Consider the following 56087-nt stretch of genomic DNA (forward strand, 5'->3'; position numbering starts at 1 on the left):
CGATCAGCCCTGGCGCATCATGTCCATCGGCATGCGCGAATGGGCTCACGGGTTCTGATCAGTGAATCTTGGTATTAGTCCCCCCGGTCGCTGGCCCGCGCAAAAGCGGCACCGATATGGCGCCCACCGCGTGCCTCGGCGAGCCGCTCCTGGCGAGCCCTCTCGGCATAGCCCGCGCGCTGCACATCATCGCGCTCGTCATGACAGGCGGGGCAGCTCACACCCTCGATGTAACGCGGCGAATCCTTGTCCGCCGCGCTTACCGGGCGGCGACAGGCATGGCACAGCTCATGCGTCCCGATCGCAAGTCCATGCCCCACCGCTACGCGCTGGTCGAAGACGAAGCATTCGCCTTCCCACAGGCTTTGCGCGGCGGGCACCTCTTCCAGATATTTCAGGATGCCGCCCTTGAGGTGATAGACCTCGTCCAGTCCTTCGGCCTTCAGGAAGGCGGTCGATTTCTCGCAGCGTATTCCGCCCGTGCAGAACATCGCGATCTTCGGATTCCTGCCTTCTCCGATCAGCGCATCGCGCCGTTCGCGGAACCATTGCGGAAAATCGCGGAAGCTCGCGGTCTTGGGATCGATCGCGTCCCTGAAGCTGCCGATCGCCACCTCATAGTCGTTGCGCGTATCGATCACGATCGTGTCGGGATCGGAAATCAGCGCGTTCCACTCGCCGGGTTCGACATAATGGCCGACGCCTTGCAGCGGATCGATATCGGGCTGGCCCATCGTCACGATCTCGCGCTTCAGCCGCACCTTCATGCGGTGGAAGGGCATTGCCTCGGCACCCGAATATTTGACGTCGAGCCCGGCGCAATCGGGCAGTGCTTTGATATGCTCGATCACGTGGGCGATCGCCTCGGGCGAACCCGCGATCGTGCCGTTGATCCCTTCGGCGGCGAGCAGCAGCGTGCCCTTGACACCGCCCGACACGCAGACATCAAGCAGCGGTTCGCGCAGCGCCGCCGGATCGGCGAAGCGCGTGAAGCGATAGAGCGCAGCGACGCGGATCGGGAGCGTCATGCCAGCCGCTCCGCGATGTCGTCGAGCAGCCGCGATGCGCCGATGCGGAACAGCGCGGGGGTCAGCCAGTCCTCGCCCAGTTCCTGCCGGACGAGCGCGATCCATTGCAGCGCCTGATCGGCGGTGCCGATCCCGCCCGCGGGCTTGAAGCCCACGCGGCGCCCCGTCTGCGCATGGAAGTCGCGGATCGCGCGGAGCATCATCGCGCCTGCTGGCAGCGTCGCGTTGATCTTTTCCATCCCCGTCGAGGTCTTGATGAAGTCCGCGCCTGCAGCCATGCAGACATGCGACGCGCGCGCGATGGTCGTCGGATCGGCGAGTTCGCCCGTCGCGAGGATCGCCTTCATAAACGCCTCACCGCACGCCGCGCGGAAGGCGGCGATTTCGTCATGAAGCGCCTGCCAGTCGCCCGTCAGTGCATGGCCGCGGCGGATCACGATATCGATCTCGCGCGCACCCGCCGCCACCGACGCCTCGATCTCGGCGATGCGCGTGGTGAGCGGCGACAGGCCATGCGGAAAGCCCGCCGAGACCGCTGCCACCGGAATGCCGCTACCGCCGAGTGTCTCGACCGCCGCCGGCACCATCGCATGATAGACGCAGACCGCCGCTGTGGTGGCCGACGGGTCGCCGGGCAGCGGTGCCCGCGCACGCGCGCAGAGCGCACGGACGCGCTCCTCGGTATCGTCGCCTTGCAGCGTGGTCAGGTCGATGCACGAAACGGCCAGGCGCAGGTCGGCGCGCGCATCCGCTGCGGGCGCGATCGCCGCGACGGCCCGGTCGATCGCGGCGGGATCAGCGGTGATGGCTTCGAGCAGAGCCGGATCGAAGGGAAGGGAGGTCATGGCCGCCCCCCTAGTCGAATTCGTTTGAAAAGGGGAGGGGGAGCTCAGGCGAGCATCAGCCCGGCCAGCGCGGCGCTCATCAGGTTGGCGAGCGATCCAGCGATCAGCGCCTTGATGCCCATTTTCGCGATCATCGGGCGCTGGTTGGGCGCAAGGTTGCCCGTCACAGCCATCTGGATCGCGATCGAGCTGAAATTGGCGAAGCCGCACAGCGCAAAGGTGACGATCGCGATCGTGACGGGCGACAGCGCGCCCTGCACCTTGCCCAGCTCGATAAAGGCGACAAACTCATTGAGTACCATCTTGGTCCCGAACAGTCCGCCCGCCACATCCGCCTCGTGCCAGGGCACGTTGAGCATGAACATGATCGGCTGGAACAGCCAGCCAAGGATCATCTGGAACGACAGGTCGGGATGGCCGAACCAGCCGCCGATGCCCGACAGCATGCCGTTGGCAAGCGCGACCAATGCGACGAACGCGAGCACCATCGCACCCACCGCGACCGCGAGCTTGACGCCGGTCTGTGCGCCCTGCGCCGCCGCCATGATGATGTTGGCGGGCTTTTCCTCGTCATGGCTCGCCTCGGCGATCGCGATCGGCTCGAACTCGCCGATCGTCGGGTCGTCGGGCATGATGATCTTGGCCATCAGGATGCCGCCGGGCGCGGACATGAAGCTGGCGGCTAGCAGATAGGGCAGCAACTGCTCGCCGATCATGCTCGCATAGGCGCCGAGGATCGTCCCCGCGACGCCCGCCATGCCAACGGTCATGATCGTGAAGAGCTGCGACGGTGTCAGGCTCGCCAGATAGGGGCGGATGACGAGCGGGCTTTCGGACTGGCCGACGAAGATGTTCGCCGCCGCGCCCAGGGATTCAACCTTGGTGATGCCCGTCACGAGCTGGATCGCGCCGCCCACCCATTTGATGATGAGCTGCATGATGCCGAGATAATAGAGGATCGAGATCAGCGAGGCGAAGAAGATAATCACGGGCAGCGCGGCGATCGCGAAGCTGTGGCCGCCGATCGCATCGCTCGCGATCGGGCCGAAGATGAAGTCGGTGCCCGCCTTGGCATAGCCGAGCAGGTTGGAAACGCCGCGCGACATCGCGCCGATCACATTCTGTCCCCAGGGCGTGCCGAGCACGAGCGCTGCCATGCCCGCCTGCAGCGCAAACGCGGCGCCGACGACGCGCAGCCTGATCCAGCGGCGGTTGGACGACAGCGCGACGGCGATTGCCAGAATGATGACGATTCCGGCAACGCCGATAAGGTACCTGTTCATTTAAAGCTGTAACCCCCTTCAACCGCGCGGAAGTTCGATCGCGTGGATCACCGCCCCGTCAGCTGGCTTTTCGGGCGCGACGATACACGCGCGCGCGAATTCCGCCAGTCCCCGTTTTGCGGCTGCCTCGTCGGCAGCATGGACGATCGCGAGCGGCCGGTCGGGACCGATTTCCGCACCGATCGGCGCCACATCGCTGAAGCCGGTTCGCGGATCGATCGCGTCGTCGGCGGTGCGACGACCCCCGCCCAGATTGATGATCGCCTCGCCGATCGCGCGGACATCGACTTTGGTCAGATAACCGGACGTCGCGGCGAAGATGGGTCGCGAGACGGGGGCACGTGGCAAATGCCTGTCGGGTCGTTCGATCAGATCGGCCGGTCCGCCAAGCGCCGCCACCATCCGCCCGAATATCTCGGCGGCCTTCCCGCTGGCGAGTACCGCCTCTGCACGCGCCTCAGCGTCGGCATGATCCTGTGCAAGCCCACCGATGACGAGCATCTCGGTTGCGAGTGCGATCGTCACCGCATGCAGCCGCGGGTCGCGCATCGCTCCCGTCAGATAGTCGACCGCCTCTTTCACCTCGAGCGCGTTGCCCGCGCTGGTGCCGAGCACCTGGTTCATGTCGGTGATCAGCGCATGGCAGGTGACGCCGAGCGCGCTCGCCGACCCGATCAGGCTGCGTGCGAGCGCATGCGCGCGTTCGGTTTTGGCCATGAAGGCGCCCGATCCCGTCTTGATGTCCATGACGAGGCCCTTCACCCCCGCCGCGACCTTCTTGGAGAGGATCGACGCGGTGATCAGCGGGAAGGACTCGATCGTCGCGGTGATGTCGCGGATCGCATACATCCGCCGGTCGGCGGGTGCGAGTTCGCCGGTCTGGCCGATGATCGCGCAACCGTGCAGTTGCACGACGTCGCGGAACCGATCGAGGCCGGGGAAGGTATCATAACCAGGAATGCTCGCCATCTTGTCGAGCGTGCCGCCGGTATGACCCAGCCCGCGGCCCGAGATCATCGGCACATGGCCACCGCACGCCGCGACGATCGGCGCCAGCATCAGGCTGACCTTGTCGCCGACGCCTCCCGTCGAATGCTTGTCGAGCACCGGGCCGTCGAACCCCGCCTGGCTCCAGTCGATCACCTCGCCCGAACGAACAAAGGCGTCGGTCAGCGTCGCCGTTTCGTCGACATCCATGCCGTTGAGAAAGATCGCCATGGCGAGCGCCGCCGCCTGTTCGGACGGGATGGTGCCATCGGCAAGCCCCGCCGCAAAATGGCGTATATCGTCGGGCGGCAGCGCCTCGCCGTCGCGCTTGCGCCGGATGACTCCGGCCATGTCGAATGCTGCTGGCATCGCTTCCCTCATACACGCCCGCGCCGCGCATCCAACCGTCCCACATCGGCACAGCCATGGTTAACCCTTTTTAGCCGTGCACAATTTGGTCAACAAAGCGTTAACGTCGCGTGATGCAACACGCCATGCCCTTGAGCGGCGCCGCCATGCCGCCCGCTTCGTCCCCCGCGCGACCGATTCTCGGCGACGACGCGCGCCTGTTCCTGATGACCTTCGTGTCGGGTTTCTGCGTCTTCTACGGCCTGATCGCCTGAATTCAGTCGCAGGCGAGGTGTAGCTTCTGCGCCAGCCAGGCCGAGACGAGGCACATCGCCGCACTCAGCAGCAGCTGGTGCAGGATCGATACGCCCGCCGCGCTCATCCCCAGCGCGATCAGTGAACCGATCACCATCGCGCCCGAATTCACGATGTTGTTCGCCGCCACGGTGCGCGCCGCCTGACCCTTGTCGACGGTAGTGGTGAGAAAGGCATAGAGCGGCACGACAAACATGCCTCCAGCAACCGCGATGCCGAGCAGGCTGGCGAGCAGCGGGATCACGAGATCGTGGTTGAGGAATTCGCCGATACCGTAGAGGTGCCCGCCTTCCGCGCCGCGCCACTGGCTGCTGACGAAGAAGAAGGCGACGACGAATCCCGCCATCACCAGCACCGACGCCGGCGCGAACCGCGCCGAAACGCTTCCCTTCAGCAGCCGGTTGATCGCGACCGAACCGATCGCGATGCCGACCGAGAAAACCGCAAGGAACAGCGAGGCGACCGCCTTGTCCGCGGTCAGCACATTCTTGGCGAGCGGGGGGAACTGGATGAACAGCACCGCGCCGATCGTCCAGAAGAAGCTGATCGAAAGAATCGCGAGATAGAGCCGGCGGATGTGCATCGTGCCCTTCACCAGTGTGATTGACGAGCGGACGATGTGCCAGTCGATCCTGTGGTCCTCATGCACCGGCGGGGCGGGTGGCACCTGCCGTCCTGCGAAATAGCCGATCACCGCGGTCAGCACGACGCCGATCGCGGCGAATTCGACGGGAATCACGCCTGCGAGGATCGTGCCCGCAAGGATCGCGATATAGGTGCCTGCCTCGACCAGACCGGTGCCGCCCAGCACCTCGTCCCTTTCGAGATGCTGCGGCAGGATCGCGTATTTGATCGGGCCGAAAAAGGTTGAATGCACACCCATCGCGAACAGCGCGAGCAGCAGCAGCGGGATCGCGAGCAGCTTCACCGCCATGCCCTGCCAGGCGAGCAGCAACCCCGCGCCGCCGACGATCATGATCAGGATCTCGCAGAATTTGACGATGCGGATGATCCGCGCCTTGTCGAGCGAATCCGCGAGCTGGCCCGACATCGCGGAAAGCAGGAAGAAGGGCAGGATGAAGACGCCCGTCGCCAGTCCGCTGAACGCGGTTTCGGATGCTGCGTCGTTATAGACGCCATAAACGACGAACAGGACCATCGCCTGCTTGAACAGATTGTCGTTGAAGGCGCCGAGGAGCTGCGTGACGAAAAGCGGCAGGAAACGGCGCCGTGCAAGAAGCCGGAGCGAGGTTTTCATAAAGGCGCGGATTCGCTCCGACTGACTAGGTTGCGGGCTTCATAGCTGAGCGCCTGCCCAAGTCCAATCAAACTCTCCACAGCGCGCTTCCGTCGCGCTATGGGTGGGGCGACCATGCTGACGCTGCCCAACATATTGACGCTTTCGCGCATCTTCACCGTCCCCCTGCTGGTCTTCCTGCTATGGCCTCACCCGAAGCCCTTCGACTATATGCTCGCCTTCGCGCTCTACTGCCTGATGGGAATAACCGATTATTTTGACGGTTATCTTGCGCGCGCCAAGGGCACGGTCTCGCGGCTCGGGATCTTCCTCGATCCGATCGCCGACAAGATCATGGTCGCCTCGGTCGTCGTGATGCTGATCTTCATCGACGATATTCGCGGCTATCACATGATCGCGGCGCTCATCATCCTGCTGCGCGAGATCATGGTCTCGGGTCTGCGCGAATTCCTCGCGGGATTGAGCGTCTCGGTCCCCGTCAGCCAGCTTGCCAAGTGGAAGACGACCTTCCAGCTCATCTCGCTGGGCGCGCTGATCTTCGCGGGCGCGGTGCCGCAATGGCCATGGGTGATGTCGGTCGGGCTGCTGACGCTTTGGGGCGCCGCGATCCTGACGCTGGTCACCGGCTGGGACTATCTGCGCGTCGGCCTCAAGCACATGGACTGAGCATGTCGGTCGAGCTTCTCTATTTCGCCTGGGTGCGCGAGGCGATCGGTCAGGATTCGGAGCGCGTCGCGCTTCCCGACAGCGTCGCCACCGTCGCTGACCTGGTTGCCTGGCTGGCGGCGCGCGGCGGGGGCTATGCGCGCGCCTTTGCCGAACCTGCGCGGTTGCGTGCCGCGGTCGATCAGGCCTTCGTTCCGCTCGACGCGCCGATCGCGGGCGCGCGCGAGATCGCGCTGTTTCCGCCGGTCACGGGCGGATGAGGCACCTCGGCGTCGGCGAAGCGGATTTCGAGAGCGCGGCATTGCTGGCCGAGCTCGAGGCGCTCGGCGGCGGTGCAGTCGCCAGCTTCACGGGGCTGGTGCGCGGCGGGGGCGGGCTCTCCTCAATGACGCTCGATCATTATCCCGCGATGACCGAACGCGCGCTCGCCGCGATCGCGGCGCAAGCCGAGGCGCGCTGGCCGCTGCTCGGCATCGTCATCGTCCACCGCGTCGGCACGCTCAGGCCGGGAGATCGCATCGTGTTCGTTGGCACCGCCGCCGCGCACCGCGCTGCCGCGCTCGATGCGTGCCATTTCCTGATCGACTGGCTCAAGACCGAGGCGCCCTTCTGGAAGAAGGAGGATTTTGCGGATGGACGGAGCGCGTGGGTTGAGGCGCGCACCGCCGATGACGTGGCGCGCGATCGCTGGCGGTCCTGATCAGCCGTTGACGTCGCGGAGCACGTCCGCAAGCAGCTGGAAGTCGCGTTCGCGCGGACTGCCCTTGCGCCAGACAAGCGCGATCCGGCGCGACGGGTAGTCGGCTTCGAGCGGCCGCGCCTCAATCGCGGTACCCTCCAATATTCCCGCGTCGAGCGCCATTTCGGGGAGCAGCGTGACGCCCAGCCCGTTGTCGACCATCTGGACGAGCGTGTGCAGCGAGGTGCCAAGCATGGCCGCCTCGGCGCGCAGCTCGGGCCGGTTGCACGCCGCCAGCACATGGTCCTTCAGGCAGTGCCCGTCCTCGAGCAGCAGCAGGCGGCTCTCGTCGATCGCGTCGGCGCTCACCAGTTCGGGCAGGTCGGGCTTTTCGTCGTGCGGAAAGGCGACGAACAGCCGATCCTCGAACAGCGGCGCCGCCTCGACGTCGCCACAGGCATAGGGCAGCGCCAGCAGCACGCAATCAACCTGGCCGTGATGCAGCGATTCGCATGCCGACCGGCTCGTCTCCTCGCGCAGATAGAGCTTGAGCTCGGGCCAGTCGCGCCGGATTCTCGGCAGGATCCGCGGTAGCAGGAAAGGGGCGATCGTCGGGATCACGCCCATGCGCAGTTCGCCCGACAGCGGTTTGCCCGCCGCGCGCGCCATGCCGGAGAGCTCCTCGGCCTCGCGCAGCACGCGCACGGCCTTGTCGGTGATCTTTTCGCCAAGCGGGGTGAAGCGGACGACGCGGCGCGTGCGCTCGACCAGCGTGATGCCGATCAGCGATTCGAGCTCGCGAAGCCCCGCCGAAAGTGTCGACTGGGTGACGAAGCATGCCTCGGCGGCACGGCCGAAATGGCCGTATTCGCGCAACGCCACGAGATATTGCAGCTGCTTCAACGTCGGCAGATAGGTCGACATTAATCACCCTTATCGATCAATAGGGGCGATATAAGCGATCCGTTCGATATTTCCAGCGCTCAGCTGAGCGCGCGATAGATGCTGTAGAGGCTGGTTATCGTCAGCACGACGCCGACCATCGTCATCAATGTCCGCGCCTCGATCCGCTTGGCGAGATAGGCGCCGAAGGGGGCGGCGAGCAGGCCGCCGATCAGCAGGCCGATCGTGACCGTGGTGAACGCCGCAAAGCCCAGCTGCAGGATGAAGGCGATCGATACGACCGTCGTCAGGAAGAACTCGGCGGTGTTGACCGTCCCGATCGTCGTGCGCGGCGCCGAGCCTTGAATCAGCAGGTTGGAGGTCACGACAGGCCCCCAGCCGCCGCCGCCTGCCGCATCGAGGAAGCCGCCGACCAGTCCCAGCGGTGCGATGACCTTGGGCTGCTTGTGCTCACGTGGCAGGTCCCATGCGCGCCACAGCAGGTAAAGGCCGATGCACGTCAGATAGCCCATCACATAGGGCCGCGCGACATCGGCATGGATGTTGGTCAGCACATAGGCGCCGAGAACGCCGCCGATCATGCCCGGGATCACAAGCCTGGCGAAAAGTTTCCAGTCGACATTCTTGTGCAGCACATGGCTGATCCCCGATGCCGCGGTTGTGAAGGTCTCGACCAGGTGCACGCCCGCCGACGCACGTGCCGGTGCGATGCCCATCACGCTCACTAGCAGCGTGTTCGAAATGACGCCGAAGGCCATGCCGAGCGCACCATCGATCATCTGGGCTGCGAAGCCGATCGCAATGAACGGGAGGACGGCGGTCCAGTTTTCGCTGATAAGCTCGATCATTCCGTTCTCGTCGCTTCCCTTTGGTTGCGGCGGTGCTGCCCTAGCATGGTTCCCGGCACAAGACAGTTTCCCTATCAGCTGGGTCGAGAATAGCTATCAGCAGACAGGAAAACCGGCTAGGACGTTTGGCTGGAAATTGCGCGTTACGACCATTAGATTGATCTCCTCGCTAAGGAAAGGTCGGCCGGATGCTGGCAACGCTCATATCCTATCTCGATTCGATCAAGGCGCGCGATCCGGCGCCGCGGTCCAGATGGGAAATCCTGCTCTATCCGGGCGTGCTCGCCGTCGGCATGCACCGTCTCGCGCACTGGCTGTTCGAGGCGAACCTGTTCTTCCTCGCGCGCTTCGTCAATCACACCGCGCGCTTCCTGACCGCGATCGACATCCATCCGGGCGCGAAGATCGGGCGCAACCTATTCATCGACCATGGCTTCACCGTGATCGGTGAGACCGCCGAGATCGGCGACAATGTCACGATCTATCAGTGCGTCACGCTGGGCGGCACCAATCCCGCCAACGGTATCGCGGGCAAGCGCCACCCCACGCTCGAGGACGGCGTGATTCTCGGCTCGGGCGCGCAGGTGCTCGGCCCGATCACCGTCGGCGTCCGCGCCCGCGTCGGCGCCAACGCCGTGGTCACGAAGGACGTGCCCGAGGGCGCAGTGATGGTAGGCATTCCGGCCAAGGCCACGCTGGTCGATGTTAGCGAGTACCAGAAGGGCTTCGTCCCCTATGGCACGCCGTGCAAGGACGTGTTCGATCCCGCGACGCAGAAGCTCGAGATCATGAAATGCGAGATCGAGACGATGCAGAAGCGCATCGCCGAACTGATGGCCGAGCGTGACGCCACGGCCGAAGACAGGAAGCAGCGCGACCGCGCATGAGCGGGATCGTCACCCCCTTTCCGATCGCGCTGCGCAGCGGCGCACAGACAGGGTTCGAACGCGGGGAACTGATGCGCATCCTCGATCTTTACGGGCGCATGGTGGCCGCCGGCCACTGGCGCGACTATGCGATCGATCTGGGCCGCGATGCGGCCATTTTTTCGGCCTTTCGCCGCGCTGCCGAACGCCCCGAATACCGCATCGAGAAACGCCCCGCGCTGCGCCAGCGCCAGGGCATGTGGGCGTTGGTCAACGAATCGGGGGCTACGCTCCGGCGCGGGCACGATCTGGGCTCGGTGCTGGCACCCGTCGAACGCAAGCTCATCAAGCTGGTGGCGGATTGATTGAACCCTTGGCTGAAGCCGCGAAAGGGTGAACTGCAAACGCTGGCTTCGAAAGGTCGGACGCCAGACCAAGGCCCCGATTGTCGCCGCTACCAAGGTGAGGGGCCCCGGGATTCCTCGCCCCGCTCGTCGAGACAGCCTTTCAAAAAATTTTTCGCTGGCATGTCGATTCCATCTGAGCCTGTTCGTCGTTGGAGCACGAGACCGCTCATAGTCTCGATGAGGCAGAGGAGAAAACCAATGCGTGTCATGGTTATAGTCAAGGCGACCGAAGACAGCGAAGCAGGCGCCATGCCCTCAACCGAGCTCGCCGACGCGATGACGAGGTTCAACGAGGAATTGGTCAATGCGGGCGTCATGCTCGGCGGCGAGGGACTGAAAGCGTCCTCGGAGGGCAAGCGCGTGGCGTTCGACGGTCCCGGCCGCACCGTGATCGATGGCCCGTTCGCGGAGACGCGCGAGCTGGTCGCCGGCTTCTGGCTGTGGGAAGTCAAGGACATGGCCGAGGCGATCGAGTGGGTGAAGCGTTGTCCCAATCCCATGCCCGGCCCCAGCGAGATCGAGATCCGCCCGGTCGTTCAACTGTCTGATTTCGGTGACTCGGTAACGCCCGAAATCATCGAGCGCGAAGAAAAGCTGCGCGAGCGGCTCGAGCAACGCTAAGGCCAACCTTTGGCGCCCCCGCTTGTCTTGTCCGGGACATTCTCCGACAAGACAGGCATGGCGGCGAGCGACACCCACCAGGCGATCGAGGCGGTTTTCCGGATCGAGCGCGCCAGGCTCATCGCGGGGCTGGTGCGAATGGTGCGCAGCGTCGATCGGGCCGAGGAACTCGCGCAGGACGCGCTGCTCACCGCCCTCGCCGAATGGCCGAAGACCGGCGTCCCGAACAATCCCGGCGCCTGGCTGATGGCGGCGGCGAAGCGCCGCGCCATCGACGGCATCCGCCGCGACAAGATGCGCGCGCGCAAGCACGCCGAGATCGCGCGGGAACTGGACGATGAGCGCGACTCCACCGTCGAGGAGATCGAGGCAGCCATGGACGATGATGTCGGTGACGAGCTGCTCGGACTGATCTTCACCGCTTGCCACCCGGTCATTTCCGCGGACGCGCGCGCGGCGCTCACCCTGCGCCTGATCGGCGGGCTGACGACCGACGAGATTGCCCGGGCCTTCCTTACCGGCGAGCCGACCATTGCCCAGCGCATCGTCCGGGCCAAGAAGACGATCGGCAATGCCAACCTTGTCTTCGAGGTGCCGCGTGGTGCGGAACGCGCCGAACGCCTCGCCTCGGTGCTGGAGGTCATCTATCTCATCTTCAACGAGGGCTATGCGGCCACCGCCGGTGAGGACCTGATCCGTCCAGCCCTGTGTGCCGAGGCGCAACGGCTCGGCCGCATACTTGCAGGGCTGATGCCGGACGAACCGGAGGTTCTGGGGCTGCTCGCGCTGATGGAAATCCAGGCCTCGCGCCTCCCCGCGCGCACCGGGCCGGATGGCGTCTTCGTGCCCTTGACCGAGCAGAACCGCGCGCGCTGGGACCAGCTGCTCATCCGTCGCGGGCTCGCCGCCCTGGCGCGTGTCGAGGCGCTGGGCGGCGCGGACGGCCCCTATGCCCTGCAGGCCGCGCTCGCCGCCTGCCACGCCCGCGCCCGGCGGGCAGAAGAGACCGATTGGCCCCGGATCGCAGCGCTTTACGATCGTCTGCGCCAGGTGATGCCCTCGCCGGTGGTCGATCTCAACCGGGCCGTGGCCTATAGCATGGCCTTCGGCCCCGACGCCGGCCTCAGGCTTGTCGATGAGATCGCCGAAGCCGCGGTGCTGCGCAACTATGCGCCGCTGCCGGCGGCGAGGGGAGATTTCCTGTTTCGCGCCGGCCGTCTTTCCGAAGCCAGGGTCGAGTTCGAAGCCGCGGCAGCCCTCACCCGCAACGCACCCGAGCGAGCTTTCCTGCTCGCGCGCGCGGCCGCCTGCGTCGCATAGCGAGCCACCCGCGCATCGACCATCAGCCCATCCGGCGTGCCGAGGCCGGCTTCGCCTCGATCGGGCTCTCGGGCGAACACAAAAAAAGCCGCGCGCCTCTGGGAGGGGACGCGCGGCCAGTGTGTGTCCGGTCAGGGTCTCAGGCGGGTCGGGCGAGAGGGGCCGGACGGTCCGAAACGGGCAGCTTGTCACGCCAGTCGCCGGGCAGCGTCCCCACCACCATGCGGCGGACGGGGTGCCAGAAGGCGGAGAGCATGAGCAGTGCCGAACCAATGATAAGCGCGGTGAACGCAACACCCAGGCTGACCGCGCCGAAGCGTTCGAACAGCGCGCTCATCGCATAGAGCACATAGGCGAGCGACGAGACGAGCAGCGCGCGGCGGTCGACCGCGAGCGAGACGCAGGCGAAGAAGATGTAGAGCGCGATGACGATCGCGGCCTGCGCGGTGCCGACCACGCCGTCGAGCACGCCCAGCTGATGGAAGATCGGGTGCGCGATCATTGGTGCCGCCGCGAGGTGGAGCCAGAAGGCGACGTCGGCGCGGCGCGTCTGGCGCGTGCGGTCCGACATGTCCCACCACATCGCGGTCGCGAACAGCGCGATGCCGCCCGCGAGCACGAACCACGGCACCTGATCGTTGAGGTCTGTATTGATCGCGAGCGCCGTCGCCACGAGTACGCCGACGAGCGATACCGCACCCGCGGCGACCGTGATCGGCACATGGAAACGGCGCCAGTGTGCCCAGGTCGCGATCGCGGTCACGACGCCGATCCCCGCGAGGATCAGCGCGTTGGTGCGATCCGACAAATCAGGCGCGATATCGACCATCGTCCCGATCATCGTTCCAGCGACGCCGCCCGCAAAGGTGAGCAGCAGCAGGATGCTCGGCAGCGCCATGCGCCGCTTCCTTGTGAAATATTCGGCGAGCAGCCAGCTTGCCCCCGCGACGAGCGCACCACCGAGCGCCCGCGACGTATCGCCCCCGATCCACGCGAGCGCGGTCAGCAGCAGCGCGATCGCGATCGCGACGAAGATGTCGTTGAAGCCTGTGAGCAGGCGAAAGCTCTCCTCGTCGACCAGCGCGGTCGCGCGGCTTGCGGCGATATGATTGCGAAAGGCGTCGGCCGCGGCGGGCGACAGCACGCCCGCCGCCACCGCGGCCTCAAGATCGGATTCGCTGTACATTGGCCATGATCCTCCTCCGTGAAGCATCATAGCATTGGTGTATTAATACAGCAATACACATCTGAATCTGAACGGGCCTGGCTTATTGGCCTTGCAGCTTGCTCATGATCAGCATCGACTGCTCGGCGCCCGACTGCGGAACGGTCTCGCCCGTGCGGTCGGTGATCTGCGCCCAGGCAGCGGCGACGCCTTCGGGGGTGCGCTGGTCTTCGGGCAGCCAGGCGCCCTGCGTCATCGTGACATAGGCGGCCTGGAACACGCCCGCGCCCGCGCCGACGATCGCGTTGCTCGGCGCGTCCTCGGAGACGAGATAGAGCGCGGCGGGCGCGACATTCTCGGGCGCGAAGGCGGCGAAGGCGGCTTCGGGAAAGATATCCTCGGTCATCCGCGTGCCCGCGACGGGGGCGAGCGTGTTGACCCTGATGTTGTACTTGGCACCCTCGAGATAGAGCGTCTTGGTCAGCCCCGCGAGGCCGAGCTTGGCCGCACCATAATTGGCCTGGCCGAAATTGCCGTAGAGCCCCGTCGACGATGCGGTCATCAGGATGCGGCCGTAATTCTGGTCGCGCATCGTGTCCCACACCGCCTTGCTGCAGTTGGCCGAGCCGAGCAGGTGGACCTTGACGACGAAGTCGAAGTCGCCGGGCTCCATCTTGGCGAAGCTCTTGTCGCGCAGCACGCCCGCATTGTTGATCAGGACATGGACTCCGCCCCAGGCTTCCTTGGCCCTGGCGACCATCTCGACCATCTGCTCATATTCGGTGACGCTGCCGCCATTGGACATGGCGATACCGCCCGCGGCCTCGATCTCCTCGACCACCTTCAATGCCGCGTCCGAATGACCCGTGCCGTCGCGCGATCCGCCAAGATCGTTGACCACCACCTTCGCACCGCGCTTCGCGAGTTCGAGCGCATAGGCGCGGCCCAGTCCTCCGCCTGCGCCGGTGACGATGGCGACGCGGTCCTTGAAACTGATGGTCATTGTGGGTGGTCTCCTGTCGTTTACGTGAACGTCAGCTATCGACCGATCCCGCAAAAGACAAGAGGACAAAGGCATGCAAACCGCGGCCCCTGAAACGATCGCCGCGCGTCGCGCGTCGATGTTTCAGAGGAAAGGTCGACCGTTATGGAAACCGCACTATTTCGGACTGCGGCGCTGTTTGCAGCTGTCCGTGACGGTCTTTGAGCACCACGGATACTCGGTCTTGGGCGCGGGCGGCGGATATTTCTGCTCCACCGTCTGCGAAGGGGCCACCTGCTTTGTCTCTCCGGCTGGCGGCGCTGCGGTAGCAGGATCGGCCGGTGGCGGCGCGGCTTCCGGTGCCGAGGGCGGGGCGCCTTCCGGTGTCGGGGGCGGTGCGCCTTCCGGTGCCGGGGGCGGTGTTTGTTCTGGTGCCGGTGGTGTGGCTTCAGGTGCCGGGGGCGGCATTTGCTGGGCTGGCGGCGTTTCCTGGGCGAAGGCGGCGCTGCCCATCAGGAGTGCCGCCGCGAACATGAGCTTTTTCATCGCAACCTCCACTTGGCGGCCTCAGTCAGCCGCGTCGTCTCCGCGACCCATTGGGGGAACGCGGAGATGCAGATTCAGAACGATGAAACAACGAAAGTGATCCATTTTCGGCCCGATTCGCCCCGACGACTGCGCTCAGCCGCCTCAAAACAGGGCCAGATCAGGCTGCGGCGTCGGTATCCAGCGCATAGCCCGCCGAGCGGACGGTGCGAATGATATCGGCACGGCCGCCCTGGTTGATCGCCTTGCGCAGCCGGCGGATATGGACATCCACCGTCCGCGGCTCGATCTCGCTGTCACGACCCCAGACGCTGTCGAGCAGCCGTTCGCGCGAGAAGACCCAGCCGGGATGCTCGAGGAAGTGCTTGAGAAGGCGGAATTCGGTCGGACCCAATGGCACGACGTCGCCGCCGCGCTTCACCTTGTGGCCGACGGTGTCCATCTCGATATCCGAATAGGACAGCGTCTCGCCCGCCAGCGCGGGACGGACGCGGCGCAGCACCGCGCCCACGCGCGCGACGAGCTCGCGCGGCGAGAAGGGCTTGGTGACATAATCGTCGGCGCCCGTCTCGAGCCCGCGGACGCGATCCTCCTCTTCACCGCGCGCGGTGAGCATGATGATCGGCACGTTCGCGGTTTCGGGGGCGCGGCGCAGGCGGCGGCAGACCTCGATCCCCGAAAGGCTTTCGACCATCCAGTCGAGCAGCACGATGTCGGGCGTCGATTCCTGCGCGAGCAGCAGTGCTTCCTCGCCATCGGGCGTATGACGGACCGAAAAATCCTCGCGCTGGAAATTGTAGATGAGGAGTTCGGCAAGCGCCGCGTCATCCTCGACCAGCAGCATGTCTGCGCGCGCCAAGGTCTTAGTTTCCCTGCGGTGCGGTAGGATCTTCGCCGCGTTCGCGGTCGGCAAGATATTCGCCTGTGGCAGCATAATAGACCATCTCCGCTACATTGGTGGCATGATCGCCAACGCGTTCGAGGTTCTTGGCAATGAAGAGCAGGTGCGCGGCCTCGCCGATGGTCTGGGGATTTTCCATCATGAAGGTGACGAGCGTCCGGAAGATGCTGTTGTAGAAATCGTCGACCACCTGGTCCTTTTCGACCACCGCGACCGCCTTTTTCGCGTCGCGCGCGGCAAAGGCATCGAGCACGTCATGCACCATCTCGGTCGCGGTGCGTGCCATTGCGGGCATCAGCGACAGCGGTTCGATCTTGCGCTTGGTCTCGATCAGCGGAACGCGCTTGGCGACGTTCTTGGCATAGTCGCCGATCCGCTCGATCACGCCCGCGATCTTGATCGCGGCCACCACCTCGCGCAGGTCGTCGGCCATCGGCGCGCGCAGCGCGATGATGCGGACAGCGGCCTTCTCGATCGCGGCCTCGAGCTCGTCGATCTTGCGGTCATCGGCGACGATCTGCTTGGCCGCGACGTTGTCGCGTTTGATCAGCGCATCCATCGCGCTGATGATCGCGCTCTCGGCGCGGCCGCCCATCTCGGAGATGAGCCCGCGCAGCTCGCCGATATCCTCGTCGAAGGCCTTGACGGTATGTTCGGTGCCAGTTCCCATGTTCTTGTCTTTCCTCAGCCGTACCGGCCCGTGATGTAGTCCTTGGTCCGCTCCTGACGCGGATTGGTGAAGATCTCGGACGTCTCGCCATACTCCACCAGGTTGCCGAGGTGGAAAAAGGCGGTCCGCTGCGAGACGCGCGCGGCCTGCTGCATGTTGTGCGTCACGATCACGATCGCATAGCGGCCGCGCAGCTCGTGGATCAGTTCCTCGATCTTGGCGGTGGCGATCGGGTCGAGCGCCGAGCACGGCTCGTCCATCAGGATCACCTCGGGATCGACCGCGATCGCGCGCGCGATGCACAGGCGCTGCTGCTGGCCGCCCGAAAGCGCGGTGCCGCTGTCCGACAGCCGGTCCTTCACCTCGTCCCACAGGCCTGCCTTGCGCAGCGCCTGCTCAACGATCGCGTCCATGTCCGCCTTGTTGGAGGCCAGCCCGTGAATGCGCGGGCCATAGGCGACATTCTCGTAGATCGACTTGGGGAAGGGGTTGGGCTTCTGGAACACCATGCCGACGCGCGCCCGCAACTGCACAACATCCATCGAGGACGCGTAGATATTCTCGCCGTCGAGCTCGATATCGCCCTCGACGCGCGCAATCGGGATGGTGTCGTTCATGCGGTTCAAGGTACGCAGAAAGGTGGATTTTCCGCAGCCCGACGGGCCGATGAACGCGGTTACATTCTCCATGTCCACGTCGATCGAGACATTGTCGATCGCGCGCTTGTCGCCGTAGAAGACGCTGACGCCCCGCGCCGTCATTTTCGATTTTTCGGTCATTTGTTCCATTACCAGCGCTGTTCGAACTTGTTGCGGAGATAGATTGCAAGCCCGTTCATCGTGAGCAGGAAGACGAGCAGCACGATGATCGCGGACGAGGTTTTTTCGACGAAGCCGCGGCTCACCTCGTCCGACCAGAGGAAGATCTGGACTGGCAGGACGGTCGCCGGATCGGTGATGCCCCCGGGCGGCGTCGCGATGAAGGCGCGCATCCCGATCATCAGCAATGGCGCGGTCTCGCCCAGCGCGCGCGCCATGCCGATGATCGTGCCCGTCAGGATACCGGGCAGTGCGAGCGGGAGCACATGGTGGAACACGACCTGCACGGGGCTTGCACCGATGCCGAGCGCGGCGTCGCGGATCGAGGGCGGCACCGACTTGATCGCGTTGCGCCCCGCGATGACGATGACGGGCATGGTCATCAGCGCCAGCGTCATGCCGCCGACCAGAGCGGCCGAGCGCGGCAGGTGCGCGAAGTTGAGGAACACCGCGAGGCCCAGAAGGCCGAAGATGATCGAGGGCACCGCGGCGAGATTGTTGATCGACACCTCGATCAGGTCGGTCCAGCGGTTGCGCGTCGCATATTCCTCCAGATAGACCGCGGCGAGCACGCCCACGGGGAAAGCGAGCAGCAGCGTCACCAGCATCGTCAGCAGCGAGCCCTTGAGCGCCCCCCAGATGCCGACGCGCGTGGGATCGGTCGAATCCGCCGCGCTGAAGAAGCTTATGTTGAAACCCGTGCTGACGCGACCCTCGCCGTCGAGCTTCCGATAGATCGCCTCTGCCTCGGGTTCGCCCTTGCCCTTGGCGGCCAGGTCGATCGTGGTTGCCGCGGGCACCGCGATGTCGACCCTGCGCGACAGCACCGACGGATCGTCCTTGATCGCATCGCGGACCTTGAGCCAGGCGCTGTCGGAAATGTAGCGCGCGCCATCGGGACCGAAGGCCGCCACCGCAGCAGCGGAGGTCGCGCCTTCGATATTGGCGCCGGCGAGCACCGCATCGGCGCTCGGGCCCTTGAGCGTGGCGGGATCGAGGATCATCGCCGCGCGCGGAAAGTCCACGGGCAGGCGGATTTCGGTCTGGGTGAAACCGCGCACGCCGTTGCCGAGCATCGTGATCAGCAGGAAGGCGAGGAACGCGACCGAGATCAGCACCGCGCCCAGTCCCATCAGCCGGAAACGGCGTTCGGCGGCATAGCGCTTCGCGATGCGGCGTTGCATCGCGTCGGTCTTCCAGTCAGTCGGCTTGCGAGCCGCCCGGGCGGCGGGGAAGGGAGCCTCTGCGACCATGGCCTTACTCATATGCTTCCCGGTACTTCTTGACGACGCGCAGTGCGACGATGTTGAGCAGCAGCGTGACGATGAACAGGACGAGGCCGAGCGCAAAGGCGGCAAGCGTCTTGGCGCTGTCGAACTCTTGGTCGCCCGTCAGCAGCTGGACGATCTGGGTGGTGACGGTGGTCACCGAGGCGAAAGGGTTGGCGGTCATGTTGGCAGCAAGGCCTGCCGCCATCACCACGATCATGGTTTCGCCGATCGCGCGGCTGACCGCGAGCAGCACGCCGCCGACCACGCCGGGCAGCGCTGCCGGGAGCAGCACCTTGCGGATCGTCTCCGACGGGGTCGCGCCCATCGCGAGCGAGCCGTCGCGCATCGACTGCGGCACCGCGGCGATCGAATCGTCGGCCATCGAGGAAACGAAGGGGATGATCATCACCCCCATCACCGCGCCCGCGGCGAGCGCGGATTCGGACGAGGCGCCGCTGATCCCGATCATGACCGCGAAATCGCGGAGCGCGGGCGCGATGGTGAGCGCGGCGAAATAGCCATAGACCACGGTTGGCACGCCCGCCAGGATCTCGAGGATCGGCTTCATCCAGCTGCGTGTGCGCGGCTTGGCATATTGCGTCAGGTAGATCGCGCTCATCAGCCCCAGCGGGATGGCGACGAGCATCGCGATGATCGCGCCGATGAAGATCGTGCCCCAGAAGAGCGGGATCGCGCCGAACGACCCCGACGACGCGGGCAGGTTGGATGCGGGCGGGCTCCATTTGGTGCCGAACAGGAATTCGATCGGCGAAACCATTGAGAAGAAGCGCACCGATTCGAAGAGCAGCGAAGCGACGATGCCGATCGTTGTGAGGATCGCGACGAGCGAGGCGAGCAGCAGCGTGCCCATCACCAGCCGCTCGACACGGGTTCGCGCGCGGAAATCGGGCTTGATCCGCGTAAAGGCATAGGCCCCGCCCGCAAAGGCGAGGATCATCGCGAGCACGCTGCCGATGATGCCGTATTTGGTGATCGCCGCGGAATAGGCGGGCGCGAGCGCGTTGGACTGCGGATTGAAGGCGGCCTGGACAGCCCCCGTCGCGAGCGCGCGCGCTTCGGACAGGACCGCGGCGCGTTCCATGCCAAAGGCGGGCAGGTCCGCGGCGGCGGGCGTCGCGAGTACAGACTGGGTGATGAGCCCCGGCGACACCGAAGCCCAGACGGCCAGAAACAGCAAGGCGGGCAGTGCGGTCCAAAGCCCAACATACCAGCCATGATAGGCGGGCAGCGAATGCGGTCGACCAGCTCCCGTGCCCGCAAAGCGCGACGCACGCATGCGCGCCGTCACCCAGGCGATGAGCCCCAGTCCCAGCACGAGAAACAGGAGTGCGAGTGTGGACACTGGTGGTCTTGCGCCTTTCGTTCGTGTCGCCGTCAAACAAGCGGCCGGGCGAGAGGCAAAACCTCCTCGCCCGGCCGCATTAGGGTCTTAGTGCAGGTCAGCGCCGTTCATGAAGGTCAGCTTGCTTGCGACCTCGGCGTTGGCGGCGCGTACCGCATCGGGCGACGCGATCAGCCCGCGCTTGGCGAGATAGCCATCCGGATTCCAGGCCGAAGCATATTCGCTGATGAACTCCTTGAGCCCCGGAATGGCGTTCAGATGTCCGCCCTTCACATAGATGTAGAGCGCACGCGCGCCGGGATAGGAGAAGTCGGCGATCGTCGCATAGGTCGGCGCGATATTGTTGATCTTCACGCCCTGCACGGCGTTCAGGTTTTCCTCAAGGAAGCTGTAGCCGAGCACGCCGATCGCGTTGGGGTTGGCGGCCAGCTTCTGGACGATCAGGTTATCGTTCTCGCCCGAGTCGATATAGGCGCCGTCCTCGCGGACCTTGGTGCAGATGTCCTTGTGCTTGTCGGCGTCCTTGTCCTTGAGCGCCTTCATCTCGGGGTTCGCGTTGCAACCCTTTTCGAGGATCAGCTCGGCGAGCGAGTCGCGCGTGCCCGAGGTCGAGGGCGGGCCATAAACCTGGATCGCGATCGCGGGCAGCGCCGGGTTCACGTCCTTCCACGTCTTGGCGGTATTGGGCTTGCCATAGGGATTGGCCGCGAGCGCCTTGTAGATGTCCTCGGTGGTCAGCGCCATCTTGGGGCCGTTCTTGGCCTCGATCAGCGCGAGGCCGTCAATGCCCACCTGGATCTCAACGATGTCCTTGACGCCATTCTTCTGGCAATCGTCGAATTCCGACTTCTTCATGCGGCGCGAGGCGTTCTCGATATCGGGATGGTTGGCGCCGACGCCCGCGCAGAACAGCTTCATGCCTGCGCCGGTGCCGGTCGATTCGACCACGGCCGCCTTGAAGCTCGGGTTCTTGGTCACGAACTGTTCGGCCACTGCGGTCGTGAACGGATAGACCGTCGACGAACCCACGACCTTGATCTGGTCGCGCGCGCCCGAAGCGCCCGTGCCGGCCTGGTCGCCGCATGCAGCAAGCGCGAGCGCCGAAACGGCGATGAAAGCAAAATTCTTCAACATAAGGATCTCCCCTGCCGCATGGGTCTCGCGGCTTGGCGCCGCCCCTAGCAGTGCGTGATTGGGCTTTTGTTGCAGTTGTGTGTCAGTTTGATGACAGCATGCCCGGGGCGACGGGAAGATTGACGGTTACGGTCGTGCCCTTGCCCTGAATGCTTGCAATATCAAGCTTTCCGCGATGCCGTTCGACGATGTGCTTGACGATCGAGAGCCCCAGGCCGGTGCCGCCCATGGCGCGGCTGCGCCCCGAATCGACGCGGTAGAAGCGCTCGGTGAGTCGCGGCAGGTGCTCGGCGGCGATTCCCTCGCCCTCATCCTCGACCGACAGGCGCACCATCGAATCGCCATTACGCGACATCGCGATGCGGATCGGCGTGCCCGCGCGGCCATATTTGATCGCGTTGCCGACGATATTGTGGACAAGCTGCGACAATTGGGCGCGATCGCCCGCCACGGGCGGGACACCCGCGTCGATGGTGATCAGCAGATCGCGGTCGCGGCCGTCGGGGCCGTCCTTGACCACGCGATTGACGTCGCCGATCAGCGTGGCGAGATCGACCGCGTCGTCGGGCGCGCGGTGCTTGTCCGCCTCGATGCGCGACAGCGAAATGAGGTCGTCGACGAGCGTCTGCATGCGCCGCGCCTCCTTCATCATCACGCCGAGGAAGCGGTCGCGCGTCCCTTCGTCGCCGCCGGCCTCGGGATCGCCCAGCGTTTCGATGAAACCCAGGATCGCGGCGAGCGGCGTACGCAGCTCGTGGCTGGCATTGGCGACGAAATCGACGCGCATCCGCTCGGCCGCATGCGCAACGCTGCGATCGACGAGATGGACGAGGCGGCGCCCGTCGCCCAGTTCGGCGACGTGCATCAGCCAGCGCTGCTCGCGCGCGCCGAGGCCGACCAGTTCGATCCCGCCATCGGAACTGCCGCGAAAGTTGCGCGCCAGATGCTCGGCGGCGGCAGGGTGCCGGATCGCGGTGCGGATATCCTCGCCGACGATATGCCGGCCCAGCAACGCGATCGCCGAGTCGTTGGCGTTGACGACGCGCCCGTCGCGCACCAGCAGCACGGGATCGGTCAGCGCCTCGAGCACCGCCGCCATGGTCCGCGCCGAATCCGCGTCGCTGCCGACCACGGCGGGAGGGTTCTCGCGGACATCGGACAGCGGATAGATCGCGAGCAGCACCGCGCCGATCCCGCCGAGCAGGAATATGAGCACCGCCTCGAGCGTCGCGCCCAAAGCGATGCCGACCAGCGCGGCGATGCCGACGATGACGACTGCGGCAACGGTCCACGCGGAATCAATGGCCTTCATGCGGCGCCTCATAACCGATTTACTGACCATTGCATGACAGAATTGCAGGTCTGGCATCGCGGGCGCTGCATTGATGGTTAATCGCGTCGCCCCGCGAAGGGTTTACGAATATGTAAGCGCGTTCGGGTAAAAAGGGCGTCATATGAGCAGGATCGACAAGAAAACCGGCGGCACGTCGGGCATCGCCACGCGACGCCAGGCGCTGATGCTGGGCGCGGTGACCGCATCGGCGGTGGTCTCGATCCGTCCCGCGCTCGCGCAGGCGACCGGCTCGGTGCTCAATTGCGAAATTCCGGTGCCCGAGGCTGGCCGTGCGGGCCACTATATCGGCGCCGATGGCAGCCTCGTGCCGCGCGACACCCCCGGCGCGTTTCCGCCAAGCCCGCGGCCCTTTCGGGGCGAGGATGTCAAGGCCGCGCTCCACGGGCGCTCGCTGCCCGGCACGACGATGGAGCAGAGCCAAGCCTATACCAACTATATCCGGCGCCTCCAGCACGGCATGAGCGGCTTCACCTGCTACGCCTCGCTCCAGAATCCGCGGGGTTGATGCCCTTGCCATGCCAGGCCCCGTCTATCGCGCCGACCCGGCCCGCCACCGGCGCCACCTGACGCTCGACGCGCTTGACCTGATCTATCACTGCCCGTCGGGCATCACGCACATCGTCGCCGAACCCGTGCCGCAGATCCTTGCCGTGCTCGGGCAGGGGCCGGCGGATGTGGTGGAAATCGTCCGACGCCTCGCATCGCATCACGACATCGATGTCGCCCAGGCGGCGCCGGTCGTAGACGCGCGGATGCAGGAACTCGAGGCTGCCGGCCTCGTCGCACGCGCATGAGGCATCGTTTCGACGTCCGCATCGGGCCCGTCGGCTTCCGCATCGGTTCGGCATGGAAGCAGCCGGTCGATGCGCTCGCGGCGCTTTATGCCGGTTATCCCGCGTCCGAAAGTGGCATCGCCGATTTCACGGTGCGGCTGGAGCCCGAGCGACCCTGGCGGCGCTGGCTGCGTCCCGCGATCGCGATCCGCGGCGACTATACGCTGCCCGACGCAGCGCCGCTGTCGCTGGCGCACGGATTGCTCGCCGCGGAGATGGGGATGAACCTGCAGATGGCGCTGGGCCAGCGGCGCTATCTGCTGCTCCACGCCTCGGCGGTCGAGCGCGACGGCCGCGCGCTTTTGATGACGGGGCATTCGGGGGCGGGCAAGTCGACGCTCGCGGCGCTGCTGGGCGAGCGCGGCTGGCGCCTGATGGGCGACGAGTTCGCGCTGCTCGATCCCGAAACGGGCCTGATCCATGCCTTTCCCCGGCTCATCAGCCTCAAGAATGGCGCGATCGCGCAGATGCAGGCTGAGGCCGCCGCCGAGCGCTTCGGGCCGCTGCTCGCTGGCACGCCCAAGGGTGCCATTCGCCATTTGCGGCCCAATGCGCGGGCGGTTGCCGAAATGGGCGTGCCCGCGCGCCCCGCGCTGATCCTGTTCCCGCGCTATGGCTTCGATCTGGCCGATCGGCCGATGGGGGGGAGCGAGGTGTTCGTCCGGCTGACCCAGGCGTCGACCAACTATGTCGCGATGGGCGAGCGCGGTTTTGCGGCACTGTCCGGGCTGGTGCAGCGCCTGCCCGCGCGCGCGATCGATTATCCCGACAGTGCCGCGGCGATGGGGCTGGTCGAGATGCTCTGGGCGGAGCTCGCGCGATGAGCGATGCCATGCCGCTCGTCCGCGCGTTGCGCGATCCGGCGTCGGTCGGCGCGCTCGACGCGCAGGGCTGGACCGCGCTGATCGCGGTCGCGCGCGCCGAGCAGCTGATCGGCACGCTCGCGCACCGGCTGGACGGTCTGCCCATGCCCGAGGCAGCGGCGCGGATATTGGCGGATGCACGGCTCTCCGCCGAGCATTGGCGCCGATCGGCCTTGTGGGAGGCCGAAGCCGCGCGCCGCGCGCTCGCCCCGCTCGATTGCCCAGTCATATTGCTCAAGGGCACCGCCTTTGCCGCCGCCGGCCTCGACGCGGGCACGGGGCGCGCGATCGGCGATCTCGACATTCTCGTGCCGCGCGCGCGGCTCGACGAGATTGAATCCGCGCTGCTCGCGGCGGGCTGGGAGTGGGTCAAGCCCGACGCCTATGACGACGCCTATTACCGCCGCTGGATGCATGAGCTCCCGCCGCTCATCCACCGCGAGCGCGACCGCATGATCGACGTGCACCACACGATCCTGCCATTGACCGCGCGGATCACGCCCGATGCGGAGGCGCTGATCACCGACAGCCGGGCGCTTGAAAACGGGCTGCACGTGCTTTGTCCCGAGGACATGATCTGCCATGCGGTGATCCACCTGTTTGCGGATGGCGATCTCGCGGGGGGACTCAGGAATCTGTGGGATATCGACCGACTGCTTCGCGAATGCCGCGACGATTCCGAGGTCTGGGAGGCGCTGCCGCGTCGTGCCGCGCATCACGGCGTTGCGCGTGAATTCGCGCGTGCGATGCGCCTGGCGGAGCGCATCTACGGCTCGCCCGTGCCCGTTGCGAGCGGGCAGCACGCGACCGATTCACTCTATCTGCGCCGGCTGCTCGCGCGTGATGGTTGGGGCAGGGAGTCGCGCAAGGCTTTGCGGCTGGCCTTCTATGTCCGGTCGCACTGGCTGCGTATGCCGCCGCTGATGCTCGCCAGGCACTTGCTGTCCAAGGCGACGCGCTGAACCTGTTATCGGCCGAGGCGCGCCAGCGTCGGGATCAGGTCGTCATAGTGGTCGATCACTCCATCTGCGCCGAGTTCCTCGACAGGCTGGGTCAGGAACCCGAAGGAGACCGCGACCGAGGGGATTCCAGCATTGCGCGCGGCCATGATGTCGTAGATCGAATCGCCGACGAATGCTGCGCGGCCGCCGCCCGCGCGCGCGATCATCTCGTGGATGGGCGCGGCGCTTGGCTTGGCATTGCCCTTGCCCATCGTGTCGCCGCCGATCACGGCGGCAAAGCGCTCGCTCAGGCCTAGTTCGCCGAGGAGCTTTTTCGCGAAACGCTCGAACTTGTTGGTGCAGACCCCAAGACGCACATCCATCGCAGCGAGTTGGTCGAGCGCGTCGACCATGCCGGGGAAGGGCACGGTGCCGTTGGTCAGATTGTCTTCATAGAAGGCGAGCAGCACCCCGTAGAGCCGCTTCATCTCCTCCTCGGGGCAACCGCCGGTCCCTTCGAGCCCGCGTTCGAGCATCTTCTTGGCGCCCCCGCCGATCATCGGCTTCACCGCCTCGCGCGAAAGCAGCGGCCGGCCCGCCTCCGCAAGCGCATGATTGACCGCGTCGGTGAGGTCGCTGCTGGTGTCGAGGAGCGTGCCGTCGAGGTCGAAGCCGATCACGGCAAAGGGAAAATCGCGCATGCGGTGCTCCTGGAGCCTGATCGGTTGAGGTGGAAGCGCTATGCGCTTTCACCGAAAAGCGTGAATCAGGCTTTATGCAAAGAGTTGAGACCTTGATCGTTTCAGGCTGATTCAGCCTGAAACGATCAAGGTCTTGCCGTCTGGGGGATGGTGTTGGCAAGCGGGACGTGGCAATGCGCGCACAGTTTCGACAGGGAGCCAGCATGAGTCAGCCGCCGATCGCAGCCATTGTCCTAGCCGCAGGGCAGGGGACGCGGATGAAGTCGGATCTGCACAAGGTGCTCCATCCGATCGCCGGTCATCCGATGCTGCACCATCTGCTCGCCAGCGTCGACCGGCTGCATCCCGCCGAGAAGGTGGTCGTCGTCGGCGCCGGCCGCGAACAGGTCGAGGCCTCGCTCGCCGGACGCGGCGCGAAGATCGCGGTGCAGGCGGAACAGCTCGGCACCGGCCATGCGGTGCAGCAGGCCGAGGAAGCGCTGCAGGAATTTTCGGGCGACGTGCTCATCCTCTATGGTGATGTCCCGCTGGTGAGCGCCGACACGATGCGTCGCCTGCTCGCCCGCCTCAACGCGCCTGACGCGCCCGCCACGGTCGTCCTCGGCTTTCGCCCGGTGAATGCGGCCGCCTATGGTCGCATCGTCGCCGATGCCGACGGGGCCATCTCGAAAATGGTCGAGTTCAAGGATGCGACGCCCGAGGAGCGCGCGGAGACGTTGTGCAATTCGGGGCTGCTCGCGGTGCGTGCCGCCGATCTCTTCGCGCTGCTCGCCCGCGTCGGCAACAGCAACGCCGCCAGGGAATATTATCTGCCCGATATTGTCATGCTCGCCGCCGCCGATGGTCGCCAGAGCGCGGTGATCGAGGCGGACGCTTCGGAAGTGGCAGGCGTCAACAGCCGCGCCGAGCTTGCGGCGGTGGAGGCCGAGTGGCAGCGCCGCCGCCGCGCCGACGCGATGGCGGCGGGTGTAACGCTCACCGCGCCCGAGACGGTGTGGTTCGCGCACGACACCGTAATCGGCCGCGATGTGACGATCGCCCCCAATGTCGTCTTCGGCCCCGGCGTGCATGTGGCGGACAAGGTCACGATTCATGCCTTCAGCCATATCGAGGGTGCGACGATCGAAAGTGGCGCTGAAGTCGGGCCCTATGCGCGGCTGCGCCCCGGCGCGGTGCTGCGCGAGAAGTCCAAGGTCGGCAATTTCGTCGAAGTGAAGAAGGCCGAGCTCGGCGTCGGCGCCAAGGCCAATCACCTGACCTATCTGGGCGACGCCAGCATCGGTGCGGGCGCCAATATCGGCGCCGGCACCATCACCTGCAATTATGACGGCTATTTCAAGTACAGGACCGAGATCGGCGCGGGCGCGTTCATCGGATCGAACAGCGCGCTCGTTGCCCCTGTGAAGATCGGCGACGGCGCGATGGTGGGGGCGGGTTCCGTGGTGACGCGCGATGTCGAGGCCGACGCGCTTGCCGTCGCGCGCGGCCAGCAGGCGGCGCGGTCGGGCTGGGCAAAGCGCTTTCGCGAAATGATGATGACGAAGAAGGCCGCCAAACCTTGACATGATATCACGATATGATATCGCGATATCATGCGTATCCTGGCTGACCTGCCCGATGATGATGTGAAATGGCTCGACCAATTGGCAAGCGAGACGGGCAAGTCGCGCGCCGCGCTGTTGCGCGAGGCGGTTTCGGCCTATCGCCGCGAAGCCGGCGGGAACTGGATCGATCAGGCCTGCGGATTGTGGGCGAAGCACGGCCGGCGCGAAGACGGACTCTCCTATCAGCAGCGGATGCGTTCTGAATGAGGGATGCGCTGTTCGATACCAATATCCTCGTTGACGCGTTGAGCGGCGTCGAGCCTGCGCGGGTCGAACTCCAGCGTGTGCGCCGACCTTGGATCACCCGCGTCACCTGGGTAGAGGTCATGGCGGGCGCACCAGAAGCCGCGGCGCCCGGCACGGAGGCATTTCTCGGTCGTTTCTCGATCAGCGAGCTGACCGATGAAATCGCGCAGCGCGCGGCGGTGATCCAGCGTGATCGCCGGCTGAAGCTGCCCGATGCGATCCTCTGGGCGACGGCACAGGTCAGCGGGCGCATTCTCGTCACGCGCAACATCAAGGACTTTCCGGCGGTCATGCCGGGCATTCGTATCCCCTATCAGCTTTAAGGAAACACGGCAGCATGTGTGGCATTATCGGCATTCTGGGCACGGCGGATGTCTCGGACCGGCTGGTCGAGGGGCTGAGGCGGCTCGAATATCGCGGCTATGACTCGGCGGGGGTCTGCACGATCCATGACGGCGTGCTCGATCGCCGCCGCGCCGAGGGCAAGCTCAACAACCTTGCGCGCGAACTTTCAGCGGCGCCGCTGCCCGGCGTGATCGGGATCGCGCACACGCGCTGGGCGACGCACGGCGCGCCGACCACCAGCAACGCGCACCCGCACGCGACAGGCGAGGTGGCGCTGGTCCACAACGGCATCATCGAGAATTTCAAGCCGCTGCGCGAGGAACTCCAGGCGCGGGGCCGCAAGTTCGACAGCGAGACCGATACCGAGGTCGTCGCGCATCTCGTCAGCGAGCTCGTCGAGGCCGGCCAGTCTCCCAGGGACGCGGTGCAGGCGGTGCTGCCGCGGCTGCACGGTGCCTTCGCGCTCGCCATCCTGTTCCGCCAGCATCCCGACATGCTGATCGGCGCGCGATTGGGTTCGCCGCTCGTCGTCGGCTATGGCGAGGGCGAGACTTATCTCGGCTCGGACGCGCTCGCGCTTGCGCCGCTGACGCAGAAGATTGCCTATCTCGAGGAGGGCGACTGGGTCGTCATCACGCGCGAGGGCACGCAGATCTACGATCGCGACAACAACCCCGTTGAGCGCCCCGTCACGATCTCGGGTGTCACCGGCGCGCTGATCGACAAGGGCAATCACCGCCACTTCATGCAGAAGGAGATCTTCGAGCAACCCGTCGTGGTGGCGCAGACGCTGCAAAGCTATCTGCGCCCGCTCGAGGAGCAGGTGGCGCTGCCGCAGATGGACTTCGACCTTGGCGATATCCGCCGCGTGACCATCGTCGCGTGCGGGACGAGCTTCTATGCGGGCATGGTCGCCAAATACTGGTTCGAGCAGTTCGCGCGTATGCCCGTCGACATCGATGTCGCGTCCGAATTCCGCTATCGCCAGCCTGTGCTCGAGCCGGGCGGGCTCGCGCTATTCATCTCGCAGTCGGGCGAGACCGCCGACACGCTCGCGGCACTTCGTCACGCGCGTGCCGAGGGGCAGAAGATCGCGGTCGTCGTCAACGTCCCGACCAGTTCGATGGCGCGCGAGGCCGACCTCCTCCTTCCCACGCATGCGGGCCCCGAGATCGGCGTCGCCTCGACCAAGGCCTTCACCTGCCAGCTGGCGGTGCTCGCCGCGCTCGCCGCCAATCTCGCGCGCGCCCGCGGCAAGCTGTCCCCCGCCGAGGAGCGCGAGGTCGTCGCGCATCTGGCGGAAGCCCCAGCCGCCATGAACGAGGCGCTGGGCCATGACGGCGATATCGAGGCGATGGCGCATCTCGTCGCCCCCGCGCGCGACGTGCTCTATCTGGGGCGCGGCCCCGAATATCCAATGGCGCTCGAGGGTGCGCTCAAGCTCAAGGAAATCAGCTATATCCACGCCGAGGGCTATGCCGCGGGCGAGATGAAGCACGGCCCGATCGCGCTGATCGACGAGCATGTCCCCGTGATCGTGCTCGCACCCTCGGGGCCGCTGTTCGAAAAGACCGTCTCCAACATGCAGGAGGTGCAGGCGCGCGGCGGCAAGGTCATCCTGATCTCCGACGCCAAAGGCATCGCGCAGGCGGGCGAGGGGACGCTCGCGACGATCGAGATGCCCCAGGTGCACCCGCTGATCGCACCGCTCGTCTATGCGGTGCCCGTCCAGCTGCTCGCCTACCACGTCGCGGTTGCCAAGGGCACGGATGTTGATCAACCGCGCAATCTGGCCAAGTCGGTCACCGTGGAATGATGCCGCCATGCACATGAGTCATGTGTAGGCGAACAACGAAGTTTTCCGAGTAACAATGAAAACTTCCGATGCTGAGCGCGAGTGATATTAAAGTCTTTCGGTTGCGGTTGGCCCGGCCTCCGTTCGGCTCTGTGATGGCAATGTCCTCGACGGACAGCCTTCCAGCCACGCATTGATGGAGTCGTCGCCGAGGACACGGCGCATGCGCTCCTCATCTAAGCGCCGGGCTTCGGCAGCCAACGCTTGGGCTGCGGCGCAGTAAATTTGCCTGGCGCATGCACGTGGCTCGGCCAAACTGAGGTCGTGTCCGCGCTCGAGCAGATGGTCTGCCATGCGATGGGCCTCCCAATGGGCCCGCTTGCCGTCGTATGACGTGATAAGTTTGATCTCGTCGGCCGCCTTGCCGATCCATGACATAATGGTCTTGGTGTTAGTCATCGAAGCCTCTTGGTTTAACGCGCAATCATTTCCTGCCCAAGAGCGGATTCGGTGTTAGCAGCTGGGCGCCGACGGGGGGGCTGCTTGGTCCAGCTTCGGTACAAGAAGATGCACCACGAAAAGAGCGATCAGATAGGCAGTGCCCGCCCAGGCGAATACCGGAAGGTAGCTGCCGACCGTTTCAAGCACTTGTCCCACGTAACGGGCCATGACCATGCCGCCGACCGCGCCCGCAGCGCCGCCGATCCCCATCACCGAAGCTACCGAACTTCGCGGGAAGGTGTCGGACACCATCGTGTAGAGGTTTGACGACCATCCCTGATGCGCCGCAGCGGCGACGCCGAGGATCGCGACCGCGGCGAACAGGCTGGATACTGAGCTTGCGAAGAAAATCGGCAACACAGCCAGCGCGCAGACAAGCAGCGCCAGCTTTCGTCCGGCGTTGACGCTGTAGCCGCGCTTGATGAGCGACGAGGATAGCCAGCCGCCGCCGATGCTGCCGACATCGGCCAGCAGATAGACCGCAATCAGCGGCGGCCCGAAGCTGGCCAGGTCGAGCCCGTGTCGCTTAGCGAAGAAGTCCGGCAACCAGAACAGAAACAGGTACCAAACAGGGTCAGTCAGGAATTTTGCGGCGACGAAGGCCCAGGTGGCGCGATGACGAAAGAGCGTCCGCCACTGGATAGGCGCGGGAACGATGTCTGCGCTGTCGTCGGCGTTGATATAGGCGAGTTCCCGGCTCGATAGGCGGGGATGCTGGGCTGGCGCGCGATAGAAGGTGAGCCAGGCGATCAGCCAGACGAAGCCGAGCAGCCCCGTCACGATGAATGCGCCCTGCCAGCCATAGTGTATCGCAATGATCGGCACGATGATCGGCGTCGCGATGGCGCCGACATTGGCGCCGGCGTTGACGATGCCCGCTGCGAGCGCCCGCTCCTTCTTCGGAAACCATTCGGCGACCGTTTTGATCGCTGCGGGGAAATTTGCGGCCTCGCCCAGGCCGAGCGCGGACCGCGCCAGCGAGAAGCTGCCGGGGCCGCGCGCCAGTGCATGGGCCATCGCGGCCAGGCTCCACAGGCCGATTGCCGTAGCATAGCCGAGCTTCGAGCCGATCCGGTCGATCACCGGCCCGCACGCGAGCAGGCCCACTGCATAGGCCGCCTGAAACCAGAACACGATCATGCCATAGTCGATCTCGGACCAGCCGAGTTCGGCCTGGAGCGTCGGCTTGAGGATGCCGATGACCTGCCGGTCGATGTAGTTGATCGTCGTGGCGAAGAAGAGCAGCGCGCAGATGATCCAGCGGATATTGCCTTCCGCCCACGTGCCGGCCCGTATTGATGCAAGATTTTCCGCCTCGCTCGATCCTGCCACGCTCACTCTCCCGATCGGTGTTGCCCGTTTGTTGTTTTTTGTCAGCCGAGCGTCGCCAGCGCCTGCGCCAGCACGTCTCTGTCATCGTCGCGCGGTCGCCAGCGGCCGGCGAAAAATCCATGATCGCCGAACACCGCGTCGACGATCCCGTCGCGCCCGGCGCTCACCCACAGTCCGGCAAGTTCGCTCGCAAACGGATCGTTGACGCGATGACCGTCGCCGCGCACGTGGATCAGCCATGCGGCGAGCGCGCGAAGCGTCGCGGGACAGCTTCGCCCTCGCGCCGCGTTCGCGCTAAGGGGTGCCAGCCAGCGCTGCGGAATCTTCTGCGAACCGTCGGTGGCGATCTGCTCCAGCGCGTGGGGCAGGGCGTCGTTCGCGAAACGGCCCAGCAGCGCGTCGGCATATTCGGTCAGGTTCTGCTCCGGTGCAGGATCGAAGCTCGTCGCCGCTTCCTCGCGCATGAGTCGTTCCACGACCGATTTGATCGCGGGATCTGCGATCGCCTCGTGGACGTAGTTCAACCCGGCCAGCAGTCCGAGATAGGCGAGGGCGGAATGGGCGCCGTTGAGCAGCCGCAGCTTCGCCGTCTCGTACGGCGCCACACCGCTGACGAACCGGGCGCCCAAGCTGTCCCAACGCGGGCGGCGAGCAGTGAACCGATCTTCAATGACCCATTGCAGAAAGGGCTCGGTTACGACCGCGGCCTCGTCGCGCATGCCAAGCATGGCCGCGACCGCATCGAGATCGGACGGCCTGGTCGCCGGAACGATCCGGTCGACCATCGTCGACGGGCAGGTGCATTCGGTGGCGAACCATGTCGCGAGCGACGGATCGACATGATCGAGCCAGACGCCGATCGACGCGGCCAATGTGCCGCCGTTATCGGCGAGATTGTCGCAGGAAAGGAGCGTCACGCCGCCCCGGCCGGCATCCCGCCGATCGGCGAAGGCGCGCGTCAGATGGTGGTAGATCGTCCCGGGCGTCCGCGTGACCGCATCGATGTCGAGCGATCCGTTCGCATGCTGGTGATACCCTTTCTCCGTGACCGTCAGCGTGACGATCGCCACGTCGGGTGACGCCATCGTGCGCCGCAACTGCTCGCTTGCCTCGGGTGCGACGATGACGTCGCGGACCGCCCCGACAAGCATCGGTCGTTCGCCGTGCGCGCGTTTCTCGGTGACGGTGTACAAGCCGTCCTGTGGCGCCAGGGCGGCGCGGGTGGTGGCCGAGCGCAGCGATGCGCCGACGATCGCCCAGTCGCGCTCGCCGGCCGCCATGGCGCGGTCGGCGAAGACGGCCTGGTGCGCACGGTGGAATGCGCCAACGCCCAAATGGACGATCCCCACGCGCTGCGCATCGCGGTCATAGCCGACACGGCCGACATCGCTCGGCAACTGCTCAACGGTCGCGGCCGAGAGCCTCACAAGCGATCGGCGGCGGCGCACATGTGCGCGATTCCGCGCTCCACTCCGCGCAACTCGGCCAGGCCACGCATGCGGCCGAGCAGCGAATAGCCGGGCCGTGTCACCTTTGACAGATCGTCGAGCATCTGATGTCCGTGGTCGGGGCGCATCGGGATGGAACGCTTCTCGCGCTGCTGCACCGCGTAGGTGGCGGCGATAAGCTGGACCATGCCGGCGTCGCCCTCGAGATGCGCCGCTTCGTGAAACGTGCCCTCGCACTCGTGCTGGACGGAGCGGAGGTGGAGGAAGCCGATCCGGCTGCCCAGCCGCTCGATCATGCCCGGCAGGTCGTTGTCGCGGCGCGATCCGAACGATCCGGCGCAGAAGCACAGGCCGTTCGACCGGTTGGGAACGGATCGGAACAACGCCGTGACATCCTCCTCGGTGCTCACCACGCGCGGAAGGCCGAATATCGGGAATGGCGGGTCGTCCGGGTGGACCACGATACGGATGTCCAGGTCGTCCGCCAGGGGGCAAATCGCTTGCAGGAAGGCGATGTGATTGGCGCGCAGCGTATCGGCGTCGATGCCGTCATATTGCGCGAGCGCCTCGCGGAACTGTTCAGTGGTGAAGGATTCCTCGCTGCCGGGGAGCCCGGCGATGAGCGTGCGTTCGAGTTGATGGCGCTCGTCGTCGCTCATCGCGTGAAACCGCCGCGCCGCGCGTTCGATCAGCTCCGGTGAATAGTCACGCTCGGCATCCTTGCGGCGCAGCATGTGGAGGTCATAGGCCGCGATCGCCTCGATCTCGAACCGCAACGCCAAGGCGCCGTCCGGCATCTCCCAAGCGATATCGGTTCGGGTCCAGTCGAGCACTGGCATGAAATTGTACGTGACGGTCTTGATGCCGCACGCCGCGAGGTTGACGAGGCTCTCGCGATAATGCTCGATCAGTTCGTTCCAGTTCGCGGCCCGGGTCTTGATGCCCTCGTGTACCGGCAGGCTCTCGACGACCGTCCAGCCGAGGCCCGCAGCCTCGATCTCCCGCTTGCGCGAAGCGATCGCCTCGCGCGGCCAGATCTCACCGTTAGGGATCTCGTGGAGCGCGGTGACGACCTCGCTTGCGCCAGCCTGCCTGATATCTTTCAGCGTCACAGGGTCAGATGGGCCGAACCAGCGCATCGTTTCCGTCATCAACACCGGCTATTCCCTTCCTATGTCACGCGAATCCGCCCATTTGGCTTCCTTCGCTGGGTTGATGTCTGTCTAGCAAAGCTAAATTTGATAGGCCAGATATAAAGAATTGGTAAGGCAAATTTGCATAGAGAAGCGACCCGACCCGTTCTGCACAAGAAGGCCGCCGCGAGCACCGACCGGAAACCGGCGGGAGCTCGCGGTGACAGGGGAGGAGTCAGAACTGGTAGTTGACCGCCAGGGCGTAAGTACGGCCGAAATAGGCGGTGTATAGGGGGTCTTTCCGCGTGGTGTCGGTGAAGAGGCGGTTGGTCTCGTTGGTGATGTTCGATACCTCGGCGATCAGCTTGATGTTGTCGCTGATGTTGTACGACGCTGACGCATCGACGAAGATCGAGCTCGCATTGCCATTCGCGTCGCTGTCGGTCGGGCCCGGCACGCTGGTGAGGAACGCCGACCGGTAGTTGATCGTCGAGCGGATGCTGAACTTGTCGTCCTCGTAGTACAGCGTGCCGCTGGCGGTCTCCGGCGAGAGGCCGACGAGAGGCGCCCTGCGCGTGATGGTCGGCGAGACGATGTAGTCGATGCTCGAGCGCACGCGCGTGAAGTTGGCGAGCGCGCCGAAGTTGCTGAGCGCCCCCGGCAGGAAACTGAACGGTAACTGGAGGTTCACCTCGAACCCGCGCAGCGGCCCTCCGTCGGTGTTGTTGCTGCGCGTCACGCTGAATAGTTCGTCCGGGGTGACGCCGGTGCCCGTGCCCTGGAGCAGCGACAGCGGGAGTCCGAGTTCGCGGAACGGCACCAGCTGATTGGTGTTCTGGATGTAGGTCTCGATGTTTTTGTAGAAATAGGCGACCGACAGCAGCGAACCGGGCGCGAAATACCATTCGAGCGAGGCGTCGAAGGTGTTGGCACGGATCGGATCGAGATAGGGGTTGGTGATCGAGGCGGTGCGGATCACGATGTTCGCGCTGCCGCTGGGGATCAGCTGGCCGTAGGACGGGCGCGACATCACGCGCGCCGCAGAGAAACGCGCGATGAGGTCGGGCGTGATGTCGAGCGCGAGGTTTATCGACGGCAGCCAGTCCTCGTACGAGCGCGCCACCGTGGAGATCACATACTGCGAGGGAAAGGGCGAACCGGCCGGCGCGGCGGTGGGGATCGGCCCGTAGGTGTCGAGGTCGGTGTGGACGTAGCGCACGCCCGCATCGCCGCGCAGCGCGAACGGCAGGATATCCTCGGTGTCGAACTTCACCATGAGGTAGCCGGAGAGGTATTTCTCGTTGACCCCGCCGTACGTGCCCTTGGCGCACTCCACGCTGCAATATTGATAGCTGTCGAAGTTCACCGCATCACGGAACTTGTCCGGATCGATCGCGACGAAATCCTGCATCTGGCCGTTCAGATTCTTGCCGATCCCTTTCGTCACGAACGTGATGTCGGCGAGCGATACGCCCGCCGGCAGCGTCTGCGGCAACGACTGGGCGGGGATCAGCTGCCGATCGCGCGCGGTGTATTTGTTGGTGCGATACTGGCCACCCGCCTGGACGATAAAGCTCGGCGCCGCCTCCCACTCACCGTTGAGTTCGAACGTCTTGCTGACAATGGTGTTCTTGCGGATGAAGCTCGAAATCTGTCCACGCTGCGTGCCGTCGGGCAGCGGCGGTCCATAGAGGAAATTGGCCGGGTTGGTCAGGTCGATGCCGTAGCTGATCTTTGGGATGTCCGGGTTGTCGCGGAAGTCGATCGAGAAATTATCGGTGTCGTTCGAATCGATCGCGACCTGCAGGCGGTTCACGTTCAATTGCGAATCGTTGATGCCCGCCAAACCAAAGACGCGGAACGTGTCGGAAAAGCGCTGGTCGAAGTTGAGGTTCGCCTGGCGGAAGGTCGAGGTGAAACGCTCGTCCTGCATCTCCGAGCGCAGGTCCACGCCATCCCACAGGCCATGGATCAGCGAGCCGTTTTCGTCGACCTCGATGTCGCGGATCGACATCATCGGCTGGCCGTTGTTCGCGGCGGTACGGCCCATTGAGCGCGCATCGAGCATCGTGTCGAGACGATTGACCTTGAAGCGAGAATACAGCCCGTCGATCGAGATATCGGTGTCGTCGGACGGTTTCCATTGCAGCGTCAACGAACCGGCCAGACGCTCCTGATTCTGGCTGCCCTTCACCGGACGCGGCAGGCGTGGCAGGAACACGCCGCCACCCGGACGACCTGACACGCCGGTGCGGCTCATGATATAATCATATGCCGCCTTCGTGCTGGTGCGGGGGTTGCCGGCGCTGCAATTATTGGCGTCGGCACCCACTGATGTTCCGTTGTTGGCATAGCCCGGCGCCGGGCTCGTCACCGGCACGCCCCCAAAGGTGTAGCCGACGGGCGTACAATAGGGGAAGATGATGCCGGTTACCGGTTGCTTCTGCCCGGCGACATAGGACGGCAGGACGTCGACCGCCGAATAGGCATATTCGTCGATGTGGCGCTTCGAATAGGCGATGCTGGCGAGCACGCCGAACGTGTCGCCGAACTTCTTGGAAACGAGCGCGGACAGCCGTGGATCGGCTTCCTTGCTGATGTCGTTGTAGAGGCCGCGCGCGGTGGCCGAGAAGACCAAGTCCTTGTTCTGATCGAACGGCTTGGGCGCACGGAGATCCACCGTGGCGCCGAGCGATCCTTCCTCCACGTCGGCCGAAAGGGTTTTGCGCACCGAGAGGCTTGAGAAGATCTCGGTAGGGAAGGTCACAAAGTCGAACGAACGCCCCGTGGCGACGCCGCCGCGGATATCGCTGCCGCTGACCTGTGACACGCCCTCCATCCCGTTGATCCTGACGCGGGTGAATTGCGCGCCGAGGCCGCGGACCGAGATGTTGCGCCCCTCGCCGCCGTCGCCGCGCGACAGGGCGACGCCGGGAATGCGCTGCATTGATTCGGCGAGGTTGGAATCGGGAAACTTGCCGATGTCTTCGGCGACGATGCTGTCGATCGCCGCGGTTTCCTGCCGCTTCAGGTTCAGTGCACTGTTCAGCGAGCCGCGGAAACCGGTGACGATGATGTCCTCGCCCTGCACGTCGGTGTGGGGAGCTTCGTCAGTCCCGCCTGTCTGGCCAGTTTGCGCTGTCGGGGCTTGCGGGGCCGTCTGGCTATATGCCGGCGATGCCATCAATAAGCTCACCAGACTCGTTGAAATAAGCAGTTGGTACCTGCTGGAACTTTCGCGGCTCATCCCTCTCTCCCATCCGCCTGAGCGATCGACATGATCCGTCACCCAGGATGTTATCGCTGACGATCTATTTGACTTTTTATCTTTTCTTGTCAGCTAACATTGTCAGGCCACTGTGACAATAGCGCCTGACCGATTTTCGAGATTGCGCGGCAGCCATGGCCCATGCGCGGCATTCGCCTGGCGAATGGGAGGTTCTTGAACTGGCGAAAGGTGAGAGGCGATCGGGTTTGCGGTATCAGACCGTGCGACGGGCAAGCGCGCGCCGGCGCTGGTCAGTCTCTGCGCGTGCACGCTCGACGGCTTCAGTTTCGGTCACATCGAGAAGATGGTCGATGAGCCTGGTAAGATGGTCGCGCATCGCGTTGCGTGCATCGACCGGCGAGCGTGCTTCAAGTGCCTCCAGGATGCGGCCATGCTCGGACAGGCGGCTCTCCGTCCCCAGGCTGCCCGCCTTCATGAGCACCTCGCGCGCCAGCGCCGACCGGAAACGCATGTCCCAGAAATCCGTGACGGCCGAAATGATCACGGCATTGCCCGTCGCCTCCGCGATGGCGATATGGAAGCGCCGGTCGGCCTCTTCGGCTGCGGCGGTATCCTCCTGTTCCATATCGATCAGCAACATGCGCAATTCGGCAAGCTGGGCTTCGTCGATCTCGGTCGCGGCGACCGCGGCGACTTCGCCTTCGAGCAGTCGGCGTGCCTCAGTGATCTCGAATGCGCCGATGTCGAGTTCCCGGTCTTCGTTGGCGGTCGAGGAGGCCAGCACGAAGACGCCGGATCCCTTGCGCGCCTCCACCAGGCCCTGCATCTCGAGCGCGATCATCGCCTCGCGGATCGTCGGGCGGCTGACCTCGAATCGCTCGGTCAGGTCGCGTTCGGCGGGCAGGCGCGTACCCACCGGGAATACGCCGTTCGCAATGTCGGCGACGATCGCCTGCACGATCTTGCGGTAGAGTTTGCCGCCCCGTTCTTCGGCTGACATGTCATTCCTCATTCGACTGATCGGGCGCGTTTTCGCCCTGAATTTGCCCAGTGGAACCCTTCTACTTCGCCGGGGGTGCCTATCGTCAAGTCTCGGCAGGTAAACCAGTCATATTGCTTCGAAAAAAATGTCTGACATCACTATTGCATGTGGTCCGACCACTATTTAACGTCAGCGATCAGAAATCGACCTGCGGCAAGGTGAGGGCTCCATGATGGCGCGCCCGGCCTGCTCTTGAGAAAACGCGATGGGAGGAAGTGCCATGGGAAGAGCTGCGATGGTCCGCGGGGTCGCGATCCTGAGGCTGCTCGTCGCGCCAGTCATCGTGACGGCTCCTGCTTTGGCGACGGCGGATCAGGCGTCATGGCGCGACATCACGCCGCGCGCCGGGATGGCCGGTTGGCGCGTCACCGGCGGAAATGCGACGTTTGAGGTTGCCGGCGGCGAACTCATAGGCCGTGCTGCGCCGGGATCGGCGAACAGCTGGCTCGTGTCCGACACGCAATATGGCGATTTCATCCTGGAATTTGATGCCAAAACAGATCCGGCGCTCAACTCGGGGGTCATGGTCCGCGGTCAGAGCCAGGCCGATTACCGGAACGGCGTCGTCTTCGGATATCAGGCCGAGATCGACCCGTCGAAACGTGCGTGGAGCGGTGGCATCTATGACGAGCAACGCCGCCAATGGCTCTACACGCTCGGCCGCAACGATGCGGCTCGGCACGCCTTCCGCTCCGGCGACTGGAACCACTATCGCATCGAGGCGATCGGCAATCGCCTGCGCACCTGGGTGAACGGGGTGCCCGCGGCCGACCTTGCCGACGATACCGATGCGCGCGGGTTCATTGCGTTTCAGGTGCATGCCATCTCCGATGCGGAAGCGAGCCGGCGGCCCGAAGTGCGGTTCCGCAACGTTCGGATCATCAGCGAGGGCGCGGCTCGCCTTGCGTCTGCGGCGACGACGCTGGAGCAACAGGGCTGGCTCACAAACCGCCTGAGCGACGAGGAGCGGCGCGCGGGCTGGACGCTGTTGTGGGACGGGCGGACCACCAAAGGCTGGCGCAGCGCCAAGGCGGCGGATTTCCCGAAAAAGGGCTGGACGATCCGCGACGGCATCCTGTCCGTCAACAGCTCGGATGGTGCCGAATCGACCAACGGCGGCGATATCATCACGACGCGGGACTATCGCAATTTCGAGCTGTCGGTCGATTTCCGACTGACGCCCGGCGCCAACAGCGGACTCAAATATTTCGTCGATCCCAACCTGCTGAAGGGCGACGGGTCGGCGATTGGCCTGGAGTATCAGTTGCTCGACGACGAGCGCCATCCCGATGCCAAGATGGGACGCGGCGGCAACCGGACCCTGGGGTCGCTCTACGACCTGATCACCGCGCGCAACCTGTCCGACCCCGACAATCCGAACAAGCGCCTCAATCCTCCCGGCGAATGGAATCGCGCCGTGATCGTCGTGAGAGGAGCGCGCGTCGAGCATTGGCTGAACGGCTTCAAAGTCGTCGAGTATGAGCGCGGCTCGCCCGAATTCCGGGCGCTCGTCGCCGAGAGCAAATATGCGAAATGGCCAAAGTTCGGCGAGTGGGAGCAGGGGCCGATCCTGTTGCAGGACCACGGCAATCATGTCGATTTCCGCTCGATCAAACTTCGCGAATTCTAAAGGGGACAAGACCATGCTGGATCGCCGCACGATGATGAAGGGCGCGGGCGCGACGCTGGGCGTGGCAATGAGCGCGCGCAGCTATGCACGGGTCATGGGCGCCAACGATCGGCTGCGGGTGGCCGTGATCGGCGTCAACGGTCGCGGACAGGCGCATATGAGCGCTTTCTCGAGACTGCCGAACGTCGAGGTCACGGAGTTCGTCGAGGTCGATTCGCAGGTGCTTGCGAAGCGCGCGGCCGAGTTCGCCGCCAAGGGGCATGCACAGCCGAGGACCGAGCGCGATTATCGCAGGATGCTCGACCGCAAGGATATCGATATCGTCACGGTCGCCACCCCCGACCACTCGCATGCCAAGCTGGCGATCGACGCGATGGACGCGGGCCGGCACGTCTATATCGAAAAGCCGATCGGCATCGCGCCGGCTGAGGGCGAAGCGCTGATCGCGACGCAGAAGCGCACCGGCCGCGCGCTGCAGGTCGGCAATCAGCAGCGTTCCAGTGCGGAGACGCGCCAGCTCGCCGATCTGATCCGGGCGGGCGAACTGGGCGACGTGTACGAGGCGCAGACCTGGTACGCCAACCATCGAGAGTCGATCGGGCGCGGACGCGAAACCGCACCGCCCGCGCATCTCGACTGGGATCTCTGGCAGGGGCCGCGTCCGCGCGGGCCCTATCGCTCGAACCTGGTCCACTACAACTGGCACTGGTTCTGGAAGTATGGGACGGGCGAGATCTGCAACAACGCGATGCATGAGCTCGACGTGGCGCGCTGGCTGATGGGGCTGACCTATCCGCACACGGTGTCGGCCCGAGGCTCTCGCCAATTCTTCCGCGACGACGACTGGGAGATGTACGACACGCTTGCGCTCGATCTCGCCTACAACGATGGGCGCACGATCCGGTGGGACGGGAGCAGCTGCAACGGAATGCTGCGCTACGGCCGCGGCCGCGGCGTGCTGTTGCTGGGCACCAGGGGCTCGGCGATCGTCGATCGCAACGGGTTCGAGTTGTACGACCTGGCGGGCAAGTTGCTGCGGCAGGTGGCCGCGCCCGCGAGTTCCGAGACCACCGGAACGGTCGGGGAGGGGGCGCTCGACGCCCTGCACGCCGGCAACTTCGTCGATGTCATCCGTGGCCGCGCCAGCGCGCTCGCCTCGCCGATCCACGAGGGGCATATCAGCACGACGCTCTGCCACCTGGGCAACATCGCGTACCGCACCAAGTCGACGCTCACCGTTGATGCCGCGACCGGGAAGCCGTCCGGCCCCGAGGCGATGAAACTCTGGTCGGTTGACTATGAGCCCGGCTGGGAGGTGAAGGCCTGACCGCCCCTGCGATCACGATGCACGCGGAGCGGTTCGCGGCGATGGGCACGCGGATCGAGCTGCATCTTTTCGGCTCGGGCGATCGCGACGCGCTGCTGTCTGCGCGACGCGCCATCGAGGCGGTCGACGATGCCCTCACGATTCACCGCCCCTCGGCCACGACAGTGGTCAACGAATGCCTGATGGCGGGGCTGCCCTGTCCCGTCGACGATCCGGTGCTGCTCGATGCGCTAATTGAAATCGAGGCGGCTTATGCGTTGACGCACGGTCTGTTCGATCCGGCGGCGGATGTGGGGAGGCCCGGGGTGGGATGGGACGTGATTTTCTTCGATCGCCATAACGCGCGCATCCAGGCGTCACGGCGCGTCGCGCTCGACTTCGGCGGGTTTGGCAAGGGCTTTGCGCTTGATCAAGCGTGCCGCGCGCTGAGAGAGGCGGAAGCCACATCGGCCTTCCTGTGCGCGGGCGAGAGTTCGGTCGCGGTCGTCGGCGAACACCCGCACGGGGGCGGTTGGCCGGTTGCAGTGCCGCATCCGCTCCATCCGGAGCGGTTTCTTGCGGAATTCGAGCTTCGCGACGAGGCTCTTTCGATCTCGGCGACCGTAGGCGCGGGCGCGCATGCGCCGGAGCGCGCGGCGATGGTCCGGCCGACCGACGCATCCCTCGTCACCGCACCACGCTGCGCGGTGGCCATCGATCGCAGCGGCTCGCGTGCCGAGGCGATGAGCACGGCGCTGCTCGTCGCCGATGAAGATCAGGCTGGACGCCTGCTGGACTGCGGGCGCGCGCGCCGCTTCCTGTTCGATTTCAGCCGTGAGGCGGCGATGCCCGTTCAACCATGTGAGATGGCTCTGCAATGACCGACAAGGATTTCGACCTCACGCGACGCTCTTTCATCGATGGCGTGCTCAAGGCAACGGGGGCCGCGGGCATGGCGGCTGCCGCGCCCTGGGCGATCTCCGCCGCCGCAGCCGAACCGGTGGCAGGCGATCGCGTGCGGCTGGGCGTGATCGGGACCGGGGATCGGGGCCGGACGCTGATCCAGAATATCGCCACGACCCGCAACTGTACCGTCGCGGCGATCTGCGACAATTATGAGCCACATCTGGCGAAGGGACGGGCGCTGGTCAGCGCAACCACGCCTGCCTTCGCCGATCATCGCGCGATGATCGACGCCGGCGGTCTCGACGCGGTCGTCATCGCAACCCCGCTCCATTTTCACGCGCGCCCCACGCTGGACGCGCTCGACGCGGGGCTACACGTGTGGTGTGAGAAGGCGATGGCGCGCACGATCGCCGACTGCAGTGCGATGGTGAAAGCGTCGCAGGATCGCGGCAAGGTGTTGCAGATCGGTCATCAGCGCATGTTCCACCCGACCTATCTGAACGCGCTGCGTCGGGTGGCGGCGGGCGAGATCGGCGCCGTCACGCAGATCCGGGCGAGCTGGCACCGCAACAGCAGCTGGCGGCGCCCGATCCCGCCCGGAAGCAACCTCGACCGACAGATCAACTGGCGATTGTATCGCGACAGCTCGGCGGGATTGATGACCGAGCTGGCGACCCATCAGCTCCAGGTCGGCAACTGGTTTCTCGACGCGGTGCCGACCCGCGTGTTCGGATCGGGCAGCATCTGCTTCTGGAAGGACGGGCGGGAGGTCTATGACCATGTCGCGCTGGTCTACGAATATTCGGGCGGCCGCAAATTCGTCTACACCTCGTTGTTGAACAATGCGCGTTATGGCTGCGAGGAACAGATTCAGGGCACCAAGGGGTCGATCGAGCCGGAGCTCGGGCGCATCTATCAGGAAGTGCCGCCCAAGGTTCTGGCGCTCCAGCGGATGCAGGAGGACGTGCGGCGCGGGCACAAGCGCACCGTTCCGATCGGCGGTGCCACATGGTTCCCCGAGCTTCCCGTGACGACGCCGGGGGAATCGCTGGGCTGGGGCAAATATGACGAGACGATGCTGCAGTTCGAGGCGTTTGGCGAGGCGGTGCGCTCGGGCAAACCGCTCCCCGGATTGCTGGCCCAGGCGTATCACGCAAGCGTCGCCTCGCTGCTCGGCGAACAGGCAATGGACCGCGGCGAGGCCATGACCTGGCCGACGTCGCTTGTCGCGGTCTGACCATGGAGCGGGACCCGTCGCCCACCAATTCATCAATCGGCGCGACGGCGCCACGCCTCAAGGGAAACCAGCCGTGACCGAATCCAACCGCCGCGAGCTTCTGGGCCTTGGCCTGTCCGCGGGTCTTGCCGCCGGTTTCGTCACCGACGCGCTCGCTCAATCCGCCACCCGTGGCGATGCGCCGACCGAGGGCGCGCCGGCACGGCCCGCGCCGGAAGCAAAATATCGCGTGCCCTTCGCCGTGATCGGGCTGGATCACAATCATATTTACGGCATCACGGATGCCGTAATTCGCGGCGGCGGGGTCCTGACCATGTTCCACGCCGCTGATCCCAACCAGATCGCGATGTTCCGCAAGCGCTATGGCGACGTTGCGCTGGCGCGGTCGGAAGATGAGATCCTGGAAAACCGCAACATCAAGCTGGTGTGCAGCGCCGCCATTCCCCACCTTCGTGCGCCGCTGGGCATCCGCGTCATGCGCGCGGGCAAGGACTATCTGAGCGACAAGGCCGCCGTCACCACGCTGCAGCAGCTTGCCGATGTCCAGCGCACGATCAAGGAGACCGGCCGCAAGTACGGGATCATGTATTCGGAGCGCCTCGAGGTGCCCGCCGCGGTGATGGCGGGCCAGCTCGTGCACGACGGCGCGATCGGCCGGGTGATCCAGACCGTCAACCTCGCCCCGCACCGGCTGGCGGCGTCGGGGCGGCCGGCGTGGTTCTGGGATACGGCTCGCAACGGCGGTATCCTCACCGATGTGGGCAGCCATCAGGCCGATCAGTTCATTTATCTTACGGGCAGCAAGCGCGCCAGGGTCGTCGCATCCCAGACGGGCAATTTCGGCCATCCCGAGTATCCCGAGTTCGAGGACTTCGGCGACATGGTGTTGAACGGCGACGGCGGCACAGGCTATGTCCGGGTCGACTGGTTCACGCCGGATGGCCTTTCGACGTGGGGCGATGGCCGCCTGTTCATCCTCGGGACCGAGGGTTTTATCGAGCTGCGAAAATATGTGGACATCGCCGGACGACCGGGAGGGAACCACCTGTTCATCGCCGACCGGAAGGGCATGCGCTATCTCGACTGCTCCAAGGTGCCGTTGCCCTTCGGTCCGCAGTTCGTGACGGACATCGTAGAGCGCACATCGGTGGCGCAGGACCAGGAAGGCGCCTTGCTTGCCGCCGAGCTCGTGCTCACCGCCGAGGCTCGCGCAACGCCAGCCAGGGCTTTCGTGCGCTAGACGGTCACCTGGGGCGCGAAGCAGCCTCTATGGTCGGCAGAGGGACAAGGAGAGTCGGGAGCGTGATGACAGGCCCGTTGAAATTGCATGAAGATCGGTTGTTTCCGGCGGACGCGCGCACGCGTGACATCGCGCGCGCGCTCTATGGCGCGGTGGCGGCGCTTCCGATCGTCAGCCCCCATGGTCATACCGATCCCGCCTGGTTCGCGAGCGACGCGCCTTGGACCAACGCGACCGAATTGCTGCTGGCGCCGGATCATTATCTCTATCGCATGCTCTACAGCCAGGGGATCCCGCTCGATGCGCTCGGCGTGCCAGACCGCAATGGCGCCCCCGCGACCGACCCGCGCGACGCATGGCGGCTGTTTGCGGCGCACTATCATCTGTTTCGCGGTACGCCGTCGCGACTGTGGCTTGACCATGTCTTCGCCGATGTCTTCGGCTTCGACACCATGCTCTCGGCGGATACCGCCGATCGATATTATGACGCGATCGGTGCCGCGCTCGCCACGCCTGCCTTTCGGCCGCGCGCGCTGTTCGATCGATTCGGTATCGAGTTGCTGGCGACGACCGAAGGCGCGCATGAGGGGCTCGACGAGCACGCCACTATCCATGCCTCGGGCTGGAAGGGCCGGGTCGTCACCACTTACCGGCCCGACGCGGTAGTCGACCCGGAACATCCCGACTTCGCGACAGCGACGACGCGGTTCGCCGAGCTGACCGGCGAGGATGTTCATGACTGGCACGGCTATCTGGCGGCGCATCGCAAGCGTCGCGCGGATTTCCGCGGCGCTGGCGCAACCGCGACCGATCATGGCCACCCCACCGCCGCCACCGCCAACCTTTCGGCGGGCGAAGTCGAACGGCTGTTCCGGCGGATCGTGACGGGCGACTGGACGTCTGCCGATGCCGAGCTGTTCCGCGCCCAGATGCTCACCGAATTCGCCGCGATGAGCGTCGAGGACGGCATGGTCATGCAGATCCACGCCGGATCGTGCCGCAACCACAATCGCGCGCTGTTCGAAAGTCATGGGCGCGACAGGGGCGCGGATATTCCGATGCGCACCGATTATGTCGGCGCGCTCAAGCCGCTGCTCGACCGCTTCGGCACCGAGACGCGGCTGTCGATCATCCTCTTCACGCTCGACGAGTCCGCCTATGCCCGCGAACTTGCACCGCTTGCCGGACACTATCCGTGCCTCAAGCTCGGGCCTGCCTGGTGGTTTCACGACAGTCCCGAAGGCATGCGCCGTTTCCGCGAAATGACAACCGAAACCGCAGGCTTCTACAACACGGTCGGCTTCAACGACGACACCCGCGCCTTTCTGTCGATCCCCGCGCGGCACGATGTGGCGCGCCGCGTCGACTGCGCCTTCCTTGCCCGTCTTGTCGCGGAACACCGCATTGCGGACTGGGAGGCGGCCGAGCTGGCGCACGCGCTCAGCTACGGGCTGGTCAAGAAGGCGTACAAGCTCGACGATCCCGCATTTTTGCCGACTGCCGCAGCGGCCTGAGCCGGTGTTTATCGCATCCGCCGCCTCAGACCATGTTCAGGGCCATATCCTGGCCGTGGATGGCGGCTGGCTCGCGCGTTGAGAGAAAGGGGGCACATGACCGGCTGTATCGTCTTTTTCGGAGAACTGCTCCTCCGGCTCACCGCGCCTGACCGCGAGCTGCTTCTGCAATCGGGGCGGCTCGACGTGCATGTCGGCGGCGCCGAGGCGAATGTCGCGGTGGGGCTCGCGCGGCTGGGTCATATGACGAAGATGGTGAGCGCCGTCCCTGACAATCCGCTCGGCCAGGCTGCGATCACCGCGTTGCGCGGGCACGGCGTCGATTGCAGCGACATGGAATTGCGCGACGGGCGGATGGGCCTTTATTTCCTGACGCCCGGCGCGGGCCTGCGGGCTTCCGAGGTGGTCTATGACCGCGCGCATTCGAGCTTCGCCAGCGCGCCGGCCGATCTATTCGGTTGGAAAAGGCTGCTTGCAGGCGCCAGCCGGCTGCACCTTTCGGGCATTACGCCCGCCTTGGGGCCTGCCGCGGCGAACGCAGCGATCGCAGCCGCCAGCGCCGCCGGCGCGCTGGGGGTCCCGGTTTCGTTCGACGGCAATTATCGCGCGCGGCTGTGGGAAAGCTGGGACAGCGACCCCCGGACTGTGCTGACGCAGCTCGTCGAGACGGCCGATGTGCTGTTCGGCAACCATCGTGACGTGTCGCTGCTGCTCGGCAAGACCTTTCACGGTGACGGTCCCGAGCGGCGGCGCGAAGCCGCGGAGGCCGCCTTTGCCGCTTTCCCGAAACTCAAGCTGATCGCCTCCACCGCGCGCCATGTCGACGATGCCGACCGGCATCGCATCGCCGCGCGGATCGACACGCGCGATGCCACGCACCAGACCGACGAGGTGGTCGTCGCCGGGATCGTCGACCGGATCGGCGCCGGGGACGCCTTTGCAGCGGGCGTGTTGCACGGGCTGCAGATCGGCGCCGATCTCGACTGGACCGTCCGCTCGGGGCTCGCGCTCACCTGCCTCAAACATTCGCTGCCCGGCGATGCCAGCCTGTTCGGCCGCAAGGACATCGATGCTTTCCTGTCGGGCGACCTGGACGTCCGGCGCTGACGTCAATCCAACGGCGGCTTGCTCCCGACAATTGGAAACACAGCGTCGGGATCTCGACGGAGCGATTGTCAGCGACGTGGCATTGACCGATTTGATCCGCATGCCCTTGATGGGCACGGGCGCCGCCTGGACCAATGTGTGGCGGCTTTCAGGAGCCGCCAGTCATCCTCGGAATGACAGAGACGCGGGCGATTGCCGTCAGTGATCTGCCAGAGGACAGTTGCCCGACACGGAATGTGCAGCGGCGCTTACGCTGCGTGGTGTCGGTACGGTCGCCTCCCGCCAAGTTGCTCCATATGTTGATTGTTTGAACTCGACCCTCGGAACGCCAGAGCACCTTCGCGCGACTTGCGACGAGGCCCGTGCGAAAGCCAACAGTTACCAGGGTCCGTTCGCCACCAAGTCCAAGGTAGTTCAAGCGATGCGGTGGCTCGATAAAATGGTCCGAGAACGAGCTAGCTGCGAACGCATTTGAAGGTTGAGGCGTGATGTTTGGAAGGCGGCCCGCTTTAGGAAATGGCATCTATAACTAAATGAGTGGGATTGGGTGGTGGGCTGCCCTTCCCGCCTCCGAGAGGAAACTGGCGGCATCCGCCGACAAGTCAGACATTAAAATCGTTGGGCGCCCTGCCCAAAACCGGCCGTTCAGCCATCTGAGATGATGGTGCGAATGGACCGTACACGGCCGTCTGGCATAGAGCGGAGAGCTCGTGGAAACTGACGTTGGTTCAGGCGGCGTACTGGTTTTCGACTGCGCTGCCCGGAACCACGCCCAACATCTCGCGCACCTTCGTCCGATTAACTGGTTTGCTGAACAAAAAGCCTTGCAACGAATTGCATCCTTGCGCGCGCAGTTCGTCCACCTGACCCTGCTCCTCGACTCCCTCGGCCGTCGTCTCCATGCCTAGCGCGGCAGCCAGGTCGGTGATCGCGCGCACCACCGCGACAGCGCCCGGACGCGTCAGCAGGTCCTGAATGAAGGTCCGGTCGATCTTGATCTTGTCGAAGGGGAAAGCCTGCAGATAACTGAGGCTCGAATAGCCGGTGCCGAAATCGTCGAGCGCGATCTTCACTCCCAGCGCACGCAGGCCATGGAGCAGCTTCAAAGTCTCTTCGCTGCTGTCGAGGAAAATGGATTCCGTGATCTCGATCTCCAGTCGCTCCGGCGCGAGCCCGCTGCCAGCGAGCGCCTGAAGCACGGTCTGAGTCAGACCCCTACGCCGGAACTGGACCGATGACACGTTGACAGCGACACGAACATGCGAGGGCCAGGCCGCCGCCTGCATGCACGCTTCATGCATCGCCCAGGCGCCGATCGGCAGGATCAGCCCGGTTTCCTCGGCCACCGCAATGAACTCCGCCGGGCAGACAAGGCCGCGCTGTGGATGGTTCCAGCGAATGAGCGCCTCAAAAGAGCCGATGCAATTGGCCTTGAGATCAAAGAGCGGCTGGAAATAAAGCTCGAACTCCCCCTGTTCGATCGCCCGCCGAAGGTCGCCTTCGATCGCGCGACGGGCTTGCGCTCGTTCGTTGAGTGCTTCCTCGAAATGGCAATAGGTGCCGCGCCCCTCGTCTTTCGCCCGATAGAGCGCGAGATCGGCGTTGCGCAGCAGAGTGTCGATATCGGCGTCATCCCTGCCCGCAATCGCAATGCCGATGCTCGCGCCCGGCAGAATATCGTGACCGTCGATCACCAGAGGCTGCCTGACCGCGGCAATGATGGCTTCCGCCAGCCGCTCCACGGTGTCGCGTGCTTTCGGCCCCATGTGCAACACCAGGAACTCGTCGCCGCCGAGTCTGCTGACGAAGCAGCCGTTGGCAGCAGTGGTCAGTCGCTCGGCCACGGCGATCAGCATCGCATCGCCGACCGGATGGCCAAGCGTGTCGTTGACGGTCTTGAAATTGTCGAGATCGATGCAGAGCAGCGACAGATCCTGCGCCGGCCCGCGCATTGCCACAAGCTGCTCGACATGCTTCTGGAACATCGTCCGGTTGGGCAGGCCGGTCAGCACGTCGTTGAAGGCGAGGTGAGCGATATGCTTTTCGCGTTCTTCGATCTGATCGACCATCGTGTTGAAGCTGGTGGCGAGGCGCGCCAGCTCGTTGCGCCCCTCGATCTCCACCTCGCATCGGTCGCCGCGCGCGAAGCGACCCACCGCCTCGTCGAGAATCGCCAGAGGGCGGGTGATCCGCGCCGCGGTGCGCCAGGTCGCCACGATCACGCCAGCCAGCCCCAGCAAGGCCACGACGGCGATGATCGCCTGCACCGGCCGATAGGGCGCGAGCGCCGCGGATTTGGGATAGAGGAGCAGGAGCGCGGCGTGCTGGTCGTCAGTGAACGTCGGTAGCGATTTCACCAACGCGAAATTGGTTTCGCGGCCGAGAGGTAGTTCAAAGGCACTCCGGCGATCGAGAAAGCGATCGAATATGTTCGCCGCCTGCTCGTCGATCCGCAGGGTATTGTCGGTCACGCGCTGCCAGTTATGCTGCTTGCGGATAATGATCTCCGCTTCCAGCGCGATCGGCGACAGACCTTCCAACGCGCGCATTTCCCGGGCGTCGAGGTCGACGGCGAAAACGATCCAGCCGATCTCCATGGGCGCGAGAACGGGCGCCGCCACAACCTGCTTGATACGCCCGCCCAGCTCTGCCACGCCCACGCGCTCGCCCGCGTCGAGCGCACCGCGGAGTTCCTGGATCTGTTGCGGCGTCGGCAGGGCACCCAGCCCAGTGACGTGATTGTCGGGTGTCAGAATGAAGGCGCTGCGGACATCCATCCGCGACTTGAGATTGTCGAGCGCGGAAAGCGCCGTTGCCCGGTCACCGGTCGCTACCGCCGCACGGAAACCGAAATCCTTGGCGAGCAGCGTGGCCGCGCCGCCAAGTTGGGCGGCGCGCTGCTGCCACAGCCGATCATAGACGATGCCGTTAGCGACCAGCTCTTTGCCAACCTGTAGCGACGCCACCTGCTCGGTGCCCACGTAGAGCGCGATTGCGATGCACAGCATGGCCGCCGAGAATAGTCCGGCATAGAGTACCGATAGCTGCGCACGTAGCGAACGAAAGCGGAAGTGCCGCATCAATAGCCGCGCATATTGTGCATCGGCGGCGGTCGGAACTTGACCGCCACGCTCTCAGCGCGATCGGCTGTTCCGACGTTGATCTCGCGCGCCTGCTGGTTTTGTGGGCCGACCAAGGAAGGATGCCAGACGGTGAGCGTATAGCGCCCCGCTGGCAGCGCGGCAAAGGTCGCCCGGCCGTTGGCGTCAGTCCCATCGGCAAGAGCCGTATCGGTGACATAGATGAAGGCCGACATGCTGTCGTGGATGTTGCAGCCGATCGCTACCACCCCCGGCTTGTCGAACTTCACGCTTCGCGTCTGGTCCTTCGCGAAGAGCTTCAGTTCGAAGCGCTTGGACGGTGAGAAGGAATAGACATGATGCTTGAACGGATCGAGGTTGGGGAAGGAAACCGTCGAACCGACCGGCACGATCGAGACGAACGGATGGAACTGTGTCTCCTTTTGGTTGACCTGGTAGTTTCCCACACGCGGTGCCGGGCTGGCCTTGCCCACCGGGCGCAGTGTCACGACGACATCGCGCGCGGGCCTGCCGCCCGCATCCGCGACGCGCACTGTCAGCGTGCCGGCAAGAGCAGGCGTGGCGGCCAGGGCAAGCCCCAGCGGAAACAGGGTCGCGAAGCGCATGACAGCCAACTTAAGCCGCGGATGGTAAAAAGCGGGTTACGGTCGTGCTACCATCGGGCGCGAAGGCTGAGCTGAAGCTGATTGCTGTTCTGGTCGGCGGCCAGCATCATCCGATTTCGCGCCAACCGGTCGCTTTCGACATGCAGGCCTTCGACGAGCAACGTGAGGTTGTCGTCCAGCGCCCGCTTCGCTGCGAGCGTCACGGCCCATCCTTCCTCGTTGTCCTCGGCCGTCACCGCGCTCCCGCGGTTGCGCGTGTCGAACACTTCGATCCGGGCGGCGAGCGCCCCCTGCTGGAACTGCCGCGTCAACAAGGCGAAGGCGGAGCGGAAGCGAGTATCGACCCAGATGTGGCCGTCCATGGGAAAGCCCATCCGCGCCCTGCCGCTCATTCCCTGCGCGCGCAGCTGCCAGTGTTCGGAAAGATCGGCAACGAAACCGATATTGTCGAACCGCGTGCGCCAGCCCCATTCCAGGTCGGCGTTGACCGCTTCGGGATCACCGCCATTGTCATAGTGGAGATATTCCAGATGCATTGGCGCAGGCGGATCCCAGGCGAACTTCGCATAATAGCCGGGCCGCTTGAAGAACCCCGGATCCATGTCGAGCACGGGATGGGTGTAAGGTGGCTGGATCGTCTGGACGAAGGTCGAGGTCAGTGGCAGCGGTTGGCGGCGCCCTGCCACGATCTTGCGGTCATGGAGCGCCCAGCCGCGAAAGGCGAGCAGCGCGCCCGCGGTATCATTTGCATCAAACAACGCGGCCGTGGCCGTGAACCTGTGCTCACCAAGCCGGGCCGAGCCGCTGAACTCGCCTCCGATCACCTTCACCTCCTCGCTGATCCAGCTGTTGATCGCAGAGGGAGTAATCGTGCTTGTCACGGTCCATTCGGGACCCGAGTGCTCGAGCGACAAGGGTGGCCACATCAGGCCCGCCCGGGCTGAAACGCGAACGGCGGAATCAGCGAGGGGCTTCCACGAAAGGAAGGCTTCTGAAAGTCCGGCTTCCAGATCGGGTCCGCTTTGCACGAGCCCAACGACAGTGCCGGAAATCGACCAGGTGAAACGTGGCTGCCAGATCAGATTGGCTTCGCCGAACACGGGATCGAAATGAAAGTCGGACGGTCGCCCCGACTGGCTTCTGCCGAACCGGAGCTTGCCAAACCCATTTTCGGTCCAGGATCGCTCTCCATCTACGCCGACTATCCTTACCTCACCCGCGACTGTCAGCGTCTCGGCGGACAACAGGTCCATTCCTCCTGGCTCAGCCTTCGCTGGCGCAAAAAGCCCCATTGTCGCCAGCAGCAGCATGCCCCAGCGAACGAATGCAATGGGCGGGGAATGCTCGGCCACCATGCGGCCAACTCTGCCATCATATGGTTAAGTCCCGGTGTATTCTCGCCGGCCTCTCGCCTGTGTCGGCGGCTTCTGGTGCCCTAACCGCAACGGATCTCCCGCGGGTGCTTCGTGAGTTCGCGCCACGAACGTCCACGTTCCGATGTTCGAAAGCAGCGCTCGAGCGGTCAGAATGGGCACGAATTCTTGGAGGCTGAAATCGCCGGGCGGGTTCAACCGGTCAGCGGCCTGCACGAAGAATTGAACAGTAGCTCGCGACCCGATCGCGTTGAAAAAGGTATATTGGATCGTAGGGTATTGGACAGCATGTCAAGAGGTCGGCGTTCACTTTCTCGTCTGGCGAGCGTCGGCTTTGAGCTGAGTCGATCCAGCTTTACCATCCTTAGAAAGTTCTGGGCTGTAGCAGCCATGATAACTCACTCTTCGCTCCGTTCTGGCCGCGTAACGGTTGCTGGTCGAGCTTGAGGATGCATTTCAGCTGCGCCAGCATCTCGACCTTCTTCCGCTGACGAAAGCTGACATGGGCGTGACCACTGTGGATCGGTGCCGTGAATGTCGCTTCTTTCCTATGCTCACCGACTGCAACATGCCAAAAAAAGCAGCCTCATTCATTTACTCAATGGTTCGGGGCGTAGCGGCTTGAAAACGCACGATCCGGCAATTGCCGATGGTGCGGAGTTTCAGATGACGATCATATGGAACGCTGCGGCACAACTACAGGCTGCAATCCCTATCGAGCCGAAACCTCCGGCTCCCAGGTCAAGCTGCTGGACGCGACGACGAGTGCGTGGATCGCGACCCTGACCCTTGGCGCGCGGACCGTCAGACTGGAAGGGCCATCGCGCTCTTTCGGTGAGCCCACGGCCGCTGATCCGGTGCACCACCGGATTTGGGTGCGGACGCTGCCATTGCCTTTCAATGGCGATATAGCTGAAGTTTGGTTGCATGGCTGGCTCGAGCAGGCCGTAGAAGCGAACAATTTGGGCGTGCCCGACATACTGGCCATCGCAATGCAATATTTGCATGGGGCGCCGGCGGCGAGCGATGGCGCAATCCAGATCGCCGGTGCGGCCGAATATGGACCTCTGGTCGACGGTGCGCGGCAGGAAGGAAGCGACTTCAGCGACTATCTCGGGATCAGCTGGCAGTATCCCGACGGCACCTGGGATCCGCCCGAACATGCACAATTTCGGTGCCTCGACTGTTCGGGATTCATGCGCATGGTCTGGGGCTACCGCCATCACATGGAAGGCAGTGACTTTGAAGATCGCATAGCGCTGTGCAGATCACCGCTGCCCGATCGCTCGGCCATTCCGCGGCGCGCCTATGAAATCTTTGCAAACGGTCCGGGTATCGTCGCGGTCGATCGTCCCGAAGAAGGCGCCGCGGACATTTCGGCCGTGCGCGTGGGCGATCTTGTCTTTTTCGATGCCGATAGCGGTGACGGCGCGCAAATTGACCATGTGGGCATGTATCTTGGCACCGACGATGGAGGGCATTCGCGCTTCATCTCGAGCCGCAAGCGACACAATGGCCCGACCATGGGCGATTATCGCGGTCGTTCGATTCTCGATGGCAGCGGTCTGTACGCGCGTGCTTTTGCAGGCGCGCGGCGGCTCTGACCTGATTTGGTTCCCTACGATTGACCAAACGGGAATGGTCGGGGGCAAAGCAATCAGCCGTGCCTCAATGCCAAAAGTCTGGCCGAGCTTGACAAGAATTTTAGCAGGATGAAGCATCCCTGACGCACTGCCACAAGGGATTCCGAGTCGCGACCAGAGAACAAGTCGTTGGCAGTTTTATGGTCCTAAATACTTTCGGGTCATGCCGTCACAAACGATGGCGCAAGCAAGCGAGACAGATCTCAAACATTGGCTTCTCGCCAATCTAGGGGCTACGCGAATGCCTGCGGATGGTCGAATGGTCGGAATTGTCGGGAGCCTCGGCGTGCGTCCGATGTCTCGGCTGTCGCTGCCCGCGAGGCGCTTGCTCGCCTATCTTGCGTTGCGCGGCGGGCAGGTTTCGCGGCAGCGCGCTGTCGACGAACTCTGGCCCGACCTGCCCGAAGAAGCTGGAAGGGCAAATCTCCGCCGGGCATTGTGGCAAGTGCCAAGGCCTTGGACCGAATGCGCGGGGGAGGAAATCCTGTTGCAAGCCGATTGCGATCTGCCTCTGGCGCGGATTGCAGTTGCCCGCGCGATTGCGGGAGAATTACTGAGCTTCGACGAAATCGATCTGCTGTCAGCCGACATTCTTCCAGGATGGCACGAAGAATGGGTTCTTGCCGCCCAGGCGGAGTTTCACCTTATCCGCGTGCAGGCGCTCGAAGCTGCTTGTCGATCGCTGACGCGTGTCAATCAATATGCGCTGGCAGTTCAAGCAGGTGCCGCTGCGGTTGCCGCCGAATCGCTGCGGGAATCAGCCGCGGAAGCTTTGATCGACGCCCATCTTGGGCAGGGGAACCGTTTCGAGGCGGTGCAATGCTTCCGCGCGCTCGCGGCGCGGTTGCACGAAGAGTTGGGGATTGATCCGGACACTGCCTTGGCTGAACGAATGAAAATGCACATTGGAACCCGTCTCGTCGCCTAGGGGTAAATCGTAAAGACGGACGTTTCGCGGACGCCGCACGGACGCTGATGCCTGCTTGCCGAGACGGCGTGGCACGTCCGCAACGACTCCACTCGGATATTCCTGCAACAAGTCGCGCACATTTGGGGACGGTCAGTTCGCTCTATTGGTTGAGACTCTTCGAGGAGACGCCCGATGAACTCGACCGACACGCTTAATGAAGGCAGATGGACGCCCGGGCCTACACTTGAAACGCCGTTCCTGGAGGTGCCGGTCGAAGCGGATAGGAAATTCGCGGAGCAAGGTTTCAAGCCGTGGCAGGCTTCGCTTAGCCCCTTCAGCGATGGCGAGAATGAGGGGTTGGACGTTGAAACCAGCGAAAGTTTCGAAGACGCGCTGGCGGACATCAGTGACGAGGACTTCCACGAAGCAGTCGCGCTCCTCGCCGAGGAAACCGAAGCGGCGATCGCAGATCGGTTCGCGAGCGAAGCGCCGCTTTACACCCGCGAGCGCGAGCGTTTCGGCGAGACTTACCTGTCGGGCGTCCAATTCGAAAGCGAACACTATCTCACCGAACTCGAGGCCGGAATCGCAGGGCTCGACATCGCGTCGCTGTCGGAAAATCAGATCGATGAGACGCTCGCGCGCTTCGATCCGCAATCCGGCGAATTGACACCGGCCGGAGAGGAATTCGTCAAGACGCTGGTCAAGAAAGCCAAGAAGGCAGTGAAATTCGTCGCCGGTGCGGCGAAACAGGCGGGCAAGCTCGCCGCGCCCTTGCTCGCGCCGATGCTCAAAAAGCTTCGCAAGCTGGTCAAGCCGCTCCTCATGCGCGTACTCTCGCTCGCTATCGGGCGCTTGCCTGCGCCGCTGCAACCCGCCGCGCGCGCCCTTGCCGACAAGTTGATGGCGAAGGCCGGCATCGCC

52 protein-coding genes and 4 pseudogenes (1 of these 56 running past the window's edge) are annotated in these 56087 nt (G+C 64.7%); 27 read left to right on the forward strand and 29 right to left on the reverse strand.

Features of this window, described 5'->3' with window-relative positions; all coding sequences use genetic code 11:
* Positions 1–74 precede the first annotated feature (74 nt).
* From trhO to deoA, 4 genes are read right to left on the reverse strand one after another with little or no spacing between them, the layout of a single operon-like run.
* Complete coding sequence (trhO, locus tag AC3WJD_RS05520) at positions 75–1028, reverse strand: oxygen-dependent tRNA uridine(34) hydroxylase TrhO (RefSeq protein WP_492745275.1); 954 nt, start codon at positions 1026–1028, stop codon at positions 75–77.
* Positions 1025–1873 carry a deoxyribose-phosphate aldolase gene (deoC, locus tag AC3WJD_RS05525; RefSeq protein ID WP_492745277.1) on the reverse strand — a complete coding sequence of 283 codons (849 nt, stop codon included), beginning with the start codon at positions 1871–1873 and terminating at the stop codon, positions 1025–1027. Before deoC ends, trhO begins: the two co-directional genes overlap by 4 nt.
* Positions 1874–1917: 44 nt before the next feature.
* On the reverse strand, positions 1918–3156 hold the full coding sequence (locus tag AC3WJD_RS05530; RefSeq protein WP_492745279.1) for a NupC/NupG family nucleoside CNT transporter: 1239 nt from the start codon (positions 3154–3156) through the stop codon (positions 1918–1920).
* A gap of 18 nt (positions 3157–3174) precedes the next feature.
* A complete protein-coding gene (deoA, locus tag AC3WJD_RS05535; RefSeq protein WP_492745280.1) occupies positions 3175–4512 on the reverse strand; it encodes a thymidine phosphorylase in 1338 nt (445 codons plus the stop codon).
* A 125-nt stretch (positions 4513–4637) separates the two neighbouring features.
* On the opposite strand from deoA, the gene AC3WJD_RS05540 reads away from it, so the two are divergent.
* Complete coding sequence (locus tag AC3WJD_RS05540) at positions 4638–4766, forward strand: hypothetical protein (protein WP_492745282.1); 129 nt, start codon at positions 4638–4640, stop codon at positions 4764–4766.
* A gap of 2 nt (positions 4767–4768) precedes the next feature.
* Here AC3WJD_RS05540 and AC3WJD_RS05545 read toward each other — a convergent pair whose 3' ends face one another.
* Positions 4769–6064, reverse strand: a complete 1296-nt coding sequence (locus AC3WJD_RS05545) for an MFS transporter (protein WP_492745284.1) — start codon at positions 6062–6064, stop codon at positions 4769–4771.
* A gap of 114 nt (positions 6065–6178) precedes the next feature.
* Here AC3WJD_RS05545 and pgsA point away from each other — a divergent pair, with 114 nt between their 5' ends.
* From pgsA to AC3WJD_RS05560, 3 genes are read left to right on the forward strand one after another with little or no spacing between them, the layout of a single operon-like run.
* Complete coding sequence (pgsA, locus tag AC3WJD_RS05550; protein WP_492745286.1) at positions 6179–6730, forward strand: CDP-diacylglycerol--glycerol-3-phosphate 3-phosphatidyltransferase; 552 nt, start codon at positions 6179–6181, stop codon at positions 6728–6730.
* Positions 6731–6732: 2 nt separating this feature from the next.
* Entirely contained in the window at positions 6733–6990 is a 258-nt protein-coding gene (gene moaD / locus AC3WJD_RS05555) for a molybdopterin converting factor subunit 1 (RefSeq protein WP_492745288.1), read from the forward strand.
* On the forward strand, positions 6987–7430 hold the full coding sequence (locus tag AC3WJD_RS05560; RefSeq protein ID WP_492745290.1) for a molybdenum cofactor biosynthesis protein MoaE: 444 nt from the start codon (positions 6987–6989) through the stop codon (positions 7428–7430). The genes moaD and AC3WJD_RS05560 overlap by 4 nt, the downstream gene beginning before the upstream one ends.
* Here AC3WJD_RS05560 and AC3WJD_RS05565 read toward each other — a convergent pair whose 3' ends face one another.
* Positions 7431–8333 (reverse strand): hydrogen peroxide-inducible genes activator, encoded by a 903-nt coding sequence (locus AC3WJD_RS05565; RefSeq protein ID WP_492745291.1) that lies wholly within the window; start codon positions 8331–8333, stop codon positions 7431–7433.
* A 59-nt stretch (positions 8334–8392) separates the two neighbouring features.
* Positions 8393–9160: a sulfite exporter TauE/SafE family protein gene (locus tag AC3WJD_RS05570; RefSeq protein ID WP_492745293.1), complete on the reverse strand. Its 768-nt coding sequence runs from the start codon at positions 9158–9160 to the stop codon at positions 8393–8395.
* A gap of 188 nt (positions 9161–9348) precedes the next feature.
* Between AC3WJD_RS05570 and epsC the strand changes: the two genes are divergently transcribed.
* The 4 genes and pseudogenes from epsC to AC3WJD_RS05590 all read left to right on the forward strand — a co-directional run bounded on the left by epsC (position 9349) and on the right by AC3WJD_RS05590 (position 12374).
* A complete protein-coding gene (gene epsC, locus AC3WJD_RS05575) occupies positions 9349–10047 on the forward strand; it encodes a serine O-acetyltransferase EpsC (RefSeq protein WP_492745295.1) in 699 nt (232 codons plus the stop codon).
* The gene (locus tag AC3WJD_RS05580; RefSeq protein ID WP_492745297.1) at positions 10044–10391 is read left to right on the forward strand and encodes a DUF2794 domain-containing protein; all 348 of its coding nucleotides are present in this window, start codon (positions 10044–10046) and stop codon (positions 10389–10391) included. The genes epsC and AC3WJD_RS05580 overlap by 4 nt, the downstream gene beginning before the upstream one ends.
* 240 nt (positions 10392–10631) lie before the next feature.
* Positions 10632–10982: pseudogene (locus tag AC3WJD_RS05585) on the forward strand (YciI family protein); the annotation flags it as partial.
* A 129-nt stretch (positions 10983–11111) separates the two neighbouring features.
* The gene (locus tag AC3WJD_RS05590) at positions 11112–12374 is read left to right on the forward strand and encodes an RNA polymerase sigma factor (RefSeq protein ID WP_492745299.1); all 1263 of its coding nucleotides are present in this window, start codon (positions 11112–11114) and stop codon (positions 12372–12374) included.
* 139 nt (positions 12375–12513) lie between these two features.
* On the opposite strand, the gene AC3WJD_RS05595 is transcribed toward AC3WJD_RS05590, so the two are convergent.
* The 10 genes from AC3WJD_RS05595 to AC3WJD_RS05640 all read right to left on the reverse strand — a co-directional run bounded on the left by AC3WJD_RS05595 (position 12514) and on the right by AC3WJD_RS05640 (position 22536).
* On the reverse strand, positions 12514–13560 hold the full coding sequence (locus tag AC3WJD_RS05595; RefSeq protein WP_492745300.1) for a hypothetical protein: 1047 nt from the start codon (positions 13558–13560) through the stop codon (positions 12514–12516).
* An 82-nt stretch (positions 13561–13642) separates the two neighbouring features.
* Entirely contained in the window at positions 13643–14542 is a 900-nt protein-coding gene (locus tag AC3WJD_RS05600) for an SDR family NAD(P)-dependent oxidoreductase (RefSeq protein WP_492745301.1), read from the reverse strand.
* Between the two features lie 156 nt (positions 14543–14698).
* Positions 14699–15067 (reverse strand): Fe-S oxidoreductase, encoded by a 369-nt coding sequence (locus AC3WJD_RS05605; RefSeq protein ID WP_492745303.1) that lies wholly within the window; start codon positions 15065–15067, stop codon positions 14699–14701.
* A 160-nt stretch (positions 15068–15227) separates the two neighbouring features.
* Entirely contained in the window at positions 15228–15926 is a 699-nt protein-coding gene (gene phoB / locus AC3WJD_RS05610; RefSeq protein ID WP_492745305.1) for a phosphate regulon transcriptional regulator PhoB, read from the reverse strand.
* Between the two features lie 4 nt (positions 15927–15930).
* Complete coding sequence (gene phoU / locus AC3WJD_RS05615) at positions 15931–16638, reverse strand: phosphate signaling complex protein PhoU (RefSeq protein ID WP_492745306.1); 708 nt, start codon at positions 16636–16638, stop codon at positions 15931–15933.
* A gap of 14 nt (positions 16639–16652) precedes the next feature.
* Positions 16653–17417, reverse strand: coding sequence for a phosphate ABC transporter ATP-binding protein PstB (gene pstB, locus AC3WJD_RS05620; protein WP_492745307.1), 765 nt, complete (start codon positions 17415–17417; stop codon positions 16653–16655).
* An 8-nt stretch (positions 17418–17425) separates the two neighbouring features.
* Positions 17426–18721, reverse strand: a complete 1296-nt coding sequence (gene pstA / locus AC3WJD_RS05625; protein ID WP_492745309.1) for a phosphate ABC transporter permease PstA — start codon at positions 18719–18721, stop codon at positions 17426–17428.
* Entirely contained in the window at positions 18714–20090 is a 1377-nt protein-coding gene (gene pstC, locus AC3WJD_RS05630; RefSeq protein ID WP_492745311.1) for a phosphate ABC transporter permease subunit PstC, read from the reverse strand. Before pstC ends, pstA begins: the two co-directional genes overlap by 8 nt.
* 87 nt (positions 20091–20177) lie before the next feature.
* Positions 20178–21224 carry a substrate-binding domain-containing protein gene (locus AC3WJD_RS05635; RefSeq protein WP_492745313.1) on the reverse strand — a complete coding sequence of 349 codons (1047 nt, stop codon included), beginning with the start codon at positions 21222–21224 and terminating at the stop codon, positions 20178–20180.
* Positions 21225–21306: 82 nt separating this feature from the next.
* Positions 21307–22536, reverse strand: a complete 1230-nt coding sequence (locus tag AC3WJD_RS05640) for an ATP-binding protein (RefSeq protein WP_492745315.1) — start codon at positions 22534–22536, stop codon at positions 21307–21309.
* 142 nt (positions 22537–22678) lie between these two features.
* On the opposite strand from AC3WJD_RS05640, the gene AC3WJD_RS05645 reads away from it, so the two are divergent.
* Genes AC3WJD_RS05645 through AC3WJD_RS05660 form a run of 4 tightly spaced genes read left to right on the forward strand, consistent with a single transcriptional unit; the run spans position 22679 to position 25236 of the window.
* Positions 22679–23083 carry a hypothetical protein gene (locus AC3WJD_RS05645; RefSeq protein ID WP_492745317.1) on the forward strand — a complete coding sequence of 135 codons (405 nt, stop codon included), beginning with the start codon at positions 22679–22681 and terminating at the stop codon, positions 23081–23083.
* Positions 23084–23093: 10 nt separating this feature from the next.
* Positions 23094–23372 carry an HPr-rel-A system PqqD family peptide chaperone gene (locus AC3WJD_RS05650; protein ID WP_492745319.1) on the forward strand — a complete coding sequence of 93 codons (279 nt, stop codon included), beginning with the start codon at positions 23094–23096 and terminating at the stop codon, positions 23370–23372.
* Positions 23369–24235 carry an HprK-related kinase A gene (locus tag AC3WJD_RS05655; RefSeq protein WP_492745321.1) on the forward strand — a complete coding sequence of 289 codons (867 nt, stop codon included), beginning with the start codon at positions 23369–23371 and terminating at the stop codon, positions 24233–24235. Before AC3WJD_RS05650 ends, AC3WJD_RS05655 begins: the two co-directional genes overlap by 4 nt.
* Positions 24232–25236 carry a nucleotidyltransferase domain-containing protein gene (locus AC3WJD_RS05660; protein WP_492745322.1) on the forward strand — a complete coding sequence of 335 codons (1005 nt, stop codon included), beginning with the start codon at positions 24232–24234 and terminating at the stop codon, positions 25234–25236. Before AC3WJD_RS05655 ends, AC3WJD_RS05660 begins: the two co-directional genes overlap by 4 nt.
* Positions 25237–25241: 5 nt before the next feature.
* Here AC3WJD_RS05660 and AC3WJD_RS05665 read toward each other — a convergent pair whose 3' ends face one another.
* Complete coding sequence (locus tag AC3WJD_RS05665) at positions 25242–25916, reverse strand: HAD family hydrolase (protein WP_492745324.1); 675 nt, start codon at positions 25914–25916, stop codon at positions 25242–25244.
* A 203-nt stretch (positions 25917–26119) separates the two neighbouring features.
* Here AC3WJD_RS05665 and glmU point away from each other — a divergent pair, with 203 nt between their 5' ends.
* The 4 genes from glmU to glmS are packed head-to-tail and all read left to right on the forward strand — an operon-like array spanning position 26120 to position 29927.
* Entirely contained in the window at positions 26120–27478 is a 1359-nt protein-coding gene (glmU, locus tag AC3WJD_RS05670; RefSeq protein ID WP_492745326.1) for a bifunctional UDP-N-acetylglucosamine diphosphorylase/glucosamine-1-phosphate N-acetyltransferase GlmU, read from the forward strand.
* 30 nt (positions 27479–27508) lie between these two features.
* Positions 27509–27727: a ribbon-helix-helix protein, CopG family gene (locus AC3WJD_RS05675; protein ID WP_492745328.1), complete on the forward strand. Its 219-nt coding sequence runs from the start codon at positions 27509–27511 to the stop codon at positions 27725–27727.
* Complete coding sequence (locus AC3WJD_RS05680) at positions 27724–28089, forward strand: type II toxin-antitoxin system VapC family toxin (RefSeq protein ID WP_492745330.1); 366 nt, start codon at positions 27724–27726, stop codon at positions 28087–28089. Before AC3WJD_RS05675 ends, AC3WJD_RS05680 begins: the two co-directional genes overlap by 4 nt.
* A gap of 14 nt (positions 28090–28103) precedes the next feature.
* The gene (glmS, locus tag AC3WJD_RS05685; RefSeq protein WP_492745332.1) at positions 28104–29927 is read left to right on the forward strand and encodes a glutamine--fructose-6-phosphate transaminase (isomerizing); all 1824 of its coding nucleotides are present in this window, start codon (positions 28104–28106) and stop codon (positions 29925–29927) included.
* Between the two features lie 87 nt (positions 29928–30014).
* On the opposite strand, the gene AC3WJD_RS05690 is transcribed toward glmS, so the two are convergent.
* The 6 genes from AC3WJD_RS05690 to AC3WJD_RS05715 all read right to left on the reverse strand — a co-directional run bounded on the left by AC3WJD_RS05690 (position 30015) and on the right by AC3WJD_RS05715 (position 38549).
* Positions 30015–30365 carry a hypothetical protein gene (locus AC3WJD_RS05690; RefSeq protein ID WP_492745333.1) on the reverse strand — a complete coding sequence of 117 codons (351 nt, stop codon included), beginning with the start codon at positions 30363–30365 and terminating at the stop codon, positions 30015–30017.
* A 54-nt stretch (positions 30366–30419) separates the two neighbouring features.
* Positions 30420–31739, reverse strand: coding sequence for an MFS transporter (locus AC3WJD_RS05695; protein ID WP_492745335.1), 1320 nt, complete (start codon positions 31737–31739; stop codon positions 30420–30422).
* A gap of 41 nt (positions 31740–31780) precedes the next feature.
* Entirely contained in the window at positions 31781–33187 is a 1407-nt protein-coding gene (locus AC3WJD_RS05700) for a mannitol dehydrogenase family protein (RefSeq protein ID WP_492745337.1), read from the reverse strand.
* Positions 33163–34338: a mannonate dehydratase gene (gene uxuA, locus AC3WJD_RS05705; RefSeq protein WP_492745440.1), complete on the reverse strand. Its 1176-nt coding sequence runs from the start codon at positions 34336–34338 to the stop codon at positions 33163–33165. The genes AC3WJD_RS05700 and uxuA overlap by 25 nt, the downstream gene beginning before the upstream one ends.
* A gap of 217 nt (positions 34339–34555) precedes the next feature.
* Positions 34556–37504, reverse strand: a complete 2949-nt coding sequence (locus AC3WJD_RS05710; RefSeq protein ID WP_492745339.1) for a TonB-dependent receptor — start codon at positions 37502–37504, stop codon at positions 34556–34558.
* A 298-nt stretch (positions 37505–37802) separates the two neighbouring features.
* Positions 37803–38549 (reverse strand): FadR/GntR family transcriptional regulator, encoded by a 747-nt coding sequence (locus tag AC3WJD_RS05715; protein WP_492745341.1) that lies wholly within the window; start codon positions 38547–38549, stop codon positions 37803–37805.
* A gap of 262 nt (positions 38550–38811) precedes the next feature.
* Here AC3WJD_RS05715 and AC3WJD_RS05720 point away from each other — a divergent pair, with 262 nt between their 5' ends.
* From AC3WJD_RS05720 to AC3WJD_RS05755, 8 genes and pseudogenes are all read left to right on the forward strand, one after another.
* Entirely contained in the window at positions 38812–40221 is a 1410-nt protein-coding gene (locus AC3WJD_RS05720; RefSeq protein WP_492745343.1) for a 3-keto-disaccharide hydrolase, read from the forward strand.
* Positions 40222–40234: 13 nt separating this feature from the next.
* Entirely contained in the window at positions 40235–41548 is a 1314-nt protein-coding gene (locus AC3WJD_RS05725) for a Gfo/Idh/MocA family protein (protein ID WP_492745344.1), read from the forward strand.
* Positions 41549–41589: 41 nt separating this feature from the next.
* Positions 41590–42408 (forward strand): FAD:protein FMN transferase, encoded by an 819-nt coding sequence (locus AC3WJD_RS05730; RefSeq protein ID WP_492745346.1) that lies wholly within the window; start codon positions 41590–41592, stop codon positions 42406–42408.
* Positions 42405–43670 carry a Gfo/Idh/MocA family protein gene (locus AC3WJD_RS05735; RefSeq protein WP_492745348.1) on the forward strand — a complete coding sequence of 422 codons (1266 nt, stop codon included), beginning with the start codon at positions 42405–42407 and terminating at the stop codon, positions 43668–43670. Before AC3WJD_RS05730 ends, AC3WJD_RS05735 begins: the two co-directional genes overlap by 4 nt.
* A gap of 73 nt (positions 43671–43743) precedes the next feature.
* On the forward strand, positions 43744–44910 hold the full coding sequence (locus tag AC3WJD_RS05740; protein ID WP_492745350.1) for a Gfo/Idh/MocA family protein: 1167 nt from the start codon (positions 43744–43746) through the stop codon (positions 44908–44910).
* A gap of 65 nt (positions 44911–44975) precedes the next feature.
* Positions 44976–46424 (forward strand): glucuronate isomerase, encoded by a 1449-nt coding sequence (uxaC, locus tag AC3WJD_RS05745; RefSeq protein ID WP_492745352.1) that lies wholly within the window; start codon positions 44976–44978, stop codon positions 46422–46424.
* A 4-nt stretch (positions 46425–46428) separates the two neighbouring features.
* Positions 46429–46506, forward strand: a pseudogene (locus tag AC3WJD_RS05750) (2-deoxy-D-gluconate 3-dehydrogenase); the annotation flags it as partial.
* A gap of 14 nt (positions 46507–46520) precedes the next feature.
* On the forward strand, positions 46521–47531 hold the full coding sequence (locus tag AC3WJD_RS05755; protein ID WP_492745354.1) for a sugar kinase: 1011 nt from the start codon (positions 46521–46523) through the stop codon (positions 47529–47531).
* Between the two features lie 728 nt (positions 47532–48259).
* Here AC3WJD_RS05755 and AC3WJD_RS05760 read toward each other — a convergent pair.
* The 5 genes and pseudogenes from AC3WJD_RS05760 to AC3WJD_RS05780 all read right to left on the reverse strand — a co-directional run.
* Positions 48260–50128 carry a putative bifunctional diguanylate cyclase/phosphodiesterase gene (locus tag AC3WJD_RS05760; protein ID WP_492745441.1) on the reverse strand — a complete coding sequence of 623 codons (1869 nt, stop codon included), beginning with the start codon at positions 50126–50128 and terminating at the stop codon, positions 48260–48262.
* Positions 50129–50134: 6 nt separating this feature from the next.
* Positions 50135–50611, reverse strand: a pseudogene (locus tag AC3WJD_RS05765) (hypothetical protein); the annotation flags it as partial.
* Positions 50611–51237 carry a methylamine utilization protein gene (locus AC3WJD_RS05770; RefSeq protein WP_492745356.1) on the reverse strand — a complete coding sequence of 209 codons (627 nt, stop codon included), beginning with the start codon at positions 51235–51237 and terminating at the stop codon, positions 50611–50613. The pseudogene AC3WJD_RS05765 and the gene AC3WJD_RS05770, both read right to left, overlap by 1 nt.
* Positions 51238–51284: 47 nt before the next feature.
* On the reverse strand, positions 51285–52163 hold the full coding sequence (locus AC3WJD_RS05775; RefSeq protein ID WP_492745358.1) for a hypothetical protein: 879 nt from the start codon (positions 52161–52163) through the stop codon (positions 51285–51287).
* 797 nt (positions 52164–52960) lie between these two features.
* Positions 52961–53112, reverse strand: a pseudogene (locus AC3WJD_RS05780) (IS5/IS1182 family transposase); the annotation flags it as partial.
* A 490-nt stretch (positions 53113–53602) separates the two neighbouring features.
* On the opposite strand from AC3WJD_RS05780, the gene AC3WJD_RS05785 reads away from it, so the two are divergent.
* The 3 genes from AC3WJD_RS05785 to AC3WJD_RS05795 all read left to right on the forward strand — a co-directional run.
* Positions 53603–54214 carry an NlpC/P60 family protein gene (locus AC3WJD_RS05785; RefSeq protein ID WP_492745359.1) on the forward strand — a complete coding sequence of 204 codons (612 nt, stop codon included), beginning with the start codon at positions 53603–53605 and terminating at the stop codon, positions 54212–54214.
* A gap of 298 nt (positions 54215–54512) precedes the next feature.
* Positions 54513–55181, forward strand: coding sequence for an AfsR/SARP family transcriptional regulator (locus AC3WJD_RS05790; RefSeq protein WP_492745361.1), 669 nt, complete (start codon positions 54513–54515; stop codon positions 55179–55181).
* A 174-nt stretch (positions 55182–55355) separates the two neighbouring features.
* On the forward strand, positions 55356–56087 hold the 5' portion of the coding sequence (locus AC3WJD_RS05795) for a hypothetical protein (RefSeq protein WP_492745363.1). 1626 nt of this gene lie beyond the right edge of the window; the window shows 732 of its 2358 coding nt (coding positions 1–732); it begins with the start codon at positions 55356–55358; the stop codon falls past the right edge of the window.

It is taken from the genome of Sphingobium sp. FW306-1B-F04DB (assembly GCF_058781925.1).

Excerpts from the sequence above, each read along its gene's own strand:
- trhO (WP_492745275.1), bottom strand. The coding sequence starts at position 1,028 with ATGACGCTCCCGATCCGCGTCGCTGCGCTCTATCGCTTCACGCGCTTC.
- deoC (WP_492745277.1), bottom strand. The coding sequence starts at position 1,873 with ATGACCTCCCTTCCCTTCGATCCGGCTCTGCTCGAAGCCATCACCGCT.
- AC3WJD_RS05530 (WP_492745279.1), bottom strand. The coding sequence starts at position 3,156 with ATGAACAGGTACCTTATCGGCGTTGCCGGAATCGTCATCATTCTGGCA.
- deoA (WP_492745280.1), bottom strand. The coding sequence starts at position 4,512 with ATGCCAGCAGCATTCGACATGGCCGGAGTCATCCGGCGCAAGCGCGAC.
- AC3WJD_RS05540 (WP_492745282.1), top strand. The coding sequence starts at position 4,638 with ATGCCCTTGAGCGGCGCCGCCATGCCGCCCGCTTCGTCCCCCGCGCGA.
- AC3WJD_RS05545 (WP_492745284.1), bottom strand. The coding sequence starts at position 6,064 with ATGAAAACCTCGCTCCGGCTTCTTGCACGGCGCCGTTTCCTGCCGCTT.
- pgsA (WP_492745286.1), top strand. The coding sequence starts at position 6,179 with ATGCTGACGCTGCCCAACATATTGACGCTTTCGCGCATCTTCACCGTC.
- moaD (WP_492745288.1), top strand. The coding sequence starts at position 6,733 with ATGTCGGTCGAGCTTCTCTATTTCGCCTGGGTGCGCGAGGCGATCGGT.
- AC3WJD_RS05560 (WP_492745290.1), top strand. The coding sequence starts at position 6,987 with ATGAGGCACCTCGGCGTCGGCGAAGCGGATTTCGAGAGCGCGGCATTG.
- AC3WJD_RS05565 (WP_492745291.1), bottom strand. The coding sequence starts at position 8,333 with ATGTCGACCTATCTGCCGACGTTGAAGCAGCTGCAATATCTCGTGGCG.
- AC3WJD_RS05570 (WP_492745293.1), bottom strand. The coding sequence starts at position 9,160 with ATGATCGAGCTTATCAGCGAAAACTGGACCGCCGTCCTCCCGTTCATT.
- epsC (WP_492745295.1), top strand. The coding sequence starts at position 9,349 with ATGCTGGCAACGCTCATATCCTATCTCGATTCGATCAAGGCGCGCGAT.
- AC3WJD_RS05580 (WP_492745297.1), top strand. The coding sequence starts at position 10,044 with ATGAGCGGGATCGTCACCCCCTTTCCGATCGCGCTGCGCAGCGGCGCA.
- AC3WJD_RS05590 (WP_492745299.1), top strand. The coding sequence starts at position 11,112 with ATGGCGGCGAGCGACACCCACCAGGCGATCGAGGCGGTTTTCCGGATC.
- AC3WJD_RS05595 (WP_492745300.1), bottom strand. The coding sequence starts at position 13,560 with ATGTACAGCGAATCCGATCTTGAGGCCGCGGTGGCGGCGGGCGTGCTG.
- AC3WJD_RS05600 (WP_492745301.1), bottom strand. The coding sequence starts at position 14,542 with ATGACCATCAGTTTCAAGGACCGCGTCGCCATCGTCACCGGCGCAGGC.
- AC3WJD_RS05605 (WP_492745303.1), bottom strand. The coding sequence starts at position 15,067 with ATGAAAAAGCTCATGTTCGCGGCGGCACTCCTGATGGGCAGCGCCGCC.
- phoU (WP_492745306.1), bottom strand. The coding sequence starts at position 16,638 with ATGGGAACTGGCACCGAACATACCGTCAAGGCCTTCGACGAGGATATC.
- pstB (WP_492745307.1), bottom strand. The coding sequence starts at position 17,417 with ATGACCGAAAAATCGAAAATGACGGCGCGGGGCGTCAGCGTCTTCTAC.
- pstA (WP_492745309.1), bottom strand. The coding sequence starts at position 18,721 with ATGAGTAAGGCCATGGTCGCAGAGGCTCCCTTCCCCGCCGCCCGGGCG.
- AC3WJD_RS05635 (WP_492745313.1), bottom strand. The coding sequence starts at position 21,224 with ATGTTGAAGAATTTTGCTTTCATCGCCGTTTCGGCGCTCGCGCTTGCT.
- AC3WJD_RS05640 (WP_492745315.1), bottom strand. The coding sequence starts at position 22,536 with ATGAAGGCCATTGATTCCGCGTGGACCGTTGCCGCAGTCGTCATCGTC.
- AC3WJD_RS05645 (WP_492745317.1), top strand. The coding sequence starts at position 22,679 with ATGAGCAGGATCGACAAGAAAACCGGCGGCACGTCGGGCATCGCCACG.
- AC3WJD_RS05650 (WP_492745319.1), top strand. The coding sequence starts at position 23,094 with ATGCCAGGCCCCGTCTATCGCGCCGACCCGGCCCGCCACCGGCGCCAC.
- AC3WJD_RS05655 (WP_492745321.1), top strand. The coding sequence starts at position 23,369 with ATGAGGCATCGTTTCGACGTCCGCATCGGGCCCGTCGGCTTCCGCATC.
- AC3WJD_RS05660 (WP_492745322.1), top strand. The coding sequence starts at position 24,232 with ATGAGCGATGCCATGCCGCTCGTCCGCGCGTTGCGCGATCCGGCGTCG.
- AC3WJD_RS05665 (WP_492745324.1), bottom strand. The coding sequence starts at position 25,916 with ATGCGCGATTTTCCCTTTGCCGTGATCGGCTTCGACCTCGACGGCACG.
- glmU (WP_492745326.1), top strand. The coding sequence starts at position 26,120 with ATGAGTCAGCCGCCGATCGCAGCCATTGTCCTAGCCGCAGGGCAGGGG.
- AC3WJD_RS05675 (WP_492745328.1), top strand. The coding sequence starts at position 27,509 with ATGCGTATCCTGGCTGACCTGCCCGATGATGATGTGAAATGGCTCGAC.
- AC3WJD_RS05680 (WP_492745330.1), top strand. The coding sequence starts at position 27,724 with ATGAGGGATGCGCTGTTCGATACCAATATCCTCGTTGACGCGTTGAGC.
- glmS (WP_492745332.1), top strand. The coding sequence starts at position 28,104 with ATGTGTGGCATTATCGGCATTCTGGGCACGGCGGATGTCTCGGACCGG.
- AC3WJD_RS05690 (WP_492745333.1), bottom strand. The coding sequence starts at position 30,365 with ATGACTAACACCAAGACCATTATGTCATGGATCGGCAAGGCGGCCGAC.
- uxuA (WP_492745440.1), bottom strand. The coding sequence starts at position 34,338 with ATGACGGAAACGATGCGCTGGTTCGGCCCATCTGACCCTGTGACGCTG.
- AC3WJD_RS05710 (WP_492745339.1), bottom strand. The coding sequence starts at position 37,504 with ATGGCATCGCCGGCATATAGCCAGACGGCCCCGCAAGCCCCGACAGCG.
- AC3WJD_RS05715 (WP_492745341.1), bottom strand. The coding sequence starts at position 38,549 with ATGTCAGCCGAAGAACGGGGCGGCAAACTCTACCGCAAGATCGTGCAG.
- AC3WJD_RS05720 (WP_492745343.1), top strand. The coding sequence starts at position 38,812 with ATGGGAAGAGCTGCGATGGTCCGCGGGGTCGCGATCCTGAGGCTGCTC.
- AC3WJD_RS05725 (WP_492745344.1), top strand. The coding sequence starts at position 40,235 with ATGCTGGATCGCCGCACGATGATGAAGGGCGCGGGCGCGACGCTGGGC.
- AC3WJD_RS05730 (WP_492745346.1), top strand. The coding sequence starts at position 41,590 with ATGGGCACGCGGATCGAGCTGCATCTTTTCGGCTCGGGCGATCGCGAC.
- AC3WJD_RS05735 (WP_492745348.1), top strand. The coding sequence starts at position 42,405 with ATGACCGACAAGGATTTCGACCTCACGCGACGCTCTTTCATCGATGGC.
- uxaC (WP_492745352.1), top strand. The coding sequence starts at position 44,976 with ATGACAGGCCCGTTGAAATTGCATGAAGATCGGTTGTTTCCGGCGGAC.
- AC3WJD_RS05755 (WP_492745354.1), top strand. The coding sequence starts at position 46,521 with ATGACCGGCTGTATCGTCTTTTTCGGAGAACTGCTCCTCCGGCTCACC.
- AC3WJD_RS05760 (WP_492745441.1), bottom strand. The coding sequence starts at position 50,128 with ATGGAGATCGGCTGGATCGTTTTCGCCGTCGACCTCGACGCCCGGGAA.
- AC3WJD_RS05770 (WP_492745356.1), bottom strand. The coding sequence starts at position 51,237 with ATGCGCTTCGCGACCCTGTTTCCGCTGGGGCTTGCCCTGGCCGCCACG.
- AC3WJD_RS05775 (WP_492745358.1), bottom strand. The coding sequence starts at position 52,163 with ATGTGGCCACCCTTGTCGCTCGAGCACTCGGGTCCCGAATGGACCGTG.
- AC3WJD_RS05785 (WP_492745359.1), top strand. The coding sequence starts at position 53,603 with ATGCAATATTTGCATGGGGCGCCGGCGGCGAGCGATGGCGCAATCCAG.
- AC3WJD_RS05790 (WP_492745361.1), top strand. The coding sequence starts at position 54,513 with ATGGTCGGAATTGTCGGGAGCCTCGGCGTGCGTCCGATGTCTCGGCTG.